Source organism: Extibacter sp. GGCC_0201 (genome assembly GCF_017566055.1).
Lineage (GTDB): Bacteria > Bacillota > Clostridia > Lachnospirales > Lachnospiraceae > Extibacter.
Genome location: NZ_JABFCH010000016.1, coordinates 1 through 57,671 on the forward strand (window position 1 = coordinate 1; position 57,671 = coordinate 57,671).

Sequence of the window (57,671 nt, forward strand, 5' to 3'; positions counted from 1 at the left end):
TGGATTTCTGAGGAAAGCCAGCTTTTTTGCCGTATCGGAAATCCCCCGGATTAAAAGAATATTTGCTGAAAGAAAAGCCCCCACCCCTCAAGATTGACAATGTCATTAAGATAACTAGATAGAAGTATTTCACATGTCTCAGCCTTCATAACAACCAATTGTGTTAGATTCATTATCTTTGATGTTTTGGACATTACAAACAGACAGATGTTCCCATCTGCCAAAATAAAGTGTATAGTATAGCTGGGGTTATACTCTGTATAGAAAACGGACTGCTTTCTTGTAATCGACTTTGCGAGGGTCGTGACGTCCAGGACGAACAGGCATGATTTCTTTACTTATTAAGGCCTCAACATCTGGCGGAGATTTCTCCGCCATTTTACTTATACAATATCTGCATATATGTATCCCAAATGTATATCTTATTTGATACGTATGCTTCTTTGCGCACTTTTCAATCGTTACGTGAGCTGTGATAACCTCACAGAAATTATATAAGAGAAGACGTGCCCATATTTCTTGGGGGATGTATTCCCCTTTCTTAGAATGAAAACTTGTTAGGCCGACAGCATATTATCTTTATTCCGAAAACGCCTGTATATTTCTGGATGATTGAGAACTTCATTTGTCCTATCCTGCACATAAGAAGTTTGCTATAGTTTATCACCCGGTTCCCAGTCCGCAGCCCCTATACTTAAGGAAAACTACATCCATTCTTTTCTTTATATTTAGAAATCTATTTAGGAGTTCTTTAGATTTGCAGATTAAGATATAGGAAATCGGAAGGGGGATGGAGAAATGAACGTATTGATATTAAGCAGTCAGTTTGGAATGGGTCATCAGATGGCGGCGAAGGCAATCGGTGAAGAGATTAAGAAGCAGGATAAGGATGCGAACGTTACGGAGCTGGATCTGCTAACGCATTTTTATCCTCGGGCAAGCCGCTATATATTTAAATTATTCCAAATGCTCGTTGAGCACTGTTATGGGATATATAACATGGTATACAAATTTTCAGGAAAGTTGAAGGTTGACATCAAGCCGACAGGGATCACAGCCTACAAAAGGCTGCAGAGGCTGATGGATGCGCATGAACCGGACATGATTGTATGTACGCTTCCGCTTTGTGCCAAGTCGATTGCTTCTTATATCGAGAAGACGGGATGCCACATTCCGCTTGTCACCTGTATCACCGACATCAGCATACATCCGGAGTGGATTACTGCACAGACAGACGCCTATCTTGTGCCGACGCAGGAGGTGAAGGATAATCTCGTACAGAGAGGTACAGGACCTGACAATGTATTTGTGACAGGAATACCAGTTAGACAGCAGTTTCTAAAAGCGACAGAAAACAAGAGCGATAAGGTGAAGAGGGTGCTTATTATGGGAGGCGGACTCGGTATCATACCGAATCTGGGTGAGCTTATCGATATGCTGCATCGCGCCCCGGGCGTATCAGCAACAATCATAACAGGAAAGAACCATAAGGCATATGAAGAGTGGCACGGAAGATACGAAGACATAGAGGTGCTCGGATATACGGAACATATCAGCACCTATGTAAAAGCGGCAGACCTGGTTATCACGAAAGCTGGAGGGATTACGTTATTTGAGCTTATCCACTGTGAAGTACCGCTATTTGTCATCCACCCGTTTCTGGAGCAGGAAGTGAACAATGCAAAATACGCAGAGGAGCATGGAATTGCCAGGGTCATCTGGGATAAGTCTGCAGATTTTACAAATGTATTGAAAGAGTTCCTCTCTGACAGCCGGCAGTGGCAGCAGATGAAAGGCAATATGCACATGGTAAAGCAGGAGATTATGAAGTGCAGCGTGGAAGAAGCGATGCAGACTGTAAAAGAAAGGATGATAGCGTGATGTGGATACTGGCGGCAGCAGCCCTGCTCATCGTTTTCTGTTACAGCGTAGTTCCATCGTTTGCACTTAGATATCTGCAGACGGCAAAGAGGAAAAAGGCAGGGAGAGAGAAGGTCCTTTATCTGACTTTTGATGACGGGCCGGGCGGCAAAGACACAGAAGACCTTCTGGACCTTCTGAAGGAATATGACATCAAGGCATCTTTCTTTACCGTTGCCGGGTTCGCAAAGCAATATCCGGAACTTATCGTGCGGATGAGGGAAGAAAGACATCTCATAGGGTTACATTCGGTGCACCATAATAATGCTTTGTTCCGGGGAAATAAGTTTACGTACTCGGATCTGGTGGAATCTATGTTCATAATGAAAAAGCTCGGCTGTGATGCGGCCTATTACCGTCCGCCGTGGGGACACCTCAACCTGTTCACGCTAGGCTGGTTAAGAAGGCTGAACCTTCACCTTCTTTTCTGGGATGTCATGGCCCAGGACTGGTCGGATAAGGAGACGCCGGACACGATCTGCTCAAAGCTTATGCACAGAGTATTTCCAGGGGCAGTCATCTGCCTGCATGACGGAAGAGGGACCGCAGGAGCACCTGCAAGGACAGTCGAAGCACTGCGGATGGCAATTCCGATGCTTCTGGAAAAGGGATATCGATTTAAGAGGGTGGACGAGGATGAATAATACGATGACAATTCAAAAAACAGGAAAGCAGATGCTAGTATTTCTATTGTTTCTCTTGCTTCTTTTCTTCTGCCTGATGAGAGGGAAGGATGTCGGTCAGATAGTAGAGATAGCCGCGTCAGCTTCATTTCCATCTATTGCACTGGGCCTTTTGATGGCCGGAACCTTCCACGTTGCCGAGGGACTGAATCTTAAGATTCTGCTTCGAACGATGGGGCACCCTGTGTCCTTTGCCCAGGGTATGAAGTACGCTTATACCGGCTTCTTTTTCAGTTCGATCACACCATCCTCCACGGGAGGGCAGCCAATGCAGCTGTATATGATGAAGAAGGATAACATAGAGCTGTCCCACGGTTCACTTGCGCTGCTTATGGAACTTGCAGGGTTCCAGGCGGTAGTGTTTGTATTTGAAATACTGGCGGCCATACTGATTCCCGTCATGGGAATCGAGATGCCGTTATCGGTAAAGGTTCTCGCCGCCGCAGGATTTCTCATGAATGCCGTCTTCGTGCTGTTCCTGCTCACGGTCATATTCTCTGAGAAGATGGGGAAGAAGCTGTCAGGGCTGGCTGAGCGGCTCATACCGAAGCTTCCGTTCGTAAAGGAAGAGAAGAAGCAGGAATGGATTGTGAAGACAGAAGCAGGGTTTGAGGAGTTTCACGCGTGCGCCCACATGATGAAACGACATAAAAAAGACATAGTAAAGATGCTTCTTATCAGCACGATTCAGATTGTGTGCTGGTTTGGCGTTCCATATATGGTATATCTGGCGCTTGGATACCATGGTGTTACGTTCCTTCACCTCTTCGTCCTGCAGGTACTCGTCTATATGACGGGGGCATTGCTGCCGCTACCGGGAGCGATGGGGATAAGCGAGTTCGCCTTCATCCAGCTCTTCGGCAGCATATACAGCGGAAGCTCGATGACGGCAGCCGTACTGCTGAGTCGCGGGATCAGTTTCTACTTCCTGCTTGCATGGAGCGGACTGATGCTCATACTGATCTGTGCAGTGAAGAAGAGAAGATAATATTTTATATTATAGAGCGGAACCTTCCTGTTTTCTTAAGAATATTTATAAACATTTCCACCTTTCGACACATTCGATTCACAATCATCTAGTATAATAAATATATCAATCAAAGAAGACGGCGGTTGTACTTATGAAGCAGTATGGCTGCCGGACTTCGCCTAACACTATTATGAAATTCATATTATCTTGTGATATTTAAACGGGGAAAGACTCATACGTAGATGAGCTTTCCCCGTTGCTTTCAAGTGGTTTAATTCTCCCCCTTTGTATAGTGATAATATTATATCATAGGAGCCAGGGGAAATCAGCGCTTCTTTACATCTAATTCAGATTCATGTAAAATGGAAATATCAGACAGGAACGACAGTCCAGATAGGATGTAGAAGGAGGAAAACATGGATAAATCAAAAGTATTTTATACGGACTTTAAAGCCACGGCTAATGAAAATCTGCTACAGAAGCTGAGGCGCCTCTGTATAACCGCAGGAATGAAAGAGATTGATTTTGAAGATAAGTACGCGGCAATCAAGATACACTTCGGAGAATATGGCAATCTAGCATTCCTGCGCCCGAACTATGCGAAAGTGGTGGCAGATATTGTAAAGGAACAAGGGGGCAAGCCATTCCTGACCGACTGCAATACGCTCTATGTCGGCAGCAGAAAGAATGCCCTGGACCACATCGATACGGCATATGCCAACGGATTCTCACCATTTTCCACCGGCTGCCATGTCCTGATTGCAGACGGGCTGAAAGGAACCGACGAGGCACTCGTGCCGATAGACGGTGAATATGTCAAAGAGGCGAAGATTGGGCAGGCAGTCATGGATGCGGATATCTTTATCACGCTCACCCATTTCAAGGGGCATGAGAGCACCGGGTTCGGGGGAGCGCTGAAGAATATCGGTATGGGCTGCGGTTCACGTGCGGGGAAGATGGAGATGCACAATCAGGGAAAGCCGGCCGTGGATCAGGAATACTGTATCGGCTGCGGAGCCTGTCAGAGGATATGCGCCCACGATGCGCCGGTTATTACGGATGGCAAGGCATACATAGACAGGGACAAGTGTGTCGGATGCGGACGCTGCATCGGAGCCTGTCCAAAGGATGCCGTACATCCTACCGAGAGCAATTCCAATGATGTTCTGAACTGCAAGATAGCAGAGTACAGCAAGGCAGTCTGTCAGGGCAGGCCATGCTTCCACATATCGCTTATCTGCGATGTGTCGCCAAACTGTGACTGCCATTCGGAGAATGATGTGCCTATCATCCCTAATGTGGGGATGCTGGCTTCCTATGATCCGGTGGCCCTTGATGTGGCCTGCGCAGACTTGTGCAACAGTCAGCCTGTGCTCCAGAACGGCAGCGTGCTCCATGAGAACTGTAAAGACTGCCAGGATGGGACAGGACATCATGACCATTTCCATATGACGCACCCGGATACGAACTGGAAGACAGGCGTGGCACATGCCGTGAAGATAGGGCTCGGGCGGGAAGAATACGAGTTGATTGAGATATAAGCTTTCACGGATGTAAGAAAGGCGGTTGCTATTTTTTTAGTGTTCATGCTACACTATAGAAGGTTGAGCAGGATTACTAATTTCGTTAACAGAAAAGGAGAATTATATAATGGGTGGTTTTTTTGGCGTGGCATCCAAGACTGATTGTACATTGGAGCTTTTTTATGGTGTAGATTATCATTCCCATCTCGGTACGAGAAGAGGTGGGATGGCAACTTATGGGGAAAACGGATTCAACCGTGCCATACATAACATAGAGAATTCACCGTTCCGTACAAAGTTCGAACGGGATGTGGATGAGATGGAAGGCAACCTTGGAATCGGCTGTATCTCTGATTTTGAACCGCAGCCTCTCCTGATACAGTCTCATCTGGGCAGCTTTGCGATTACAACGGTAGGTAAGATCAACAATCTGGACAGGCTTCTTAAGCTCGTGTACGAAGACGGGCATACGCATTTCCAGGAGATGAGCGGCGGAAAAGTCAATGCAACAGAGCTGATTGCATCGCTGATCTGCAAGAAATCATCCATCGTGGAAGGTATCCGTTATGTGCAGGAGATTATAGATGGTTCCATGACGCTGCTTCTGATGACAAAGGACGGTCTGTATGCCGCCAGGGACCGGTTTGGAAGAACGCCTCTTGTGATCGGACATAAGGAGGACGCATTCTGCGTATCTTTTGAAAGCTTCGCATACATCAATCTGGGCTATACAGATTTCAAAGAACTGGGACCGGCAGAAATCGTATTTATCACGCCCGAGGGGGTGGAGACGGTAGGGGAGCCCCAGGAGGAGATGAAAATCTGTTCGTTCCTCTGGGTATACTACGGATATCCGACTTCCGCCTACGAAGGGGTCAATGTCGAGGAAATGCGTTACAAATGCGGCAGCATGCTTGCAAAGCGTGACGGTGGGGAGGTCCATCCGGATGTGGTAGCTGGCGTGCCGGATTCAGGCATCGCGCACGCAATCGGTTATGCCAATGAATCAGGGATACCGTACGCCAGACCATTCATCAAATATACACCTACGTGGCCGAGGTCTTTCATGCCGCAGAATCAGAGCCAGCGTGATCTGATCGCGCGGATGAAACTCATACCGGTTCAGGCTCTGATTGAGAATAAGAAGCTGCTCCTTATAGATGATTCCATCGTGAGAGGAACACAGCTTCGCGAGACGACAGAGTTCCTGTATCACAGCGGAGCGAAGGAAGTGCACGTACGCCCTGCATGTCCGCCGCTGCTATACGGCTGTAAATTTCTGAACTTCTCACGTTCAAAGACAGAGATGGAGCTGATTACAAGAAGAGTCATCAAGGAGAGGGAAGGAGACGATTGTCCGCAGGAAGTGCTGGATGAATATGCCAATCCATGCAGCTGCAAATATGCAGAGATGGTAGAAGCAATCCGCAGGCAGCAGAACTTTACCACGCTGCGTTACCACAGGCTCGACGACCTGACGGCATCCATTGGTATAGAGCCATGCAAGCTCTGTACTTACTGCTTTGATGGAAAAGAGTAGCTCGGAACAGAGCATTGCGGCTGTTCAGAGCCATCAATTATCTATTGGCAGACAGACAGTTGAAAAAAGAATACCTTTTCTATAAGATAAATGTGATGTCAAATATTGAGGGACGTTTCCTTGAAAGAAGGTAGAATCATAGAATGGCACAGACAGGAAAATAATCTGATTTTCCTGTCTTTTTTTGGGGCTTTTGAATATAGGGACATAAATACAATATGACTTATTCTGAGGCGGAATATTACAATTTGTGACAAATTTTGTCGTGTCAAATTTCTTGATGGGTATATTTACCAGTGATAATATTAGGAAGTAAAGGTGGTGTAGCAAATGGTGCAGTTGCAGGAAAAAATCAAGTATATTTTATATCAGTTGGGGGTGAACAGTACATATTTAGGATATTATTATCTGACGCTGGCTATCGCGATAGCAATCGAGGAAGAGGAGAATCTTTTATACATATCTAAGAACATCTATCCCAGAATAGCGGAACAATATCATACGTCTATTTCCTGTGTGGAACGTAATATTCGGACAGCTGCTGATGTAATGTTCAGGCACGGGAGCCCACAGCTCCTGGCGGAGATATTCATCGACAACAAGAACAGGCCGAAGAACTCCAGGCTCATATCATGTCTTGCATTGTATGTGAAGAAACAGTTATCTGAGTAAGAACAGCGATACCGGTATGTCGGTGGAGCGCGGCATGCGCTCCCGGAGCATGCCGGTACTTTTTTTTCACAGAAAAATCATATATTTACCACATGGATTTCAAGAAGATATCTTATGATAGAGAAAATTTTGTTGCCGGGAGGGAAGACTTTGATAGAAGTTAAAAATCTTGTGAAAAGATATGGAAGGCATCTGGCGGTTGACGGCCTGAGCTTCCAGGTGGAGAAGGGGCAGATATACGGGTTCCTCGGTCCGAACGGGGCCGGGAAATCGACCACTATGAATATCATGACAGGTTACATAGGTGCCACGGAAGGTGAGGTGCTGATTGATGGTCATGACATCCTCAAAGAGCCAGAGGAGGCGAAGAAGCATATCGGCTATCTGCCGGAACAGCCTCCGCTTTATATGGAGATGACGGTCCGGGAATATCTCTGCTTTGCAGGGGAACTAAAGAAGATACCGAAGGATAAGCTGGAGGAGCAGATTGCGGAAGCGATGGAGCTGACAAAGCTCAAAGAATCAGAGAACAGGCTTATCCACAACTTATCCAAGGGCTACAGGCAGAGGGTGGGGCTTGCCCAGGCAATACTTGGCTTTCCGGAGATTATCATACTGGATGAACCGACGGTGGGACTCGACCCGAAGCAGATCATCGAGATACGGCAGCTGATCCGGAGCCTCGCCAAGAGGCATACGGTAATCCTGAGTTCACATATCCTGGCCGAAATCCGTGAGGTGTGCGATTATATCATGATCATATCCAGAGGGCGGCTTGTGGCGAGCGATACGCCGGATAATCTGGAAAATCTGATGAATAAGACCGCTTACACCCAGATTCAGGCACGGGAACCGGAAGACCGGATACGGAAGATTCTCGGAAGCCTGGAATGTATCGAGGCTGCAGAATACAGCGCAGAAGACGAAGGTGTCACCACCGTGCGGATCCAGGGCAGGAATAAGGAAGATATCAGGGAAAAGCTGTTTCTTGCATTTGCGGAACAAAAGGTTCCTCTTCAGGAACTCAGGCTTGTCAAATCCACGCTTGAAGAAGTGTTCCTTGAACTGACACAGGAAGGGAAGGAGGCCGAGACGGATGAGAGCAATATATAGAAGAGAGCTTAAGTCTTATTTCCACACGATGGTGGGATATGTGTTCATTGCATTTTTGGTAGCGTTTACGGGAGTCTATTTCATGGCATTCAACCTGAATTACGGATATCCGTATTTCTCCTATGTGCTGTCCAGCATTCATTTCGTATTCATGATCGCGGTCCCGATTCTGACCATGAGAAGCTTTGCGGAAGACAGGAAGAATAAGACGGACCAGATGCTGCTCACTGCTCCGGTCAGCCTGTGGAAGGTCGTGCTTGGTAAATATCTGGCCATGGTATCCATCTTTGCGGTACCATGTGTGATATATCTTATATTCCCTCTGATTATCATGACACAAGGAACTGCATATCTTGTGGTGGACTATCTGTCCATCCTTGCATTCTTCCTCATAGGCTGCGTATACATCGCGGTCGGGATGTTCCTTTCGTCACTGACGGAAAGTCCGATTATCGCGGCCATATCTACCTTCGGCGTACTGCTGCTTTCCTATCTGTGGAGCGGCATCGCAGATTTCCTGCCGGGCAGCGCGGCGGGCAATGCGGCCGGCATCATTATCCTGGCTGCCGTCCTTGTGCTCGGCATCTATCAGATGACGAAGAACTGGCTGATTGCAGCGACGCTTGAGACAGCCGTGGTCATCATCTGCGTCATCATCGGGATTACGAAGGCCTCTCTCCTTGAAGGAGCCCTCTCCAATCTGCTCGGCAGGTTTTCATTGGCAGATGTGCTGACGGGTATCGCATCGAACAGCCTGCTGGATGTGGGCAGCTTGATATTTGATGTGTCCCTGGCAGGCCTATTTATATTTTTGACTATGCAGATGATACAGAAAAGACGCTGGAGTTAGGAGGAACATATGCAAGACAGAATAAAGAGATTATTTCACAGCGCAGCATCCCGTAACGGAAGCTACAGCGTCGGAGCCATCGTGCTTGTAATCGCCATAGTGATTGTAGTGAACCTTATTGCCGGACAGCTGCCGGAGAAAGTGAAACGTATTGATATCAGCGACAACAGGATATATGAAATATCAGACAAAAGTAAGAAAATATTGAAGAAGCTCGACACGGACATCACATTTAAGATATTTGCGGAGAAAGAGAAAACAGATGACAGGATCAAGACATTCATCAATAAATATGCATCCCTCTCGGATAAGATTGCTGTAGAATGGATAGACCCCGTACTCCACCCGTCCGAACTCTCCGCCAACAATGTGGAATCAGACACGGTCCTCATATCGTGCAAAGATACACAGAAGAGCACGACGGTGGCATTCGGTGATATCATCGTGTCAGATGAGTCTTCCTACTATATGACTGGAAGCGCTTCCGAAACCCGGTTCGATGGAGAAGGGCAGTTCACGTCTGCAGTCAATTATGTGACGGACGATGCTGCCAGGAAGGTCTATTATACGACAGGACACGGGGAAGATACCTTTTCTTCTTCTGTCTCAGACCTGCTTGCCAAGAACAATATGGAGGAAGAAGAGCTGAATCTCATCATGACAGGAAAGATACCCGAAGACTGCAGCCTGCTCATACTGAACAGCCCTGTATCCGACATAACAGAAGAAGAAAGAGATACGATAACGTCCTACCTTGCCTCTGGCGGCAAAGTCTTCCTGCTGCTCGGCGACTCACAGGAAGATACCCCGAATCTGGACGGACTTATGAAGGACTATGGCATGGAACAGGAAGAGGGTTACATTGCAGATATGCAGCGCAGCTATCAGGGGAACTATTATTATATATTCCCGGAGCTGGATGCTTCCTCTGGCTTGACAGAGGGGATGTCATCCGACATGGTGATGCTTATCAATGCACATGGCATGAATATGGCAGACCCCTCCCGGGATACGATAACCACGACCCCCTTCATGACGACGTCCTCAGATGGATATGCTGTGACGGAGGAGGATCAGAAGCAGGGCACGTATACGCTCGGTGCGGTAGCCACGGAGACGGTTGGTGATGGAGAGGCCCGGTTCACCGTGATATCGGCAGGCACGCTTATAGATTCCCAGGTGACAGACGCCTTCTCAACCCTGGAAAATCTGACGCTGTTCTCCAATGCGGTGGCCGCCAACTACGAAGATATGGAAAATGTGGCAATAGAGCCAAAGAGCCTGGAAGTGACGTACAACACGATGCAGCACGCGGGCGTGATAAGCATTGCCGTCATATTCGGCATCCCGCTCGTGATACTCATATACGGCTTCCTGCGCTGGCTGAAAAGACGGAAAGCTTAGGGAGGCAAAAGAGATGAAGCAGAAAAAGACTATATTTGTACTGGCCGGTATACTTGCAGTGCTGTCTATCCTGTATGCAGGACTTCAACTATACAACAAGAGCCTGGAAAAGAAAGAAGCAGAAGAGGCCGAGAAAGATAAGGTATACATCACCAACGAAGAGGATATAGCAGAGATTTCCTATACAGGGACAGAAGAAGATGGGACGATGTCATTTGTCAGGGAGGACGGAGAATGGTACTATGCTCCGGACAGAGAGATACCATTGAACCAGAGCACAGTACAGAATATGGGGGATACGCTTGCGGCGTGCCAGGCCGTACGGGAGCTTGAAGAGCCGGATGACTGGTCTGATTATGGCCTGGAGAATCCGCAGTACACGATTATACTCAGGAGTAAAGAAGGAGCGGAAACGACGCTCTATATCGGACAGACAGCAGGAGAAGATTATTATGCCGCCGTCAAAGGGAGCGGTAAGGTATATACGGTCGACAGCACGGTCATATCCTCGCTTTCCTTTGATCTGGCACAGTATGTGCAGACAGATACGGTGCCGTCAATCAGCAGCGGGAATCTGAAAAAGGTGGAAGTGACAGAGGGAGGACATACCACCACTTATGATGCAAAAGAGGATATGGCGGAGATGGCAGGAGGATTTGGAGCCCTGTCTCTTACGACATGCGAAGATTACCACGCAGAGGGAGGGGAGCTTAAGAATTATGGCCTCGATGAAGAGACCCGTATCACTGTGACAGCAGTCTATGAGGATTCCGCTTCAGGAAAAGAGGAGAAGTATACGATTTATATCGGCGCTACAGATGATACAGGAGCCAGCAGGTACGTAGGGACAGACGGATCAAGGATCGTATATCTCGTATCCGCTGATACGGTGGATAATACGTATACGCCGGCCGGACAGTAAAATAGTGCTGCTGCCCTGAAAAAAGTAATGAGCCTCGGGATAACTTGGTGTATAATAGGGGAAGATGTAAAACACCATTTTCGGAGGAAGCATTATGAAAAAAGATACGACATCCATGATAAAACGTGCGGAGCGTTTTCAGATCATCCTTATCGGAGAGGGTATACTTGTCGGGGGAATCGCAGGTCTCGTCGTCCTCCTGTACCGGATGTGCCTGGAAGGCGCAGGCAAGGGCCTGAATATCATACTTGCGTACGCCCGCCAGTCTCCGCTACGTATGGCCGGCTGGTTTCTCTTGCTCATGCTGATGGCGGTCCTTGTTGCAAAGCTGCTGACATATGAACCCATGATATCGGGGAGCGGCATCCCGCAGCTGGAAGGGGAGATGGTGGGCAAGTTGGAACAGACATGGTGGAAGGTACTGCCTGCAAAATTTGCAGGCGGTTTCTTATGTATGCTCGGAGGGCTGGCGCTTGGGCGGGAAGGCCCGTCCATCCAGATCGGTGCCATGGCGGGAAAAGGCGTATCGAAGGGGCTGGACCGTGGCAAGACGGAAGAAAAGTTCCTGCTGACATGCGGTGCCAGTGCGGGGCTGGCAGCAGCGTTCCATGCACCTCTGGCAGGTGTCATGTTTTCGCTGGAGGAGGTGCACAAGAATTTCTCCGTATCTGTCCTCCTGTCGGTCATGACGGCCTCTCTTACTGCGGATTTTCTGAGCTCCGGCGTGCTGGGAGTCGATTCGGTATTCGAGTTTGACATCGTACACGCGCTGCCTCAGGAATATTACGGCCTCATACTGCTGCTCGGTGTCGTCCTAGGCGCCATGGGAGCTTTCTACAACTGGTTTACGCTGAAGGTACAGGCGCTCTATGGCAAAGCGAAGCACCTTAGTACGGCGGGAAAAGTGATGGTTCCGTTCCTCTGTGCGGGGATACTGGGCTTTACCGCTCCGGAGCTGTTGGGGAGCGGCCATTCTCTCATCGAATACCTGACGCATGAAGATGTCATGCTCGGGACGGTCCTTCTTATTCTGGCCGGGAGGTTCATCTTCTCAGCAGTCAGCTTTGGTTCAGGGGCTCCGGGAGGAATCTTTTTTCCGCTGCTTGTACTGGGCGGCTATATCGGGGGTGCATTTGCAACGGCAGGCGTACAGTTCTTTGGCCTCGAACCGCTGTATATCAATAATTTCGTGCTGCTTGCCATGGCCGGTTACTTTTCCGCCATCGTGCGTGCTCCTCTGACAGGAATCATATTGATTTTTGAGATGACAGGATCCCTGAGCCAGATGATGTCGCTTTCCATGGTTTCTATCGTGGCATATATTACAGCCACCCTGATGCGTTCCAAACCAATCTATGAAAGCCTCCTTGAGAACCTGCTCAGGAAACAGGGCCGGAAGGTGACCGAAGACCACGGCCAGAAGATACTTGTCAACTATGTGGTCAGACAGGGGTCCAGGCTGGAAGACGCCCTGATCAGCGAGATCAGGTGGCCGGAGAACTGCCTGCTTGTCTCCATACAGAGAGGGACGCAGGAGATAATCCCCAAGGGCAGGACGATGCTTCTTGCAGGTGATACCATTGTAACGATGACCGATGAGAGGGACAGGGCCGTCGTCCATGACAAGATGGAACAGCTGTGCAGCGATATGTTTTAATTAAAAAACAATTCATTATTTCTTGCATAACGGTAATACTTATGGTAATATAATTAACAATTTAGTACAGAAAAGCGATGAAAGAGACTCTGTCCTTTGGAACTCGACAGAAATGCGGCGTCACCGGCTGAGAGCGCTGCTTGGGGAATGAGGACAATAGGGAACACTCTGGAGCAGACCGCCTGAACGTAAGTAGGACGGTACGTAGGCATGCGTTATGTGCAGTTGAGTGGAATCCTGCCGTGTGACAAAGGCGTCGGACGGAGAAGGGCTCAATGCGGGTGGTACCGCGGATATATCATATCCGCCCCGGAATATATTGTATATTCCGGGGCGTTTTTTTCGTCCCGCAGACAGACAAAAAGGAGGTAGTGCATATGGAATTTGTAACAGGTATTGAACAAAAAGATACGCTGGAACTGAGCAGTCTTCTTAAGACCTGCCCGGGGGAGAATGTAAAAGCGAATGGTGCGGTACACACGATCAGGAAGATGGGTACGATTGCGTTCGTCATACTCAGGAAACGGGAAGGGCTTCTTCAAGGCGTATATGAGGAGGGATCGGCACAATTTGACTTGAAGGACTTGAAGGAAGCAGATACAATTGAGATAGAAGGGACGCTGGAGAGAAATGACAAAGCGCCCGGCGGCATAGAGATCCGTATGAAAAGGCTCAAGGTGCTGAGCCGGTCCGCGCAGGAGATGATGCCCCTTGCCATATCAAAATGGAAGCTCGGCACTTCCCTGGAAGCAAAGCTCAACTATCGTTCCATATCTTTGAGGAATATCCGGGAACGGGCCAAGTTCCGGCTGCAGGAAGGGCTTACGAGAGCATTCCGGGATTTCCTGTACAGCCAGGGGTTTACGGAAATCCATACGCCGAAGATTGGCGCCAAAAGCGCGGAAGGAGGAGCCAACCTTTTCCGCCTGGAGTATTTCCACAGGCCGGCTGTTCTCCAGCAGAGCCCGCAGCTCTATAAGCAGATGATGGTGGGCGTGTTCGACCGGGTATTCGAGACGGCTCCCGTGTTCCGTGCTGAGAAGCACAATACGAAGCGCCATCTCAACGAATATACGAGCCTTGACTTCGAGATGGGATATATCGACGGCTTTGAAGATATCATGGCGATGGAGACAGGATATCTCCAGTATGCGATGGCCCTGCTCGCAGAAGAATATGCAGAAGAGCTTAAGCTGCTGGACATTCATCTTCCGGATGTCATAAAGATTCCGGCGGTCCGTTTTGATGTAATCAAGGAAAAGGCGGCGGAAAGATACGGGCGCAGGATAAGGAACCCACATGACCTGGAGCCGGAAGAAGAACAGCTTATCGGCCGTTATGCGCGGGAAGAATGGGGCAGCAGATTTGTATTCGTCACCCATTATCCTTCCGGGAAGAGGCCCTTCTATGCCATGGATGACCCGGAGGATACAGCCTATACGCTGAGCTTCGACCTGCTGTTTGACGGCATGGAGATAACGACCGGCGGTCAGCGTATCCATGACTACAAGATGCTGACGGATAAGCTTGCTTCAAGGGGAATGACGGAAGACGGGCTTGAGCAGTATCTAGATGCGTTCAGGCATGGCATGCCGCCTCACGGAGGTATCGGGATTGGTCTTGAACGTTTTACGATGATGCTCACGGGAGATGACAATGTGAGGGAAACGACTCTGTTTCCTAGAGATTTGAGCAGGCTGGAACCATAGGGACTGCTCTGAGAGGTGAAGGAGGACCATATGTTTGGAAGGAAATGTACATTATGCGGGGGAAAGCTGGACGGCAGGGGAATATGTAAAGAATGTGGCCTGGACAGCAGCAAGTCGGAAAAGAGATATAAAATCAATCAGAGCAGCTGTGACGGGGAACCGTTGACACATGTCCACAGGGAAGACTATCATATCCCGAAGGAGGATGAACAGAAGCGGAAAAAAGAACAGCGTATGAGCGGCGGTCAGAGGATGGAAAATCGACAGCCGGAGTACAGGTATCACGATGATGCAGCACAGAGGAGAATGAGCAAAAGAGAGAGGGACAAAGATCAGAAGAAGTCTGTGGCGGGAAGAATTGTAGCAGTCATCACCATCGTGCTGACCGTAGCCGGCATCGTATTGTCTGTGATAGAAGATCATGGATCGGAAATCAGCAGCTGGGTGGATACGGAATTTGGGGATGGTGAGGGCGCTGCCGTGTCAGAAGAGTATCAATATAATCCCTATGAGTATGTGGAAACATCGATTCCAAAGACGGGGGAATCTGCAGAATATGTGCTTTCAAGCGGCCGATATATCGTTGGTATCCATTTGCAGGAAGGCAATTATGCCGCTGAGACGCAGGATGAATTTGACACCGTGCAGGTACATGACAGCGTGAATGGGGTCTATCTGTACGAGTACGAGAGCAAAGCGGACAATCATCTCGATGACCTGCGCTTATATGAAGGTGCGGTGGTCACCGTGATTTGTGAAGACACGGTGACGCTTAAGACAGACAACGGCCAGCCGGACATGCAGCCGGGAACACCTAATCCTATTACAGAGACTGTCGAGGTCGGGACCGGAGAAATAAAGAGGGCAGGAACGGATTTCGAACCGGGCATTTATGACATCATTGCCTCAGGCGAAGCCGGCATGGCAGATATCACTATCTATAACGGGGAAGGCGAAGAGATGGATACGCTTGGCATATATCTTGGCGAAGATGCTACGGAAGGCATGGGATTCAAATATATCGTGCTCCCGGAAGGGGCTGTAGTCGTCCGTACTGACGGAGGGGCACTGTCGCTTGTGCCGGCTGAGACGATAGCATCCGAAGATTATCTTGGATTTTACGAGAACTTATATTAAAGGAGGAGCATATGGCAGACAGGATATCCGATGATACGATTGAATATATAGGAATTCTCTCCAAGCTGGAACTCGATGGCTTGGAGAAGGAATCGGCAAAAGCAGATATGGAAAAGATGCTCGCATATATAGACAGGCTGAATGAGCTGGACACGGAAGGGATTGAACCGATGCCCCATGTATTTCCCATCTATAATGTGTTCCGGAGCGACGAAGTGGAGAACGGTGACGAAAGCGCACGTACGCTTGCCAATGCTCCTGTTCAGAAGAAAGGCAGCTTTGTAGTACCGAAAACGATTGGATAGGAGGCATGAATCATGATGGACATCATGGAAATGACAGCAGTTGAACTGGGAATGAAGATAAAGGCACGGGAACTGTCGGCAGTCGAGGCGGCCAAAGCAGCGCTTGCGAGGGCCGAAGAAAGGGAGCGGGAGATACACAGCTTTCTGTCCATAGACGGTGAAGGCGCCCTGAAGCGTGCAGGAGAAGTGCAGAAGCAGATAGAGGACGGCACGCTCACAGGGCCTCTGGCAGGGGTTCCGGCAGGTATCAAAGATAATATATGCACGTGTGGGATGAAGACGACATGCGCATCAAAGATACTGGAACACTATATACCGTCCTATACGGCGGAAGCGGTGCAGAAGCTGGAAGAAAGCGGGGCTGTCGTGATAGGGAAGACAAACATGGATGAGTTTGCCATGGGGAGCACGACAGAGACTTCGTACTTTGGAGTGACACGCAATCCGTGGAACCCGGACCACGTACCGGGCGGCTCCTCCGGCGGTTCCTGTGCGGCGGTGGCTGCAGGGGAATGCAGCTTTGCCCTCGGATCGGACACCGGCGGCTCTATCCGCCAGCCCAGTTCTTACTGCGGCGTGACAGGCATCAAGCCGACTTACGGAACCGTCTCGCGCTATGGCCTGATTGCTTATGGCTCATCGCTGGACCAGATTGGCCCGGTGGCCAGAGATGTGGCAGACTGTGCGGCAGTCCTGGATGTGATTGCCGGCCATGACAATAAGGACAGCACTTCCGTGGCAAGAGGCAGTTATGATTTTACCAGTGCCTTGATTGATGATGTCAAGGATATGAAGATAGGCATACCGAGAGATTACTTTGGCAGCGGCCTGGATCCAGAGGTGAAGGATGCGATACTGAGGGCGGCAAAGGTACTGGAAGAGAAGGGGGCGCATGTGGAGGAATTTGACCTGGGGCTCGTGGACTACGCGATTCCTGCTTATTATGTCATCGCATCCGCAGAAGCGAGTTCAAACCTCTCCCGTTTCGACGGCGTGAAGTACGGATACCGGGCAGAAGGCTTTGACGGCCTTCACGGCATGTACAAGAAGACACGTACGGAAGGATTCGGGGCGGAGGTAAAGCGCAGGATCATGCTCGGTTCTTTCGTCCTCAGTTCCGGATATTATGATGCATATTATCTCAAGGCTTTGAAGGTGAAGGCGTTGATCAAGCAGGCTTTCGACCGTGCATTCGAGCGGTATGATCTCATCCTTGGTCCGGTGGCACCTACTACTGCCCCGAAGCTTTCAAGCAGCCTGGACGATCCCATGAACATGTATCTTGGCGATATCTATACGATATCCGTGAACCTTGCAGGGCTTCCAGGCATGAGCGTGCCTGCCGGCTATGACAGCAGGGGGTTGCCGATAGGTATGCAGCTTATCGGGGGATGCTACAAAGAGAAAGACATCCTCCGTGCCGCATATGCGTTTGAATGTGCGACAGATAAAATGTATGTAAAGACTGCGCCGGCTGACAGGGGGACTGCAGATGAGGGAGAGGAGGGAAGATAGAGATGGCAAAACAGTACGAGACGGTTATCGGGCTGGAAGTGCATGTAGAACTTGCGACAAAGACGAAAATCTTCTGTTCCTGCAGCACGGCATTCGGCGGCGCGCCGAATGCCCATACGTGTCCGGTGTGTACGGGGATGCCCGGGGCGCTTCCGGTTTTGAACAGGCAGGTGGTCGAGTATGCCATGGCTATCGGCCTGGCAGTAAATTGTACGATTACGAGGGAGAACAAGTTTGACAGAAAGAATTACTTCTACCCGGATAATCCGCAGAACTACCAGATATCTCAGCTTTATCTCCCCATCGCGAGGGACGGGTATGTGGAGATCGAGACGGGAGGAAGGAGAAAGAAGATACGGATCCACGAGATGCACATGGAGGAGGATGCCGGGAAGCTGATCCACGACGAATGGGACGATGTCTCACTCGTAGATTACAACAGGAGCGGCGTCCCGCTCGTTGAGATCGTATCTGAACCGGATATGCGCTCTGCGGAAGAAGTCATCGCCTATCTGGAGACGCTGCGGACGATCATACAGTATCTTGGCGCTTCGGACTGCAAGCTCCAGGAAGGATCCATGCGTGTGGATGTGAACCTTTCGGTGCGCGAGGCAGGAGCGGATAAGCATGGCACAAGGACAGAGATGAAGAACCTCAATTCGTTCAAAGCAATAACGAGGGCAATCGAGGCAGAACGGCTGCGCCAGATAACGTTGCTGGAAGAAGGGAAACGAGTCATACAGGAGACGCGGCGATGGGATGACAATAAAGAAGCGTCTTACGCCATGCGATCGAAAGAAGATGCCAAGGATTACCGGTATTTTCCAGATCCTGACCTTGTGCCTGTCGTGATTGACGAGGAATGGCTGGAAAGGGTCAAGGCAGACCAGCCGGAACTCAGAAGCGAGAAGCTCGTGCGCTATAAAGAGGAGTTCGATATCCCGCTTTCTGATGCAGAGATGATTACATCGTCAAAGCGGATGGCAGATATATTTGAGGAAACGGCCATCCTGTGCGGTAATCCGAAGAAAGCGGCCAACTGGCTCATGGTTGAGACGATGCGGCTTTTAAAAGAGCATGACATGGAGCCGGAAGATATTGCATTTTCTCCTGCCGGTCTGGCGAAGCTGATTCAGCTGGCCGAAGCGGGAACCATCAACAGTTCGGTTGCGAAGGATGTATTTGAGAAGATATTCGCAGAGGATATCGATCCGGAACAGTATGTGGAAGAGATGGGGCTTAGGACAGTCAGTGATGAGGGCACGCTGCGCCGGGTTATTGCCGGAGCCATAGAGGATACGCCACAGGCAGTGTCTGACTACAGAGGCGGTAAGGAAAAAGCGCTTGGCGCTCTCGTGGGCCGGACGATGAAGGCGATGGAAGGAAAGGCGGATCCCGCCCTCGTTGATAAGATACTGAAAGAGATGCTGTAAGGCATAGCATCAGGCTAGGAAGGTATGTACGAATGATGACAAGAAAAGAGATGAAAAAAGCGGCAAAGAGAAACGTGAAAAGGCATTATATCCTGCTTGTTGCAGTATGCCTCATTGCCGCTTTTCTCAATTCCGAGTTTTCCGGTTCCCTTAACTCGCTGGAGGTAAATGTGCAGGAATCCTCCGGCGGCAGCTCTGGGGATATGGGGAAAGTTGCCGGGCAGCAGGCGGGGGCGATGGATGTGGCCCGCAATCTGCTGGAAGGACGGGAAAAAGAGGGGAAGGAACTATCCCGGAAGATTGAAAAGCAGCAGATCGAGCAGTCGAAAGGGGAGAGCCCTGTACTTGGAAGGAGCCGGGGAGTGCTGGCCCAGGCTGTGAATGCTGTCACGTCCGGCTCGGTGTTCGTGACGGTCATAGCTGCAGTCAATTCCATGGTCAAGTCCCAAGAGATCACGCTGCTTATCTTTATAATATTAGGGATGTTTCTGCTCATGGCGTTCTGGTTCTTTGTGAAAAATATGTATATTGTCGTGTCAAGACGTATCTTCATGGAAGGGCGCTGTTACGACGCGGTCCCGATTCAGCGTTTCCTGTTCCTGCTGCGGTTGAAGAAGTGGATGAGGGCCGCGTGGATCATGTTCGTGGAATTCATGTATAAGTTTTTCTGGATGTTCACGATTGTAGGAGGCATCGTAAAGACATTCTCTTATTTTCTCGTCCCTTATATCGTGGCAGAGAACCCGGATATGACCGCCCGGCAAGCTATCACGCTGTCAAGGCGGATGATGAAAGGCCATAAATGGGAATGTTTTTTGTTCCATCTGTCCTTTGCCGGCTGGTATATCCTCGGCATGTTGACATTTGGGCTCTCTGCCGTGTTCTATTCCAACCCGTATGAGACCGCTTCGTTTACGGAATATTATATCCAGCTCCGCAGACTTGCCAAAGACAAAGGGATTCCGGGAGCAGATATGCTCTGTGACACCTATCTCTTCGAGAAGGCGGGAGAGGATGAGATTCGGTCTGCTTATGTAGATGCGATAGCTGTGCTCGAGAGACCGGCAGAAGAGATGAAGGAACTGAGGGGGATCCGCAGATTTTTTGCGGAACATCTCGGGATACTCCTCTTACCGAGCGAAGAAGAACGGGCATATGAAGAGGACCAGGCCGAACGTATCAGGATACATTCGCTACGGGGAGCTGTGGAACGGAAGTCTTATCCGGGACGGCTGTCACCGGTACCAGAAGTCGAAAAACGCCAGAAAGTAGAGACGATACACTACATGCGCCACTATTCTGTCTGGTCGCTTATCATGATGTTCTTTGTGTTTTCCTTCATCGGATGGCTCTGGGAAGTGAGCCTTCATCTTGTCGAAGACGGGGCATTCGTCAACCGGGGCGTGCTGCACGGACCATGGCTTCCTATCTACGGAAGCGGCGGGGTGCTCATTCTCGTACTGCTCAAGAAGCTAAGAGCCAGGCCGGTGGCAGAATTTGCAGGAATCGTCATCCTGTGCGGCATGGTGGAATATTTTACCTCCTATTATCTTGAACTGACGCATAACGGTCAGAAGTGGTGGGATTACAGCGGATACTTTCTGAATCTGAACGGAAGGATATGCGCGGAAGGGCTGCTCGTATTTGGCATTGGCGGTATGGCATTTGCATATGTGCTGGCGCCCCTGCTCGACAATCTGATTCGAAGGGTACAGATGAAGCTGCTCATACCGGTGTGTCTGCTGCTCCTCTGCGTGTATGCGGCGGATACCGTATATTCTTCCGGACATCCGAACACCGGGAAGGGAATAACGGATTATGAGAGCAGACAGATGATACCTGTACATGTAGAGAAGTCTGTCACGTAAAACAAATAATATCAATTTATACAACAGGGGTGGCAGGAAGCGTTAGGCTTTCATTCCACCCCTAAATAATACCTGTTAAAATGATACCGCTTTGAATTGGCTATGTGCTGGCGCATGATGCTTTCCGCCTTGTTTTCGTTTAAAGATTCGATTGCATCGTAGAGCTGCTGATGTTCCCTGATTGACCTGGTGGCGACGGCACGGTCAGCCTTGACGAAGGCCCGGCTGCTCAACTCGACCAATGTGTTGACCGTATTCTTGAGTCTGTTGTTTCTGGAGGCAGATATGATGCATTGGTGAAATTTCATATCATAGACCATTGCTTTTGGTATATCTTCTCTGTCAAAATTTTCAATACATTTTTCCATCAGATAATGAAGTTCCGATAATGTACTTTCTGAGGCGCGCATGGTGCAGAGCTTAGCAGCCATACCCTCAAGCGCCTCTCTCATCTCGTAAATCTGGAGCAGATCTTCCAGACCCATGTCTGCAATAAAGAATCCTTTGTCCTTCTGGAATGTGACAAATCCCTCGCTTCTGAGACGCTGCAGGGCCTCCCGCACCGGGGTGCGGCTTAAGTCATATTTACCACAGAGCATATGCTCGGTCAGGACAGTATCAGAAGTCAGCTCATTATTGATGATTGCATCTTTTATGCTGAGATAGGCATATTCTTTTTTGGATAATTTCCCGCTAGAAAGTTCCAAATTTTAATTCCCCCTTTATATTATCTGTCTAAAGAATATCACATAAATATATATAGTGCAATAATTAAATACATTATGTATACAATTATATAAATTTAAAATAGAAAAATGTACAATATAATAATTAATATATTGTGAAAATATTACAATATTAATGACGAAAATTAAAAATAACAATGCAATGTATTGACAAAATATAAATACAAAAGTATACTTATTGCATACATATTAAATACAAAGAGGTCAAGAGAAAATACAACGTGTATACAATTGTGAGGAGGGAAATATATGAATGCAGGACGGCAGTTTCGTCTAAGCGTGGCCAGCGCCGTCAGACCGGGAGAAAAAGAGCCGGTATTGCTGACGGAAGATTTCGTGGAGAACATTAAGGAAGCGGCAGCGATGGGATATGAGGGTATCGAAATCCACGTACAGGACCCTGAGGCTGTGGATATCGAACAGATACGGCTTGCATGTCAGGAGAATCATATTGATATATCGGGCATTGCAACCGGTCTCGCTTATGCGAATGAAGGACTGTGTCTTATCCACGAGGATGAGAGAATCAGAAAGAAAGCAGTCGAACGTCTGAAGAGGTTCGCCGACATGGCCGCCCGCCTCGGGACGGTACTTCTCATCGGGAGGCTGAAAGGGGATATCCCTCATATGGAGAATTACGTATATTATGAGCAGATGCTGGCCGGAGGGCTTACGGAGGCTGCGCAGTACGCGTCCTCCAAAGGGGTCTGGATTATGCTGGAAGCAATCAACCGTTACGAGAGCAATTATATGAACCGGGCGGGGGAGATAGCAGACTTTATCAGACGATATCACATCCCTTCGGTTAAAGTGCTCATGGATGTCTTCCACATGAATATCGAGGAAGTGTCTGTCACAGAGAGCATCCGTGAGAACTTTGGAGCTCTTGGCTACTTTCATATCGCAGACAGCAACAGGATGTATCCGGGGGCGGGTCACGCTCCGCTTGCGGAAGTTCTCCGGGTGCTTCAAGATCTCGGGTACTGCGGTTATGTAAGCCTTGAATGTATGAGAATTCCGGACGGCAGGACTGCCGCCCTGGAAGGGATAAAGTATGTAACTGACAAGATACAGGCATTAAATTAAGGAGGACGTATCATGGAGAAAACGCGGATGCAGCAGACTGCTGAGACCGGAATGACGGATGTGTGGAACGATTCCTGTTCCCTGTCGGAGCTTGAATATGCCATTGCCAATGGAGCAGTGGGGGCTACGACCAATCCTGTCATCGTACTGAATGTGCTGAAAAAGGAAATGAATCTCTGGGAAGAACGAATCTGCCAGATGGTGGAGGAGATGCAGGAGGCGACAGAGGACGATATTGCGTGGAAGCTGATTGAGGAGATGGGCCTGAGAGGAGCAGAGAAGCTGATGCTCGTTTTTGAGCGGGAAAAGGGTATGAAGGGGCGCCTGTCCATGCAGACGAATGCCAAATACTACCGCAGCTGTGACAGCATCGTCAGACAGGCAGTACACTTTGCGGGCCTGGCACCGAATATCCAGGTGAAGATACCGGTCACAAAGGCGGGAATTCAGGCGATTGAGGAAGCAACCTACAGAGGGGTCAATATCAACGCTACCGTAAGCTTTACGGTTCCACAGGCAATAGCCGTGGCAGAGGCAGTGGAGCGCGGTCTTAGAAGACGGGAGACGGAAGGGATGGATACGAAGCAGATGACGCCGGTGTGTACGATTATGGTCGGACGTACCGATGACTGGATCAAAGAGGCGGGGAAGGAAGCAGGTGTCCTCATTGATCCAGAGTGCTATGAGTGGGCCGGGGTCGCCGTGGCAAAGAAGGCTTACCGGCTGTACCGGGAAAGAAAGTACCGCACGCGGCTGCTGTTCGGAGCTCTGCGGAATCATTACCATTGGAGCGAACTTACAGGCGGTGATGTGGTGCTGACGATTCCCCATGGCTGGCAGGTGAGAATCAATGAAAGCGATATCGAAGTGAAAGAGCGTATGGAGGATCCTGTGAATGAAAGGTACATAAAGACGCTGCTGGAGAAGATTCCGGACTTTGGCAAGGCATATGACGAAGACGGGATGGGCATCGATGAGTTCGACGGCTACGGCGCCACGAAGAAGACGCTGCGTTCTTTCCTGGAAGGCTATGCAGAGCTTGTCAGCGTCATCCGTGGATTCATGATAAAAAAATAAAATTCAAGAAAGAAGGGAAATTATGATGCAGGAGACAAAATGGTACACCGTCAAAGAGACACCTTCTATCGTATTCGAGGATACGAAAGTAGGAAGAATGAAAAAGGAACTATGGGAAGCAAGTGAGGAAGAGATTGACGCGATTCTGGAAGAATATGAGATTCCGTCACCGTCAGAGCTTGGCAAGCCAGGCTGCTATATCCAGACGACGCCAAGGTGCCGGCAGGTGGAGAAGCGCAGGAAGAATGACATCGTGCTCGTCCCTATCGGTTCGACTGAGAATCACGGGATGCATCTCAACACAGGACTTGATACGTTCAATGCCAGTCAGATCATCGAGGGAGTCAGAAGATACACTGCAAAAAAAGGATGTGAAGTGAATCTTGCGTTCAGCCCGTTGAACTACGGCGGCCACCCGTACCATCACATCGGTATGCCGGGAACAGTCATCATGCCAGACGATGTCGTAAAAGAAAGTGTGGTCGCAATGATGGCCGGACTCTGGAACGACGGCTACCGCAAGATTATTCTTGTCAACAACCACGGGCAGACATGGAATCTGGAGGGGGCAATCCAGGAATTCTGCAAGCGATACCAGCTTCCGGGCATATACCAGCTCGTGGAATGGCACAGGGCAGTGAGGGAATTCTTTATTCCGGTACATAAAAAGGACAGTATGGAGACACATTTTGTGCATGCTGACGAGGCGGAGACTTCCTGTGGGCTGCTGATGTTCAAAGATATGATTGATATGAATGCGGTAAAAGATGCATGGGGAGAGCCGATGCTTCCGGATGGATGGATTGACAAGTCGTGCGATACGCTGCGGCGCGGAGCGACTTGGGCCCAGAGCCAGGGGCATAACGCTATAGAGTGGAAAGCGACTCCGGGCGGGGTAATCGGAACTCCTTCCATCTCTACCCCGGAGAAGGGTAAGCGTCCGATTGCGGCAATCTTAAGATATCTCACCTTGCTGTGTGAAGAGATTATCGAAGCCTACCCGGCAGGGACGGTGCCGCCGGCAGAAAAGGTGACGATGCGTTCCAAAGAAGAGCTGGCACCGTGTCTGAGGGAACCAGGAAGCGAAGGATGGCAGCCCATTGATGCACTGAAGCGGACAGGCTTTTACGAGCATCTATAGACATTGAAGGATGAGGGTGGAATATGGATGGCAGAGAGGATAGATTGAAATACATAGCGTTACAAGTGGAAGATACGGTGGCGACCGTTACGCTGAACCGTCCGGATGCATTAAATGCGCTGGACAGTGGTACACTCCGTGAGCTGGAGCAGGTATTTGCGTACATCCGGGACGATAAAGACATACACGGTGTCATTGTCACCGGTTCAGGCAAAGCGTTCGCAGCAGGAGCAGATATTGCGCAGATGCAGGATTACAAAACCTTTGAAGGCAGGGCATATGCGGGGCGAGCCCAGGATGTATTTGGCCGGATCGAGAGTCTGGAAAAGCCTGTCATCGCCGCCGTGAACGGCTATGCCCTCGGCGGCGGATGCGAGCTTGCATTAAGCTGTGATATCCGTATCGCCTCCGAAAAAGCTGTCTTTGGACAGCCGGAGGCGGCTCTTGGGGTGATACCGTGCTTTGGAGGTACGCAGAGGCTGACCCGCCTCATAGGCCAGGGAAAGGCCAAGGAGCTTATATTTACAGGCAGAAAAGCAGGAGCCTTGGAGGCGCTGGAGATAGGACTAGTCAATAAAGTCGTGCCGCCTGAGCGGCTCATGGAAGAGGCCGTGGACATGATGCGTATCATAACGGCGAACGCCCCCATCGCCGTGCGCCTTGCAAAGACGGCGATAAACTATGGAATGGACGTGGACTTAAGGAGCGGTCTGGAACTGGAGAAGAATCTGGCGGCCATTACATTCGGTACAGAAGACAAGCAGGAAGGGATGAATGCCTTTCTTGGTAAGCGGGACGCAAGCTTCGTAGGCTGTTAGAGAGGGAAAGAGGAGAAGGAGATATGAAGGAACCGTTAGAAGGCGTAAAGGTCATAGACCTTACCTATTTTGTCGCAGGTCCGGGAACAGCCAGGATACTTGCCGACTGGGGCGCGGACGTCATTAAAGTAGAGCCGGCATTTGGAGATCCGGGCAGACATACAGGAGCCGGGATGACCTGTCCGGACAGTGATTGGAACAACCCATTCTACACGACTTACAATGCCGGCAAGCGGGGACTGTCAGTCAATCTGAAGACACCGGATGGTAAAGAGATTATGGGAAGGCTTCTACAGACAGCCCAGGTGCTTGTCACAAGCTACCGGACCCAGGCGCTCAAAAGACTTGGACTTGACTACGAATCGCTGCGGGAAAGCTGCCCTCATCTCATATGGGCTCAGGTGAATGGATTTGGAGACCATGGGCCGGCAAAAGATAATCCGGGATTTGACACGGTAGCTTACTGGGCCAGAAGCGGCGCCATGATGGATATCGCAGAGAAAGACACGAATCCGATCAACCCGCCCATCGCATTCGGAGACAGCGTGACGAGCTGCAGCCTTGCAGGCGGCATCTGCGCTGCCCTGTATAGACAGCAGAAGACCGGCTTGGGAGGAAAGGTGGAAGTATCGCTGTTCGGCCAGGCCATATGGAATGTAGGGGCGCTCATCGCTTCCACACAGTATGAAGATGTATATCCGAAGTCGAGAAAGGAAGCTATCTCGCCGGTAATCAATTCGTATCAGTGCAAAGACGGCAAGTGGATCTTCTTGAGCATCCTGGAGCATGAGAGATATTTTGGCACCTTGTGTACGGAAGTGCTCGGGCGTGGGGACCTGGCGGAAGACGAAAGGTTTGCCGGGATGCTGGAAGCGAAGAGGCATGCTGCCGAGCTGATTCAGATATTGGACGGGGAATTTGCCCGTTACACGCAGGACGAGATTGTGGACAGGCTGACGAAAGCGGACATCGCACATGAACGTATCCAGCACGTGAAGGATGTTCTGAAAGATGAGCAGGCACTCGCCAATCAATATCTAATCTGCCGGGAGAACAGAGACAAAAGCCACAGTCTGTACGCGTCCACACCGGTTCACTTTGACGAGGCAGACATACGTACGCAGTGCGACGCCCCTCTGATAGGGCAGGATTCAAGAGAGATACTTGAAGAACTTGGATATAAAAGGGAAGAGATTGAGGCATGGATAGGGCAGGGAATTGTTGCTGCACCTGTATGACCGGGCACAGGAGGAGATTATGGATTTCAAGTTGACAGACGGACAGGAGATGCTGAAGCGGGTGGTAAGGCAGTTTACAGAAGAAGAGATAGAGCCGCTGGCTGCAGAGATAGACAAGACGGGGCGGTTCCCTGCAGAGACATTTGAAAAGATGACGAAGCTTGGACTGACCGGCATCGGCATCCCGGAAGAATATGGAGGGAGCGGCGGTACGGATATCGAGAAAGTCATTGCCGTATCTGAGATTGCCAGGAAATGTGCCGCTTCGGCCGCAATCTTGTCGATACATTCGATTTTTCCGCAGGTACTTTTACAGTATGGGACAGAGGAACAGAAGAAAAAGTATATCCCGCCTGCCACAAGCGGCGGCATGGTAGGGGCGTTTGCCCTGACAGAACCGGATGCAGGTTCGGACGCCGGCGCCGCAAAAACAACGGCAGTGCTTGATGAGAGTACCAATGAATATGTACTCAATGGGACGAAGTGCTTCATCTCCGGCGGCAGCCAGGCAGGAGCGGTGCTCGTATTCGCCCTGACGGAGCCCGAGAAGGGTACGAAAGGCATGAGCTGCATCCTCGTGGAAAAAGGCACGCCTGGATTCACCAGCGGGAAGGTAGAGGAGAAGATGGGTATCCACGCATCTGAGACAGCAGAACTTATCTTCGACAACTGCAGGGTGCCAAAAGAAAATCTAGTCGGCCAGGAAGGAAAGGGATTCCGTATCGCCATGTCCGCACTGGACGGGGCCAGAATCGGTGTGGGCGCACAGGCGCTCGGTATCGCCGACGGCGCTCTTGAGGAGGCCATACATTACGCGAAAGAGAGAGTGCAGTTTGGAAAGCCAATCAGCAGGCTGCAGGGCATCCAGTGGTATATCGCAGACATGGCTACAAAGACAGAGGCAGCCAGATGGCTTGTATACGAAAGTGCATGGCTGCGGGCAGAAGGCAGACCTCATACGATGGAGGCAGCTATGGCGAAGCTGAATGCCTCTGAAAACGCCAGATACGTGACGAATCTTGCGCTGCAGATACACGGAGGTTATGGATATATGAAGGACTATCCGCTGGAGCGGATGTACAGAGATGCCAAGATTACCGAGATATATGAAGGAACCTCGGAGATACATAAGGTCGTCATATCAAGGGCGCTTCTGGGCCGGCAGTAATAGGAGGAAGAGATGAAGATAGCGGTATTCGTAAAACAAGTGCCTGATACGAACGAAGTACGTATCAATCAGGAGACGGGAACTTTAATCAGAGACGGGGTTCCAAGCATCATCAATCCCGATGATAAGAACGCCCTGGAGGCGGCCCTCAGATTAAAAGAGACGTGTGGCGGAACCGTCACTGTCATCAGCATGGGACCGCCGCAGGCCGCCGGCGCATTAAAAGAGGCTTTGGCAATGGGGGCAGAGGAAGCATATCTTGTATCTGACCGGGCGTTCGGAGGCTCTGATACGTGGGCAACGGCTACGATACTTGCGGCAGCAGCCGAGAAGACGGGGCCTTACGACGTCATTATGTGCGGGAGACAGGCGATAGACGGCGATACGGCTCAGGTAGGCCCTGAGATTGCAGAGTTCCTCGACATTCCACAGGTAACTTATGTCAAAGAGATCCGTCCGGCTGAGGATGGATTTGAAGTCATCCGTTATACAGAGACGGGTGATTACAGATTTAACGTAGCTCCTCCTGTGCTTTTTACTGCGGTGAGGGAGCTGAATACCCCGCGCTACCCGGGTGTCAAGGACATTCTACGCTGTTTCGATGGAGAAGAAGTGATAAGAATCCTTACGCTTCAAGACCTGCCTGTAGATATCACTCAGATTGGAATCAAAGGTTCTCCCACCAATGTATACAGATCCTTTGTTCCGGTGAAGGAAAAGAAGACGCAGATGCTGGCGGGAACGGACGTAAAGGCAACCGCCGCACAACTGGCAGACAGGCTTCACGAACAGAAGCTGCTATAGGAGGAAGACACACATGGCTAGAGCAAAAGTGAATCAGAACAAGAATCTGGAAACATACCGGGATATCTGGATTATTGTGGAACAGCGGGAAGGTAAGATACATCCTGTGACGACAGAGCTCATCGGAGAAGGAAGACGGCTGGCAGATCTGTCCGGCAAGAAGCTATATGCGGTGGCTGCGGGATATGGAATTGAAGAAGAGCTGGAAAAGCTGCTCCGGTATGAGGTCGACCAGATACTATATATCCGGCATCCGCTCCTTGAGACATTTTCAACGGACGGTTATGTAAAAGCGATTGCAGGACTCATTGAGAAGCTGAAGCCGGAGATTGTCCTCTCAGGCGCCACAAGTATCGGGCGGGATATTACACCGAGGATTGCAGCCCGTGTCGGTACAGGGCTGACGGCCGACTGCACGAAGCTTGATATTGATGAGACAGACGGAAAGCTGCTCATGACACGCCCTGCCTTTGGCGGCAATCTGATGGCTACCATCGTCTGTCCCAATAACAGGCCGCAGATGTCGACCGTACGGCCAGGAGTGATGGAGAGGGCGCGCGTCAGAGAACATGCTTATGGAAAGCTGGTGGAAGTGAATCCGGACCTTTCTGCGGATGACATACGCGTCCGGTTCAGAGAGACGATAAGACGGGAGAAGAAAGCGGTCAATCTTACGGAGGCGAAGGTAATCGTATCCGGAGGCCGGGGCGTGAAGAGCGAAGAAGGCTTTCGGCTCATTCGTTCACTGGCAGATGCTTTAGGGGGAGAGGTAGGGGCATCCCGTGCTGCCGTAGAGGCAGGCTTCATAGACTCGGGACACCAGGTCGGGCAGACCGGGACGACCGTAAGGCCGGAACTCTATGTTGCCTGTGGAATCTCAGGGGCAATCCAGCACCTTGCAGGCATGGAAGAATCTAAATGTATCGTCGCCATAAACAAAGATCCAAATGCACCGATTTTTAAAGCGTGCGATTATGGAATCGTCGGAGATTTGAATGAAGTGATACCGGCTCTGATTGAAGAGATAAAGAGCAGAGAGGCCGCCGGCGTCTGATATGCAGCAGATGGAATAAACTGGATTAATCATGTGCTACGTACAAAGATATAATGGAGATATGGAGGAGACAGATGAAGAATATTGCGTTTATAGGTGCCGGCATCATGGGCAGATGCATGATCCGCAACCTTATGAAAGCCGGATATGAACTTACGGTATACGATATCAATCCGGATGCTGTTAAAGAGCTTGCCGCAGAAGGTGCAAAGCCCTGTGAAGAAGTGTCAGCGTGCGTGAAAGGGCAGGATATCGTCATCACCATGGTCACTTCGCCGGCAGTGGTAGAGAGCCTGTATTTCGGGGATGCGGGCATTCTGAACCACGCGGAGGCAGGTACATATCTGGTCGATATGACGACTTCAAGGCCTAGCCTGGCAAAGAAGATATACGAGGCAGCCAAAGAGAAAGGCTTGCATGCCATGGACGCGCCGGTGACAGGCGGGGAATATGGAGCAAAAGAAGGGGTTCTCTCCATACTGGCAGGAGGCGAGGAGGCAGATTTTGAGGCTTGCCGCGACGTACTCTCGGCTATGGGGACGAATCTGACCTATGAAGGTGAGGCGGGCTCAGGACAGCATACAAAGATGGGCAACCAGATTATACTGGCAGGGACTCTCTCCGGCATAGCCCAGGCGGTGGCCTATGCGAAGGCGGAGGGGCTGGACGGGGAGCGGTTTATCAAATCGGTCTCCACGGGGGCGGCTGCAAGCACCCAGCTGAGCCAGCAGGGAATGCATATGTTTGACGGCAATTATGAAGCAGGCTTTTATATCAGACATTTCGTCAAAGATATGAAGATTGCAGTACAGGAAGCACAGGCGGCGGGGCTATGCCTTGAAGAACTAGAAAGCATCCTGAAGAAATATGAGTCGCTTATGGAGGATGGCATGGAATTCTCCGGTATGCAGGCAATCGTGAAGTATTACGCTAAATAAGGAAACTGCACCTAATTCAAAAAAGGAGGTAAATAAAATATGAACAGGTGCCCAGATAAATATATCAAAGGAGGAAAACATATGAAAAAGCAGTTCAAACAGGCGGCGGCCGTGCTTCTGACGGCATGTCTCATTCTGGCGGGGTGTTCGACTGCCCCATCTGACGAGAAAAAAGAGGACGGGAAGAAAGACGGTGGAAAACCGTTGATTGGCGTCTTGTTCCGTACGCTTGCAGAAGAAAAGTGGACGAAGGAAAAGGATATGATGATTGAGCTGGCAGATAAAGAAGGGTATGAAGTCGTGTTCCAGTCTGCCAACGACGATGTAAGCAAGCAGCTCAGCCAGTGTGAGAACCTTCTGGCACAGGGAGTGGATGCGCTTATCGTCCTGCCGGTAGACGACGGGTCTTCAGAGCCGATTGTAGAAAAGGCCCATGCAGAAGATGTCCCGGTCATCTCCTATGACCAGATTGTCCTGAATGCGGATCTCGATTATAACGTAACCTTCGATTCCACAGAGGTAGGGAAGAAGATGGCTACCTACGCGGTTGAAAAAGCTCCGAAAGGAAAATATGTCCTTCTGTGCGGAGGACAGGCGTCTAACAATGCCACGCTTATTAAAAACGGCTGGCATGAGATATTAGATCCATATATCGAGTCCGGGGACATCGAGGTCGTATACGAACAGTATTGCGAGAACTGGTCGCCTGAGATTGCGCTCCAGTATGCGGAAGACGCGCTGACGGCCAACAATGACGACATACAGGCGATTCTATGTGCCAACGATAACATGGCAAACGGGGCGATACAGGCTCTGACAAACAAGAACCTCCAGGGAAAAGTCGTAGTGACGGGACAGGACGCAGATCTGCTCGGCTGCCAGAACATCGTCAACGGGTACCAGTCACTGACCGTGTACAAACCAAGCAGCGCGCTGTCACAGGCAAGCATGGAAGCAGCATTTGCCCTTATCAAAGGAGAGGACGTAAAGACCAACTCGACGATGGACAACGGATATAAAGAAGTTCCTACGGTTGCACTGGAAAGCTTTGTAGTCGATAAAGATAACATTGATGACACGATTATTAAGGATGGTTATCAGAGCAAAGAAGAAGTATATGGTGACAAAAATTAAGAAAGCGGTCTGACGACAGCATCCCGGAAGCCGGCCCATCTGCTTCCGGGATGCTCTCCGGGCCGCTTTCTTCCCAAGAAATGTATGAAGGAGAATATCTATGGGAGAAAGCAAGAAGAATATCCTGGAGATGAATCATATTACGAAGACATTTCCCGGAGTCAGGGCTTTGAGCGATGTCTGCCTGGAGGTGAGATACGGGGAAGTCCATGCTGTCTGTGGTGAGAATGGAGCCGGGAAGTCTACCCTGATCAAGATTTTAAGCGGTATCTATCCGAGAGGAAGTTTTGACGGTGAACTGATCGTGGAAGGTGTAAAAAAGCAGTTTTCCAATGTGAGAGATTCGGAGGATGCAGGCATAGCCACGATATATCAGGAGATTGAACTCATACAGGAACTTTCCGTCGCAGAGAATATATTTCTCGGCAGGCAGCCGAACAAGTACTGTGTCATCGACTGGATGAAGGTGCGGGCCGAGGCGCAGAAAGCATTGGAAGAAGTGGGAATCGACATAGATGCCATGACGAAGGTCCGGGAGCTCGGTGTCGGTCAGCAGCAGCTTGTAGAGATAGCAAAGGCGCTGCAGCAGAACGCCAGAGTACTCGTACTGGATGAGCCGACCGCGTCTCTCTCGGAAGGGGAGGTGGATATATTGCTCGGCATTGTCCGCCGCCTGAGGAAACGGAATGTGGCGTGCATCTATATCTCGCACCGTCTGGATGAAGTATTTGAGCTGGCAGACAGAGTGTCTGTGCTGCGGGATGGCCAGTATATTGGGACAAAGGACGTGTCCTGTATCACGAAGGATGAGCTGATTCAGATGATGGTCGGACGTGAGCTGAAGACGCTGTTTCCAAAAGAAGTGTTCCAGAAAGGCAGACCCGGCTTTGAGGTGAGGCATCTCACGGTGTATGACGGGGCGGACAAAAGCAGGAAGATTGTAGATGATGTAAGCTTTCAGGCCTGTTACGGAGAGATTCTCGGCATCGCGGGGCTCGTCGGGGCTGGCAGGACAGAGATGATTCAGGGGCTCATTGGCGCGCTGCCTGGAAAGGTCACGGGAGAAGTCATCATAGATGGAGAACCTGTCAGGATTCACAGCCCTATCGATGCTGTCAGGTACGGTATCGGGTACGTGCCTGAAGACAGGAAGGGTGCAGGCGCGGTGCTGGGGATGAGCGTCAGGGAGAATATTACGCTGGCAAGCCTGAAGAAGATATTCCATACGTTTATCAACGGAAGCAGAGAGACGAGCGAGGCCGACAAGTATGTGTCCTATCTTCAGATAAAGACACCATCCATTGAGCAGAAGGTTGAAAACTTAAGCGGCGGCAACCAGCAGAAGGTAGTCATCGGCAAGTGGCTGCTCACAGATTCCAGAGTCCTTATCCTCGATGAGCCTTCCAGGGGGATAGATATTGCCGTGAAGGCGGAAATCTATAAGATTATGAACGAACTCGTTAAGAAAGGTGTAATTGTCATCATGATATCCTCTGAGCTGCCCGAGATACTCGGGATGAGCGACAGAATCATCGTGATGAGGGAGGGCAGAATCGCCGCCTGCGCCGGACGGGACGAGATGAATCAGGAGATTATCATGAAATATGCAACCGGTTCGGCAGAGGAACCGGCATATACGCCACAGGAAGACAGGAGTGAACATAAATGACGAAAGAAAAACAGAAAAGAAGAAACCTGAACCAGATGAGGTCATTTACAATGATTCTAGTGTTCATTGTACTGGCGTTCTTTTTACATATCCTGACAAAGGGATTATTCGTAACCGAACGTAACATGTCCAATCTCGTGAGGCAGATGGCGACGACCAGCATACTGGCGGCAGGTGTCTTCTTTCCCATCGTAACAAAGAATATTGACATGTCGGTCGGTTCCATGATGGGGCTGCTCGGCGGAATCTGTGCGCTGTCACAGTTGAAATGGGGGCTTGGCGCCGCAGGGTCTGTACTGCTTGTCCTTGTAATCGGAATCCTGCTTGGGACGTTCCAGGGGGCGTTGATTGCATACGCTGAGATTCCCGCTTTCATCGTCACCTTAGGAGGTTATCTCGCGTGGAGGGGCGTGCTCTATCTCATTACGGGAAGCAAGGCGGTAGCGGTTACGAATGAGGTGTTTACGAATATAGGACGGGCCAACCTGACACCGGCAGCCGGGTGGATCCTTGCAGCCATCGTATCGGCGGTATTCATACTCAGCGCCTTCTATAAACAGAAGGCCAGAAAGCGGAATGGGCTGAAACCGATGCCGCAGTGGAAGGTTATCGCCACGATAGCTGTCTCTCTTGTCGTTCCGTTTGGCGTTACGTGGTATCTGAATCTGTATGAGGGCCTTCCCTTCCCGTTTCTTATTATGCTGGCAGTGGTAGCCATATTTACCCTCGTTGCGGAAAAGACGACGTATGGCAGGAGCGTATATGCCATAGGCGGCAGCATTGAGGCAGCCAGATATTCCGGCATTCCGGCCAGGCGCAACGTAATGTTCGCCTTCTCTATCAGTGGCGGCCTTGCGGCAGTTGCGTCGGTCGTGCTTACGGCGCGGATCAATTCTGCAACCCCGTCTGCGGGCGTCATGGGAGAGATGGATGCGATAGCGGCAGCCGTCATTGGCGGGGCCAGCCTTTCCGGCGGGGTAGGCAAAGTTCCGGGTGTTATTATCGGCGCCCTCATCATGTCCAGTATAGACAACGGCATGAGTCTGATGAATGTAGACTCATCCTGGCAATACGTCATCAAGGGAATCGTGCTCGTCGGCGCTGTATTTATCGATGTCATTGGCAACAAGAAGTCATCATAGACAAAGGAGAGAAGGAGGGATAAGTATGTTTGATGCACAGAGAGTAGTACAGATTGGTGTCGTAGTGAAGAATCTGGACGAAGCGATGCAGTATTATGCAGAGAACTTTGGTATGGGGCCGTTTGCACTTATGGATTCAGATGTGGCGGCAGCCAATTACTACGGACAGAGGAGGCCTCAGCACAACCGGATAGCGCTGTGCAGGCTTGGGCCGGTCGTGTTTGAACTTATCGAGTGCCTGTCCGGCGACTGTGTCCATGCAGACTATCTGAAGGAACACGGCGAGGGCGTAGACCATATCTGCTTTCAGGTAGACAATCTTGAGGAAGAGATCAAGGCGTTTGAGGCAAAGGGATTCCGTTACATAGAAGGAGACGAAAGAGAAGGCTTCGCCTATATCGACGGCGACAAGGTCGGAGGTATGAAGATAGAGATGGTAGATTATGACATGATGGCCTTCTATGAAAAGCTGCTGGGTGAACAGAACGAAGGAAAGGAGTAGATACCATGGAGACGACAGACAGAAAGAGAACGGTAAAGCTTGGCATGATCGGCGCCGGGCGGATGGGCCGGGTTCTGGCAGAAAGCGTGGGACGGTTCAGCGTCAACGTCTGTATCAAGACGATTGCCGACATATATATCGACAATGTGAGGGAGTGGGCCGGAAAGCTCGGCGTGGAGAACCTTACTGCGGATTACAAGGATATCTTGAGTGACGGGGAGATAGAAGGAGTCATCATAACGACGACGACGGATCTGCATGCAAAGTTCATACGGGAAGCCGCAGAAGCGGGAAAACATATCTTCTGTGAGAAACCAATCGACTATGATGTAGAACGGATTGCAGAGGCGCTCAGAACCGTGAAGAAGCACAACGTAAAGCTTCAGGTCGGGTTTAATAAGCGGTTTGATGAAGACCACAGGAAGGTGAGGCAGCTTGTGGAAGAGGGAGCGGTCGGCGACCTTCATATCATAAAGAGCACGAACAGAGATCCGGCGCTTCCGACCCTCGATTATCTGAAGCGTTCCGGCGGCTTTTATCTCGACACTTCGATTCATGACTACGATCTCATAAGATATCTGTCAGGCAGCGAAGTGAAGGAAGTGTACGCGATGGGGGAGACAAACTTTTTCCCGGAGCTGAAGGAGCTGGGGGATGTGGACACACTCGTCATCATGATGAAGCTGGAAAATGGTGCGATTGCTGTTATCGACAACAGCCGCCAGGCCGTCTATGGATTCGACCAGCGGATTGAAGTCTTTGGTTCAAAGGGATGTGCAAGGACGGAGAACAAAGTGCCTACCACGACGATGCTCTATACGGCAGACGCTGTCGAGAGTGAAAAGCCGTTATATTTCTTCCCGGAGCGGTATGAGAAGACATACGCAGAAGAAATCTCCCAGTTTGCCAGAGCAATTGCGGAGGATACAGATACGCCTGTCACAGGTATGGACGGGCTCAGGCCGATGCTGATCGGGCTGGCGGTGAAGGAATCACTTCTGGAAGGAATGCCTGTGAAGGTGAAGAGTCCGGATGATTTAAACATATAAAATATAAGCAAGAGAAAAGAGGGATATATATGAGCAGCATCAAAGATCCTATCCGTATAGGAAATATGGTTGTCAAGAACAGGATGGTGCTTCCGCCGATGAATTCCAATTATTCCAACGAACTCGGCGGAGTGACGCCTCAGATGATAGAATTTTACGCCGACCGCGCCAAAAACGGTGTGGGACTTCTCGTCATGGAAGCCTTGTCTGTCGTGCCGGAGCCAAAGAACCATGGTGTCCAGCCTATGATATATGATGAGAAATTCGTACCCGGATGGTTCAATCTGACAGACCGGGTACACAGCTACGGGGCAAAGATATCTGCGGAGCTGGCCCACTACGGTTCCGAGGGGGCCATCGGACAGAAAGTATCTGCCTCTGATGTAAGCCACTATGTAGGAGAGCCGGTGCATGCAATGACGATAGAGGAGATAAAGGAGTGTGAAGATCAGTTTGCCGAGGCGGCTTACTGGTCCAAGGTGGCTGGATTCGACGCAGTCACACTTCATGCGACCCACGGCTATCTGATGTCACAGTTCCTGTCTCCGATATACAATAAGCGTAATGACGAGTATGGCGGTTCGCTGACGAACCGGCTGCGGTTTATCAAACATGTGATTGAGAAGACGAAAGCAAGACTTGGGTCGAGATATCCGGTCATGGTGCGCATCTCATCCGATGAGTTTTTTGCCGGCGGTATAGAGATAGACGAGGCAGTTCAGATTGCAGTCCGTCTGGAAGAATACGGGGCGGATGCCATCGATGTGTCGACGGGAATGACTGCATCGTACCTGTTTAATATCCGGCCATACAGCCTGACGCCGCTGGAAGGGTATAACATCGAGAATGTAAGAAAAATCAAAAGTGCGGTAAAAGTTCCGGTCATCTATGCGTGCGGCATCCGCGAGCCGGAGATGGCGGAAAAGATAGTATCGGATAACGCGGCTGACATGGTCTGCTTCGGACGCCAGCTTTTGGCAGATGAAAGATACTGCATGAAGATTCTTGGGGAAGATGGGGATCCGATAAGGTACTGCCTGTCCTGTCAGGAATGCCTTACGAAGATGACGATGGGAAGAAGCCTGCGGTGTACCGTTAATCCACGGACAGGCAGGGAATGGCTCTGGCCGCAGGAGATGAAAGAGGCCGGAGAGAAAAAAAGAGTGGCCGTGGCAGGTGCGGGACCGGCGGGGATGGAGGCGGCCCTCACGGCGGCGCGAAGAGGCCATGACGTCACCCTGTATGAAAAGAAGGACCGTATCGGAGGCACATTGACAGCCGCAGCTATTCCACCGGGAAAGCACCGCATTGCAGATCTGATTCGCTACTATGAGTATATGCTGAAAAAGGCGAAGGTAAAGATTGTGACGAATACAGAGTATACATCTGCGACAGCAGAGGAAGAGAAGCCGGATGTGGTGATATTTGGCGGCGGAGCCCGATTCATGCGTGTGATAAAGGGAAGCGAAGGCGGCAACGTGCTTACTGCCGTGGAGGCACTGGAGCATCCTGAGAAGGTAGGACAGAATGTGGTTATCATCGGAGGCGGCGTGTCAGGCTGTGAGACGGCTGAATATTTCTGCGATGAAGCGGTGGAGATTGAATACAAAAGAATGAAAAACTTTCGGGAAGACATCGAATACCGCGTGCGGCTCAGGGAAGGAGCTCACCCGAAGAATATCGCTGTCGTAGAGATGATGGACAGGCTCTGTGCGGATATGGACGAATACAACCGCGCGACGATGATGATCAAGCTGAAGGAAAATGGAGTGAGCCAGTATGTCAATACACGGGTGGAAGAGATTACAGACGATAAGGTAATGCTCTGCGATACCGGTACAGGAAAGGTATTTGCCCTGGAAGCAGATACAATCATACTGGCTGCGGGTCTGAAGCCGCAAAATGCGGAAGAAAGCTATGGCGGCGCCAAAGTATACTATGCAGGTGATAGCGGGCAGATAGGAAAGATTATTGACGCAGTGTACAGCGGGAGATGTATCGGCCTGAATATCTGACACGGTATATACAAGATGATGATGTTAAGAGAAAAGAATAAGCAAGGAGGCATCGGATATGAAGATGAAAGCATTGGTAGTTCACGCGGTCAGGGCGCCAAAGCCGGGCTATGAATTTGACGAGTTTGAAAAGCGTACCGGTATCGTGCGCAACGGAGCAATGGTATGGAAGGACGCCGTATACGGTATCGAGGAAGTTGAAGTTCCGCAGGTTGGAGATGATGACGTGCTGATTAAGGTGGCGTCGTGCGGTGTGTGTGGTTCTGACGGGCACGTACATGAAAAAGATAAAGACGGGTATATCAATTTTGCCTGGCTGACCCGGTTCCCGCTCATACCGGGACATGAGTTCTGCGGCGAGATTGTGGAAAAGGGAAAGAATGTAGAGACCTTCCAGGTAGGCGATTATGTAACGGCAGAAGAGATGCAATATTGCGGACACTGTGAAGAATGCCGTACATATCATTTCAACCAGTGCAGTAACCTGCTGGAACCCGGCTCTACCATCCCGGGCGGAATGGCGGAGTATATCAAAGTGAACAAGAAGTTTGTGTGGAGCATCAATGATATCGTGGAGGCATACGGTGTGGATGACGGGCTGGAGCTTGGAGCGCTCGTGGAGCCGACCGGAATCGCATATAACGGGACGATTATCAAATCAGGAGGCATCCATCCCGGAACATATGGCGCGGTATACGGCGCGGGGGCAATCGGCCTTGGTTGTATCGCTCTTATGCGACAGGCCGGGATGGCGAAGATATTCGCCTTCGAGGTTAATGAAGAGCGGCAGCGTATGGCGAAAGAGTTCGGGGCAGATTATGTATTCAATCCGGTGGAGCTGTCCAAGCAGAATCTGACTTCCAGAGAAGTCATCATGGAGCATACGAATGGGTGGGGATGCGATCTGCAGATAGAAGCGGCCGGCAAGCCGGACATCCTGTATCCTCAGATGTCCCTAAGCGTCGCGGCGGGCGGGGCAATCGTGAATATAGCACACAGCCCGAAGAATGACGCTGCTCCGGTCAATGTGGCACAGATGATCTGGAGAAACGGACGGGTGACCGGAAGCAACGGTCATGCAGGCGACGCCATATTCAAGAATGTCATCGGCCTCATTGCTGCAAAGCGCTTTGACTACCGGAAGCTGATAACGGGTCGGTATGCTCTTGATGACGCAGAGCAGGCCATTATCGATACGCAGAAAGCAGCCGGCGGCAAGAATCTCATTAAGATGAGATGACAGCTATGAGAGACAGCAGAAACATACTGGCAGTACCATTGTATGCCCTTATGCTCGTATATGCATTCTCCGTCACGGCTATCGGACCTTTGCTGCCCGCCCTCATTGCTGAATATGACATACCGCTCCGGGAAGCGGGGTACTTCTCCTTATTCCAGGGATTGGGCGGTATCGCGGGACTTTTACTGGGTATCTTTTTCTCCTCTTACCTCAGGTACGATTACATGGTTAAGATGACGGCCGGAATGTATGGGCTCTCTCTGCTGGCAATGGGAACAATGCCCGGATTTGCACTGGCTCTGCTGCTTTTCTTTCTTATCGGAGGCAGCACAAAGCTTCTCGACTCTACGTTGAATGCTTATGTAAGTGAACTGTACCAGGAAGCGAGTCCGAGGTATCTCAGCATACTTCATGCATGCTTTGGGACGGGGGCGCTTACGGCGCCGATGATTATTACTGCCCTGTCGGCCAGGCGGCTGTATCTTGAAGATACCTTTTACGTGCTTGGCGGAATCTGTGTGGCTGTACAGATTATATATTATCTTGCACAGAAACGATATGGCAGACCTGCCGCCGCGGAGCCGGTAAAGGCCGGGTGGGTCATAGGACTTCTAAAAGACAGGCACATGATCTGCCTCTGCCTCGCTGTGATGGGATACACCGGCTTTTCCTGTGGCTGCTCCATGTGGCTGCCCTCTTATATGGCAGGCCCTATGGGGTTGTCCGGGGGCGCGGCAAATTATCCTGTATATGCCATGTGGGGAGGCATTATCGCGGGGCGGCTGTACTGCGCCGCCCGTTCGGCAAAGTACAATCTGTATCGCTATACGGCGGTATGCAGCGTGGCCGGCGGAGGCGTTATGCTTCTGGCGACGCTCGCCGACCGTCCGTGGATATATATCGTATCATACGTGGCGGCAGGCTTTGCAACCGGCGGTGTCGTCCCACTCGTGGTGTCGATTGCAAACAGACACCGTCCGGAACACAAAGCTTCTGTGACAGCGGTGGTCATGTTTGCCGCAGCAGCAGGATTCATGGTGTTTCCTGCGCTGGCAGGGGCAGTGGCGGAGATAAAATTCTCGTATGGAATTATGCTATTGAACTGCTTTCCGTTTCTCATCGCTGTCAGCATGTATCTGGCAAAAAGGTGTGAACCGGGAAGAAAATGAAAACAATATTCAGAATGTAAGTTGGAAGGAGAACGAAATTATGAAATGTAGACAGGCGTTTATGTATGGACCAGAGGACCTTAGAATCGAAGAAGTGGAGCTTCCGGAATTGAAGCCGGACCAGATATTGATAAAGCTCGGGGCATGCGGTATCTGCGGATCGGATGTAGAGTGCTTTGAAGGAAAGTCAGCGGAGGGAAGGTACGACATTGCTCCGTACGTGCCGGGGCATGAATGGGCAGGTCAGGCTGTAGAAGTGGGGAGTGCGGTGACATCTGTCGTGCCGGGGAATAAGGTGGTCGGAGAGTGTGCCCTTGCATGCTTTAACTGTGCCAACTGCAAAGACGGCAAGCTTCCTTCTGCCTGCCTCAATATGAGAGAAGTAGGCTTCCGCCCGGATTCTCCGGGGGGCATGGGGGAATATATGATTCTGGAAGAGGCATATACCCATGTGATACCAGACGACTGGTCTTACGAGCTGGGCGCATGGGTGGAGACGTTCAACGTCGGCTATGGCGGCGTATGGTATAACGGGTGCTGTCCGGATGCTTCCGATACAGTTGCTATTATCGGCGGCGGTCCGATAGGTCTCTGTGCAAGCATGGTCTCGGCAGAATCCGGAGCCACGGTCATCGTCATAGATCCGCTTGAAGCGAGAAGGGAGAATGCCTTGAAATTCGGTGCAGATATCGTGGTGGATCCGACAGCCGCTCCTGTGGAGGAGCAGATAAAGAAGCTGACGAACGGACGCGGTGCAGATGTGGTCATCGAATGTTCCGGCAATGATATCGGAATCGCATCCCTGTTCGACATAGCTGGAAACAGCGCAAGGGTAGGAGTCATCGGCCATTCCATCGGGCGCAAGGTTCCGGTAGAGATTGGCAAGACGATATGGAAGACACTGCACATCGCAGGTGTCGCAGGGCCGGAAAGATGGTTCCCGAGGACGATTCGCTTCATGTCCAAGATTAAAGATAAGTATGACTTTGCAGCCCTGAATACGCACCACTTTGATTTTGAAGATATTCACGCTGCATTTGATATGGCTGTGAACCATAAGGACATCGCCCGGAAAGTAATGCTCACGTTCAAGGATTAGATAGCAGCGTCCGGGGAAAAGTATCTGCTTAGATGTCCATAGGCTCATCAAGGTAATAATGAGCAAAGTGATATTTTTTTGAAGTCGCTACATGGCGGCGCATGATGGCCTCTGAACGATCTTTGTCAGAGGCCTTTATCGCCTGCAGCAGTTCTTCGTGCTGCGCAAGCGACAGTTCCACAATCTCAGCATTGGCTTTGAACGTAAGACGGCTGCTCAGTTCGATCAGGTTATTCAATGATTGTTCCATCCGTGTGTTTTTGGAAGCGCGCATGACACAGCGGTGGAAGTCCATGTCCTTTACCATCGACAGCTTCAGGTCCCCCTGTTCATAGGCATCCCGGCTTGCGGCAAGAAGATCCTCTAACTGGCCGAGCTCGGCTTCTGATATCCGGATAGAACAGAGCCTTGCGGCCATCCCTTCGAGCGCCTCTCTCATCTCATATATCTGCAGACAGTCCTCCAGCCCTATCTGAGCAATGGAAAATCCTTTGTCCTGTGTAAAATTGACAAAGCCTTCGCTCGCAAGCTGCTGGAGGGCTTCGCGGACAGGAGTCCGGCTCAATTCATATTTACTGCAGAGAAAGGCCTCTGTAAGAAGCGTGTCAGAAGTAAATTCATTGTTTATGATATCCTGCTTGATCTGCGTATATGCAATCTCTTTTTTTGATAATTTCATTTCCATCATGATTCACCATATTCCAATCTATATAAATTATAATGCATCGTTCTAACAGCTATTATAAGATATGGAACAAAATCATACAATAAAGAAATTTCGATATGCCTTTGTTAATATAGTAATGAGCATCGAAACGCCCCATCCCTTCATGACGAAAGGATGGGGCATTTCCGTATCACAGCCGTTATTTTACTCTGCCGTCTTTTTTCTGCCTGACCGGAAGCAGTTCAATATATCCTCTTGTTCCAATCGGTTCCAGCTGGATACGCGGATTACTCGCATCCCATTCGTAACCGGCCGTTGACGGGTCATATTTATCGGCAGCGTCCCGTATCTCTTCGATGGCCTGGCAATAATCCTCTTCCTCGAATGGTTCACCCTTGAACATAAGATAGTCGGCCTCAGGAAGTGTTATGACATCAAAGCCTTCCAAAACAGGGCCGTCGTAGTTTACCTCCACCTCTACCCCCTGTACATATTCAGAGGTGCCGGGAGCCCTGTATGCGTCGGGAAGCCACAGGCATACGGGTTCCCCTTCCAGAGATTTGATGCTCATCAGAAGCCCCCACACGTCGCAGCCCACTTCCTCGCAGTACGGGAAATAATCATCGGCATTTACTCCTCTTTTTATAATCACTTTTCTTGCGGGCTTTGTGACCGCCTGTACAAATACATTCTTTACTTTTTCCATGTTCCGCTCATCCTTTCTGAATTGTCTGTATATGACGCCATACGGAGTAAACAGGTACAAAGGAACCGGATGTTCCATATATTCCTTTGGATTGCATCCGAACTCTCTGTAAAAGGCTCTCTGATAGCCGTCTACGCTTCCAAAGCCCATATCAAATGCAATGTCTGCTACCCGGCATCCTTCGTCCCGCAGACGAAGCGCCGATGCGGACAGCCGCATCCTGCGGATATATTCCGCCGGGGTCAGGTTCGTCCATTTTTTGAACAGCCGGTACGAGTGCCACGGGGAAAACAGAGATTCCCTGGCGAGCTCTGCTAGGGTTATCTGTTCATACAGATGGCCGGCGATATAATTCTGCATCCGCTGGACTGCTTCTATCTGTTCCTTCATTCTGTTACCTCCTTGTTTTCAGTATAAAGAAATAATGAAAAAATTTCTCGACTTTTTTTGCTGCTTTCACCATTGACAAACGCAACTGTAACAAGTATAATTACAATACAAACTGAAAATATAAATGTTACAGATTGAAAAGGAGACGATGATGAAGAGAAGAAGAGCGAAAGCAATTACTATTATAACATTGAGCCTGGCATTGATGCTCACCGCGTGCAGCACCGGGAAGGAAGAAAAGAAAGCCGATACCGGAAGCTCCGAGAGCTCTGAAAGTTCCAAAGCCTCATCGGATGAATCAGACAAAGTGTTCGGAACTTTTGAGTCTGAGACGCTGGAAGGGGAAGCGGTTTCCGATGCTATCTTTTCCAAAGCCGACCTTACGATGGTAAATATATGGGGTACTTTCTGCGGACCTTGTATCCGTGAGATGCCGGATCTGGGAGAACTGAGCCGTGAGTATGCTGACAAAGGAGTGCAGGTTGTGGGTCTCGTCAGCGATGTGGGGGAAGCGAAAAATGAGAAGGCAGAAGAGATTGTCTCCACTACGAAGGCAGATTATACGCACATTGTCGCATCGAAGGATTTGATGTCCGGGATACTTGGCTCTGTAAATGTCGTACCGACTACCATATTTGTCGATAAAGAGGGCAACCAGGTTGGAGAGATATACTCCGGAGCCCGCGACAAAGCAGAATGGGCCGGCATCATAGACAAACTGCTCGGTGAGATATAGTTATGGACAGCAGGAAAATAAGATGGATACGGACGGCACTGTTTTTGACCGCCGCATTGTTTATCTGCATCGGGATTACACGCGGCGAGGCAGTGACCGTATTGACAAAAGCCGTAAATATTTGTTTGGAGTGTATAGGAATTGGCTAAGATGATAAAAGCGATTAGAAAACGGATGAGGCTGTGCGTGCAGATTGCCTTTACAGCGGTAACCAACGGTTACCTGTTCGGGTTCCTCACCGGAAAGATATATACGGGCCCCACCAAAGCGGCATGTGTACCGGGGCTTAACTGTTATTCCTGTCCGGGTGCTCTCGGGGCGTGCCCGATAGGCTCTCTTCAGGCAGTGCTTGGGAGCAGAGATTATAAGTTTTCCTTCTATATTGCCGGGTTCCTGATATTTTTTGGCTCTCTGTTTGGCAGGTTCATATGCGGCTGGCTCTGCCCGTTCGGGCTGATTCAGGATCTGCTGTACAAGATACCGTTCTTCAGGAAGAGAAAGAATCTCCCGGGCCATAAGGTGCTCAAGTGGCTGAAATATGTCATACTCGTTCTGTTTGTCCTATTGCTTCCGCTGCTTGCCGTTGATATCATCGGACAGGGAAGCCCATGGTTCTGCCAGTACATATGTCCAAGCGGTACTCTGACTGCAGGTATTCCGCTTGTGCTGCTCAATGAATCGCTTCAGAATGCAGTGGGCGGCCTGTTCATATGGAAGGTATCATTACTGGCAGCCATAATCATACTGTCATTGTGGGTGTACCGCCCCTTCTGCAAGTATCTCTGTCCCCTCGGCGCGGTCTACAGTTTTTTTAACCCGGTCGCGCTGTACCGATACCAGATAGAAGAAAACGACTGTATCAAGTGCGGGAAGTGCCGGAAGACATGCAAGATGGATATCAAGGTGTGGGAGCAGCCCAACAGCCCGGAATGTATCCGCTGTGGCGACTGTATCAAGGCGTGTCCGACGAACGCCATCAAGAAAGGGAAAGGAGGCCGCAATGAAAAGACACGTAAAAAGAATTAGTTTCATACTGCTCGGTGCGGCGCTTGGATTTGCGTACTATGTATTCATCGGCTGCAACAGCGGGGGATGAGGAATTACCGCAAGCCCCGTCGGGGCGGTGGTTATGGGAACGCTGATTGGGATAGTGCTCGCGTATGGCTTTGGTGATACAAAGGATGAGGATGAGAGCAAAAGGAGTGGGAAATAAGATGACAAGCGAATTTGCAATTGCAGTGCATGGCCTTGTATATCTGCATCATAAGGGTACGGTGCTTTCCAGCGAAGAGCTGGCTGAAAATATCTGCACGAATCCGGCGCGGGTGAGGAAGGTGATGGCAAAGCTGAAGAAAAAAAATCTCGTGGAGACGAAAGAGGGAATCAAAGGCGGCTATCATATGGCGGCTGATGCACGAGATGTAACCTTACGGCATATATGCGACGCGCTGGAAGATGATATCGTGAAGGCATCCTGGAAGTCAGGAAGCTTTGATATGGACTGCATGATAGCGTCCGGCATGGCAGGAATGATGGACGGTATATACGGAGAGATGAATGAACGCTGCAAAAAGTATCTTGAGACGATTACGATAGCAGATGTAGAGAAAAAAGTAACCGGATGTCCGAAAAAATAGGAGTTTAAGTAATGTAGACGCCGATGGGGAGGTATGGGGCAGATGCTCCGATGCGTCCGGGAACTGCGACTATCACACAGATTCCTAAGCCTGTGGGGTGTTCGCCGATGGCGGCTCTCACCCCACAAGCCAAGGAATCTGGTGAGGATTCTCCGTCCCTTCCGCTTAGACCTGCGCATCTGTCCCATACCTCCCCATCGGCTATCTACTTTACTGGCACGGGCGAGGGCGGCTGTGTGATTCGTCTGGGCTAACAAAACTCTTATCATTCAACTGACGCAGCCAGCGTTCATCCGCTGGCCAGTAACGCCACACAGCCGTCCTCGCCCTTGTTAAGTAAAGTAGATAGCGGGCGGGGAGCCGGGTGGGAGATGCGCAGGTATAAGCGGAAGAGGCGTAGAATCCTTTCCGTAGCCCTTATCCTGCGGGATGTAAGCCGCTATCGGCGCACATGTCGGAGGGTTAGGGATACGTGAAATAGTCGGAGCCTCGTACGCATCGGAGCAGATGCCACCCGGCTCCCTGTCCGCCGCCTAATTTACTTACCCCCCCAATTGACAGGCAAGTATGTAGTCATCCATCACAAACCCATTCCCGATATCCGCCACCTGTTCATCTGTTATCTTAAACCCGAGATGGTCATAGACGGCAAGCGTGTTGGCATTGTGCTTATTACACGTGAGCCAGATTTTGGAGATGCCCCTGTCTTTACAGAGCTGCACGAGGTAACGGAACGCGTCCGAAGCCAGGTGCTGTCCACGGAATTCTTTCTTTATATAGAGCTTGCTCAGAAACAGCGCGCCGTCTTCTTCATGGATGCCCGTATAGCCCGCCATCGTGTGGGAGGCGTATATCTGGAAGTATTCATAACCGTTCTGGATCTGTTCTTTCAGCGCTGGAAAGGACTGGAACTTTTCGACCATATAGTCCACCTGCTCTTTTCCGATGATATCTGTAAAATGTTCGTGCCAGATTTCTTCTGCAAGCACGGCGATATCATGTATCTCACGGTCCGATCTGGCGGGGACAAATCTTGTCTGGTTCATTTTCTCACTCCTGTTTTTTTCTTTTTTGTCAACTTTAAATCAATAGTATCCATGTGTTATTATAAGTGATATAATAAAAACGGACAATAATGAATTTCATTTTTATATGGCAGAAGCAATACCTGAAAGGCTCTGCCTGTTAGTATACGGCATGTTTGGGAGGGCTTGTATGAGCGGTTTTGTGACGTTGGATGGCGTACGGAAAGTTTATCATATGGGAGAGGTAGAGATCGTGGCGGCCGACGGTATCGATTTCCAGATTGAAAAGGGCGAGTTTGCCGTAGTCGTGGGACCGAGCGGTGCGGGAAAGACAACGGTGCTGAATATACTTGGCGGGATGGATACTGCGACAGAAGGCAGTGTAGAAGTGGATGGAGCATGTATTTCCCAATATAGCCAGAAGCAGCTTACGGCTTACAGACGGGATGATATTGGATTCGTGTTCCAGTTCTATAACCTTATACCGAACCTCACAGCTCTTGAAAATGTGGAGCTGGCCCTTCAGATATGCAAGAATCCGATGGATGCGGAGGAAGTGCTCGTTGACGTCGGGCTCGGTGAACGGCTGTCCAACTTCCCGGCACAGCTCTCAGGCGGAGAACAGCAGAGGGTCTCCATAGCGAGGGCGCTTGCCAAGAATCCGAAGCTGCTGTTGTGCGATGAGCCGACCGGTGCCCTGGATTACAATACAGGCAAGTCGATACTTAAGCTATTGCAGGATACGTGCAGGGAGAAAGGGATGACGGTTATACTTATCACGCATAACCAGGCTATCACGCCGATGGCTGACCGTGTCATCAAGATAAAAAACGGAAGAGTGTCCAAGATGATTGAAAATGACAATCCTGTTTCAGTTGATTCTATAGAGTGGTAGGAGTTTAAATGGGGACAAAGGCAACACGAAAAGATTTTTATATGGAAATACGCAGAAGCCTCGGGCGCTTTCTTTCTATCTTCTTTATCGTAGCGCTTGGAGTTGCATTCTTTTCGGGGATCCGTTCTTCAGAGCCTGATATGCGGGCTACGGGGGACGCTTATTTTGATGGGGCAAAACTGATGGATATCAAGATGGTCAGTACGCTTGGAATTACTGCAGATGATATCCGAGCCATCGGAAAAGTAGACGGAGTTATAAAGGCGGAAGGCGGCTATAGTGCCGACTTTCTCTGTCAGGGCGAGGACAGGGAGATAGCGGTACATGTCATGTCCATGCTGCCGTCTATGAACAAAGTGACCGTGACAGAAGGGCGTCTGCCAACGAAGCCCGGAGAATGCCTGACCGATGATGAGATGCATTATAAAGTAGGGGATAAGATCGAGCTGAAGTCCGGTGACGAAAAGAAGGTCACGGATACGCTTACGACGGATACGCTGACCGTGGTCGGCACAGGTAACACGCCGTGTTATATTTCATTTGGCAGAGGGAATACGACCATCGGGACAGGAGCCTTAAGCGGATTTTTTGTCGTGACGGATTCCACATTTGACATGGATGTGTATACAGAAGCCTATGTCCAGGCGGAGGGAGCAAAGGGGCTGACTGCTTATACGGATGCGTATGAGGACAGGATAAAAGGGGTACAGGATAACATAGAGGCTATCACCGGCGAAAGAGGGCAAATCCGTAAGCAGGAATTGATTGCAGATGCAAATGAGGAGCTGGACAAGGCAAAGAAAGAATTGGATGACGGAAAAAAAGAGGCAGAGGAAGAACTGTCAGAGGCAGAGCAGACGCTCAAAGAAGGAGAGGAGCAGCTGGCAGATGCAAGAGAACAGATATCCGACGGGCGCACACAGATGGAGAAAGCCAGATCCACTTTACGTTCAAAGCAGAAAGAGCTGAACAATGCCAAGACAGAGTATGAATCCGGCAAAAAGCAGCTGGATGACGGGAAAGCTGCCTATGAACAAGGGATGGCGGACTTTGGCGTGCAGAAGGCGGCATTTGATAAGCAGAAGGCAAACGCTGAGGCACAGTTCGCACAGCAGAAGGAACAGCTTGACCAGTTAAATAACTTATGTAATCTTATGGCGGCGGATGTTGCCCAGAAAGAGGCGGAGCTTTCCGCGCTGGAGGAGCAGATAGTCCAGCTGCAGCAGCAGATAAGCGGGATGGATCCCGCGGATCCGCAGCTGCCGGATTTACAGGAGAAGATTAAGAATGCAATGGCGGATCGCGACAGACTGAGAGATTATGATCTTCCGGATGCGCGTGTAAAACTACAAGGTAACCAGGACCGCTATGATCAGTCTAAAAAGGCTTACGAAGCTGGCAAAGCCGGACTTGCCGCCGGCCAGCAGGAACTCGATGCCGGGGAGGCACAGCTGGCTGCCAGTAAGGCGGAGATGGATGCCAGCGAGGCACAGCTGGCTGCCGCCTGGAATCAGATACAGGACGGCCAGACACAGATAGACAGCGGATGGGCCGAACTTGCGAAGCAGGAGGACACCCTCGACGAGGCGGAGGCTGAGATTACAGCGAGCGAGACCAAGCTTATAGACGGCAGGAAGGAATATGAGGAAGCGAAGGCCGAGGCCCAGCAGAAGATTACGGACGGAGAACAGAAGATTGCGGATGCCGAAGAGGAGACAGGGAAGATCAAGAACCCGAAGTGGTATGTGTACGACCGGAGTGTGCTGACGGAATATACGGGATACGGGGACAACGCGGACCGTATGCGGGCCATCGGGAAAGTATTTCCGGTATTGTTTTTCCTTGTTGCGGCGCTTATCAGCCTTACGAGCATGACACGCATGGTGGAGGAGCAGCGCACGGAGATTGGAACGATGAAAGCGCTCGGCTATCATAAGCTGACCATCGCGTCCAAATATCTTGGCTATGCGCTGCTCGCCACGCTCGGAGGGAGCATCTTCGGTGTGCTGTTTGGCGAGAAGGTGCTGCCTTACATCATAATCTATGCCTACGGAATCATGTACCATCATATACCAGACATCCTTACGCCGTACAACCTGACCTATGCCGCGGCGGCTACGCTGGCGGCGCTCGCCTGCACGATGGGTGCCACGCTCGCCGCCTGCTATAAGGAATTGGCGGCACAGCCGGCGGTACTTATGAGGCCCCCCGCGCCGAAGAATGGGAAACGGGTATTTCTGGAACGGGTGGCGTTCATATGGAAACGGCTGAGCTTCACGTGGAAGTCTACGGTGCGTAACCTGATGCGGTATAAGAAGCGGTTTTTCATGACAGTATTCGGTATCGGAGGGTGCATGGCCCTTATGCTTGTCGGCTTCGGCATCAAAGATTCCGTATTTGCCATCTCAGAGCTGCAGTACAGCCAGATACAGGTGTATGACGGAATGGCCTATCTCGAAGAGGATATATCAGAAGAAAAACAGCAGGAAACGGCGGACTTTATGAAGCACGATTCTGACGTGGAACAGTGCACGGAAGTGAATATGCGGAATGTAACGCTCTTAAATGGTAGCCGGGAACGGGACGCATATGAATGCGTACCGAAGTCTGTAAAAGACATATCCAGCTTCATCAATTTCAGAGACCGCAGGAGCCATGACAAATACAAGCTTACTGACAAGGGTGCAATCATCAGCGAGAAGACTGCCAAGCTTCTGGACGTCAAAGTGGGTGATACGATTTATATCAAGGATGAAGAGGAAGGCAACCGTCCGGTGAAGATTGCGTCCATCTGTGAGAACTATATGGGACACTACCTCTATCTCACACCCGGGCTGTATGAGGAGGTATATGGTGAAAAGGCAGAGTATAACTGTTATTTCTTCAAGGCAGAGGACTCTTCCAGGAGCGCCCTTGAGAAGACAGGACAGAAGATACTCAAGCAGGACGGCGTGCTGAGCATCAGCTATCTGCGTGACATACAGAAGCAGCTGGATGATATGCTCAGGAGCCTGAACCTTGTCATCGTCGTATTGATCGTATCGGCAGGGATGCTCGCTTTTGTCGTTCTCTATAACCTGAATAACATCAATATAACGGAGAGGCAGAGAGAACTTGCCACGATCAAGGTACTTGGCTTCTATGACCCTGAGGTGGCGGCTTATGTATACCGCGAGAATGTCATACTGACGTTTATCGGCGCCGGGGCCGGCATGATTATGGGAAGGCTGCTCCATCTATTTATTATCAGGACGGTAGAAGTTGATGCGGCGATGTTCGGCAGAAACATCAATTTCCCAAGCTATATATACAGCCTTCTGTTTACGGTAGCCTTTTCCGCGTTCGTCAACTGGGTCATGTATTTTAAACTGAAAAGAATCGATATGGTAGAGTCATTAAAGAGCATAGAATAAAGAAAATGACACGATTGTTAGCACTCTTTTTGAAAGAGTGCTAATTTTCTATTGACTTTTAAAAAACACCGTATTATTATTACTGTTAGACAGAAAAAAATGGCGATTTCAGCCGGAACATTTAATATTAGAACATAGGAGTGATATATATGGCAGGAAAAAAAGGAAACTTATCTATCAGCAGTGAGAATATATTCCCGATTATAAAAAAATGGGTATATTCAGATCATGATATTTTTGTGCGTGAAATGGTATCTAATGGATGTGATGCCATAACAAAGCTTAAAAAGCTTGATATGATGGGAGAGTATCAGCTACCTGACGATTATAAGCCATCTATCCAGGTCATCGTAAATCCAAAGGAAAAGACACTGAAGTTTATCGATAATGGTGTCGGCATGACTGCGGATGAAGTAGAAGAATACATTACGCAGATTGCATTTTCCGGAGCGACTGAATTCCTTGAAAAGTACAAGGATAAGACGACAGAGGATGACATGATCGGGCACTTCGGACTTGGATTTTATTCTGCGTTCATGGTGGCCGATGAAGTGCATATCGACACGCTATCATATAAGGACGGCGCGGCTCCGGTACACTGGGTCAGCGAAGGCGGGACAGAGTACGAGATGGAAGACGGCACAAAAGAAGGTGTCGGCACGGAGATTACGCTGTGCCTGAATGAAGACAGCGTAGAATTTGCCAATGAGTACCGGGTTAGAGAAGTCATCGAGAAGTATTGCTCTTTCATGCCGGTAGAGATCTTCCTTTCTAATGAAGACGCAGAACAGGAATATGAGACGATAGATGAGGCGGATCTTACAGAGGATGACGTTGTCGTCGAGCACATCCATGAAGAAGCCAAGATGGAAGAGAAGGAGAATGAAAACGGCGAGAAAGAGATGGTTGAGGTATCACCTGCAAAAGAGAAGGTGAAGATCAACAAGCGTCCGGTTTCCCTGAGCGATATCCATCCGCTCTGGACAAAGCATCCGAATGAGTGCGAGAAAGAGGATTACCTGGAATTCTACCGCAAGGTGTTTATGGATTATAAGGAGCCTTTGTTCTGGATCCACCTGAATATGGACTACCCGTTCAACCTGAAAGGAATTCTTTATTTCCCGAGAATCAATACAGAGTATGATTCCATCGAAGGCACGATCAAGCTGTACAACAACCAGGTGTTTATCGCCGATAATATCAAAGAAGTGATTCCGGAATTCCTTATGGTGTTAAAGGGAGTCATCGACTGTCCGGACCTTCCGCTCAACGTATCAAGAAGCGCGCTGCAGAATGACGGCTTTGTCAATAAGATTGCAGACTATATTTCCAAAAAAGTGGCCGACAAGCTGAATGGGATGTGCAAGACACAGAAGGAAGAGTACGAGAAGTGCTGGGATAATATCAGCCCGTTCGTGAAGTTTGGCTGCCTGAAGGACGAGAAGTTCTGCGATAAGATGAAAGATTCTATCTTATTCAAGAACATTGACCACAAATATCTGACGCTGAAAGAATGTGCCGAGGCAAACGGCGGTTCGCTGGAAGAGCCGAAGGAGAAGGAAGACGATGGCGCGGAAGGTACAGAAGGAACAGAAGCAGAAAAAGAGAAGACGACCATCTACTATGTGACAGACGAGCAGCAGCAGAGCCAGTACATCAACCTGTTCAAGTCACAGGGACAGGACGCGGTCATCCTGAACCACAACATCGATTCCGCATTCATCACCCAGATGGAGCAGCGCAACCCGAACCTGAGCTTCCAGCGTATCGACGCTGACCTGACTGACTCGGCCAAAGAAGAAGTCGCTGAGGAAGAGAAGGAAGAATTCCAGAAGACGGCGGACAGCCTTGTAGAGATATTCCGCAAGGAGCTTGGCAATGATAAGCTGGATGTGAAAGTAGAGAAGTTAAAAGATGACAATACGGCAGCCATAATCACGCTGTCCGAACAGAACCGCCGTATGCAGGAGATGATGAAGATGTACGGTATGGCAGGCATGGATGCCGGAATGTTCGGTGGAGAAAGCACGCTCATACTCAATGCAAACCATCCGCTGGTGAAATTCGTCGTAGAGCACAAGCGTGCCAAGAGCGTACCGGTCATCTGCAAACAGCTGTATGATCTGGCTATGCTGGCACATAAGCCGCTGAGCCCGGAAGAGATGACGGCATTCATGCAGAGAAGTAATGAGATTATGATGCTTTTGACTAAATAAGAAGCAGCCTGGTGTCTGCGCCGGAAGTAAAGCCGGAGGCAGGCAGCAAGACCTCTGAAGAGAGAAATCTGGAAGGACTCCTCTCCTCAGAGGTCTTTTCGAATGCTCACAAGGTATTGCTGCCCGTCCGGTGCCGACCGTCCATCACCTCTGGTATGCCGGATACCTACCGGCATGACTCAAATGCAATTCCCGCATTCGCGTAGAATGTCTGCACCCATCGGTCCCAGGCTTCATCCAGCGACTTGTCCATTGTGAAGGTATGCATAGAAGTGCCTGTCACGCAGGCCAGGTGGGTACCGTCATATCTCAGGTTCATATACAGGCCCTGGATTTCTTCCGGACGGTAGCGAAGGCCGCCCTGTTCCAGAAAGCCGATGATATCTTCTCTGCTGAGGGAAAGGATAAACTTGAAGCCAAGAGGGGTACGTTTCCCTTTGATAATAGACAGGCAGTGGCTCCGCAATTCGCTCCACAGAGAATATTCCCTGTCAGGAGCTTCCTCATAGAAATCCTTGTGGATATATCCGTCAATCGTAAATTTGTTATATGTCGTGATTTCGCCCTCTATCAGGGAAAGAGAATCGAAAGTGTCCTTTAACAGCAGATGGGACATGCAGGCCTTTGTGTCTGGTGTCAATGTAATCATGGATAGCGCTCCTTTGTATTTTATGTCCGTAAGTTGTATGAATCGGGCATCTCTAAACCCTCCGGCAGCATGCGGACAGTAATATTATATCAATTCCTGTCTGAGAATGCATTATAAGTTTGACTTTTACAGATGAAAACATTACAATAACCATGTATGTTCAGACGTGTGCAGCAATGCAGGCTATCAGAAGATTCTGCACGAAGGAGAAATCGGTTATCGTGAAAGATGAAAACAGAAAGAAATGGAGCAAGGGGGAAGAACAGGACAAGATATTGCGCATGGCGGTTATCGTTGTCGTTGTTCTTTTAATTATAGGTGGTATTATCGTCGCTGTAAAGCTTCTGAATCCCCGCGTAGATATTACAGAGGGCACAAAGAAGCTGAAGGAGCTGGGGCAGGCGGATCTAAAGGCGGCGGAAAGCAAGATAGAAGAATTGGAAGAGGCGGAACGTGCGGCTGACGAGGAACGGAAGAGCCGTCCTGTCAATGAACGGTTTGCCAACTGTCTTGTACTGGGCGATTCCATTACGCAGGGGCTCTATGAATTTGGAATTATGGACCAATCGCTCGTCATTGCGGAAAAGGGAGCGGAAGTGACGAGACCGGAGGAGACGGGCACGATGGGCATGATTCAAAAAGCAGAGGCGGCCAGTCCGAAATGCCTGTTCCTTACATTCGGCATGAATGATGTGGAGGCTGCCAGAGGAGATGCCACGGTATTTGCGGAAGGCTATGGCAGGTTGCTCGATGAGATCAGGTCCTCCATGCCGGATACGAAGGTGTATGTCAACTGCGTCCTGCCGGCGGACAAGCAGGCCATAGAAACGAACGCATGGTATGGCAATATACCTCAATATAATGAGAAGCTGAAAGAGCTGTGTGAAGAGAAGGATGTCATCTTTATCGATAACACAGGTCTCGTGAAAGAGGAATATTATGCAGACGATGGTATCCATCAGGCACCGGACTATTATCCGGGATGGGTGGAGAACATGGCGGAGGCGGCGGAATTATAATGAAAAGCAGGAAAAATAGTACGATAGACATCATCAACATATTAAAATACTTTCTCGTGCTTGTGCTGGCAGCCTATGTCATCCTGCTGATTTCCAGTGAGGGTGGGACGGACACGCCGATAAAGACGGTGAACGAGAATATCCTCTCGGTTATGGGGACGGATGGGATGAAAAAGGGGACGACCCAGGACCTGAAGAAGTATTACGGCCTGAATGCGGATGACTACAAAGGCGTGACGCTTTATATTCCCGACGATGTCATGGGAGTCAATGAACTGCTCATCGTGCGGCTTGCGGATGCAAGCCAGGCCGAAAGTGTGGAAAAGGCAGCCCAGGCAAGGCTTGATACACAGAAGGAAAGCTTCGAGGGGTATGGAGCGGCGCAGACGAAGCTGATCAGATCGGCGGTGCTGGAGAGCAGAGGGGACTATGTACTGCTGGCGGTGACGAAGAAGGCAGATGCAGTACAGGCGGCTTACAGAAAGAGTTTATAGAAAAGGATATAAGGATAATGCTATTTAGCAGTATTGTATTTTTATTTACGTTTTTACCAATTATATTGATCCTATATTATATCGTGCCGCGGCCATTTAAGAATCCGGTGCTTCTTGCAGGCAGCCTGATTTTTTACGCCTGGGGAGAGCCGGTCTATATCTTCCTCATGATACTGTCTATCCTGTTCAACTATATCAGCGGGCTGGATATAGCAAGGCACCTGGGACACGGGCATAAGGCACGACAGAGCCTGATTTTTAACGTCGTCGTGAACTTATGTATCCTTGGCTTTTTCAAGTACGAGGGGTTTGTTCTGGACAGCATCAATGCGGTGCTTCCGGTGAACATCCCGTACCGGGAGCTGGCGCTTCCCATCGGGATATCCTTTTACACGTTCCAGACCTTGTCTTATATCATCGATGTGTACAGAGGGAATGTGAGGGTACAGAGAAATCTGCTGGACTTTGCCCTGTATGTGAGCATGTTTCCGCAGCTGATTGCAGGACCGATTGTCAAGTACGCAGATATACAGCGGCAGCTCCGTATCCGCCAGGAATCCTGGGCCAGATTCGGAGATGGAGCGCTCTTTTTCATACGGGGACTTTCCAAGAAGGTGCTGATTGCCAATACGACCGGTATGGTATTTACGAAAGTGACAGAACTGGGGGTGGCTCAGACTTCGACGCTTACCGCATGGATTGGGTGCGCGGCCTACACGTTCCAGATCTATTTTGACTTCAGCGGCTACTCCGATATGGCTGTCGGCCTCGGCAAGATGTTCGGATTCCAGTTTTTGAAGAATTTTGACTATCCCTATATATCAAAGAGCATTACGGAATTTTGGCGGAGATGGCATATATCACTGAGCTCATGGTTCAGAGAGTACGTATATATACCTTTGGGCGGAAACCGCGTCAGTGTGGTGAAACATGCGCGCAACATACTGGTCGTGTGGCTGCTTACCGGGCTCTGGCACGGCGCGAGCTGGAATTTTGTCATGTGGGGCCTGTATTACGGCATCCTGCTGCTCATTGAGAAATATGCCCTGGGCCGGGTGCTGGACAGGATACCAGGTATTCTGAGACATGTCTACTGCCTCTTGCTTGTCATGGTCGGATGGGTATTTTTCTTCAGTCCGACGCTTGGACACGCGGTACAGTATCTCAAGCTCATGTTCGGGGGAGGAAGCGGAATCGTGGATAGAGAAGGGCTTTATCTGCTGGTGACGAACCTTGTGCTCTGGGCTGCAGCGCTCGTAGGTTCCACACCGGCCGTCCATACCTTGTATGAACGTGTGATATACAGAGACGGTAAGAACAAGGCGGCAATCAACTTTGCCGTGTACGGAGTCCTGTTCCTGTTATGCATCGCATATCTCGTGACGGAGACATATAACCCATTTTTATATTTTAGATTCTAGGAGCAGGCCATGAAGCGGAAATCAGACAGAAGAAAAAGAAAAGTGCAGATAAAGAAAACGGCTGCTCTGCTGTTCCTCGGCATGCTTGCAGCC

The 57,671-nt window shown here is 50.0% G+C and carries 52 protein-coding genes (1 of these 52 running past the window's edge); 47 read left to right on the top strand and 5 right to left on the bottom strand.

What is annotated here, in order from left to right; translation table 11 throughout:
- Nucleotides 1-798 precede the first annotated feature (798 nt).
- The 17 genes from HJV72_RS11495 to HJV72_RS11575 all read left to right on the top strand — a co-directional run bounded on the left by HJV72_RS11495 (nt 799) and on the right by HJV72_RS11575 (nt 21,221).
- A complete protein-coding gene (locus HJV72_RS11495) occupies nt 799-1,881 on the top strand; it encodes an MGDG synthase family glycosyltransferase (protein ID WP_208071134.1) in 1,083 nt (360 codons plus the stop codon).
- Nucleotides 1,830-2,564 (top strand): polysaccharide deacetylase family protein, encoded by a 735-nt coding sequence (locus tag HJV72_RS11500; protein ID WP_330618964.1) that lies wholly within the window; start codon nt 1,830-1,832, stop codon nt 2,562-2,564. The genes HJV72_RS11495 and HJV72_RS11500 overlap by 52 nt, the downstream gene beginning before the upstream one ends.
- Before the next feature lie 4 nt (nt 2,565-2,568).
- The gene (locus HJV72_RS11505) at nt 2,569-3,591 is read left to right on the top strand and encodes a lysylphosphatidylglycerol synthase transmembrane domain-containing protein (RefSeq protein WP_227186023.1); all 1,023 of its coding nucleotides are present in this window, start codon (nt 2,569-2,571) and stop codon (nt 3,589-3,591) included.
- A gap of 398 nt (nt 3,592-3,989) precedes the next feature.
- Nucleotides 3,990-5,114 carry a DUF362 domain-containing protein gene (locus HJV72_RS11510; RefSeq protein WP_208071138.1) on the top strand — a complete coding sequence of 375 codons (1,125 nt, stop codon included), beginning with the start codon at nt 3,990-3,992 and terminating at the stop codon, nt 5,112-5,114.
- Between the two features lie 109 nt (nt 5,115-5,223).
- Nucleotides 5,224-6,636, top strand: a complete 1,413-nt coding sequence (locus tag HJV72_RS11515; protein WP_066573539.1) for an amidophosphoribosyltransferase — start codon at nt 5,224-5,226, stop codon at nt 6,634-6,636.
- A gap of 330 nt (nt 6,637-6,966) precedes the next feature.
- A complete protein-coding gene (locus tag HJV72_RS11520; RefSeq protein WP_082912728.1) occupies nt 6,967-7,308 on the top strand; it encodes a sporulation initiation factor Spo0A C-terminal domain-containing protein in 342 nt (113 codons plus the stop codon).
- A gap of 150 nt (nt 7,309-7,458) precedes the next feature.
- Entirely contained in the window at nt 7,459-8,421 is a 963-nt protein-coding gene (locus HJV72_RS11525; RefSeq protein ID WP_208071140.1) for an ABC transporter ATP-binding protein, read from the top strand.
- Nucleotides 8,405-9,271, top strand: coding sequence for an ABC transporter permease subunit (locus HJV72_RS11530; RefSeq protein WP_208071142.1), 867 nt, complete (start codon nt 8,405-8,407; stop codon nt 9,269-9,271). The genes HJV72_RS11525 and HJV72_RS11530 overlap by 17 nt, the downstream gene beginning before the upstream one ends.
- Nucleotides 9,272-9,280: 9 nt before the next feature.
- Nucleotides 9,281-10,675, top strand: coding sequence for a GldG family protein (locus HJV72_RS11535; protein WP_208071144.1), 1,395 nt, complete (start codon nt 9,281-9,283; stop codon nt 10,673-10,675).
- Between the two features lie 13 nt (nt 10,676-10,688).
- Nucleotides 10,689-11,597 carry a DUF4340 domain-containing protein gene (locus HJV72_RS11540; protein WP_208071147.1) on the top strand — a complete coding sequence of 303 codons (909 nt, stop codon included), beginning with the start codon at nt 10,689-10,691 and terminating at the stop codon, nt 11,595-11,597.
- 94 nt (nt 11,598-11,691) lie between these two features.
- Nucleotides 11,692-13,254, top strand: a complete 1,563-nt coding sequence (locus HJV72_RS11545) for a ClC family H(+)/Cl(-) exchange transporter (RefSeq protein WP_208071149.1) — start codon at nt 11,692-11,694, stop codon at nt 13,252-13,254.
- A gap of 377 nt (nt 13,255-13,631) precedes the next feature.
- Nucleotides 13,632-14,963 (top strand): aspartate--tRNA(Asn) ligase, encoded by a 1,332-nt coding sequence (aspS, locus tag HJV72_RS11550; RefSeq protein WP_208071151.1) that lies wholly within the window; start codon nt 13,632-13,634, stop codon nt 14,961-14,963.
- A 30-nt stretch (nt 14,964-14,993) separates the two neighbouring features.
- On the top strand, nt 14,994-16,100 hold the full coding sequence (locus HJV72_RS11555; RefSeq protein ID WP_208071153.1) for a hypothetical protein: 1,107 nt from the start codon (nt 14,994-14,996) through the stop codon (nt 16,098-16,100).
- A gap of 11 nt (nt 16,101-16,111) precedes the next feature.
- Nucleotides 16,112-16,405, top strand: coding sequence for an Asp-tRNA(Asn)/Glu-tRNA(Gln) amidotransferase subunit GatC (gene gatC / locus HJV72_RS11560; protein ID WP_208071155.1), 294 nt, complete (start codon nt 16,112-16,114; stop codon nt 16,403-16,405).
- Nucleotides 16,406-16,420: 15 nt separating this feature from the next.
- A complete protein-coding gene (gene gatA, locus HJV72_RS11565; protein ID WP_208071253.1) occupies nt 16,421-17,920 on the top strand; it encodes an Asp-tRNA(Asn)/Glu-tRNA(Gln) amidotransferase subunit GatA in 1,500 nt (499 codons plus the stop codon).
- 2 nt (nt 17,921-17,922) lie between these two features.
- Nucleotides 17,923-19,353 (top strand): Asp-tRNA(Asn)/Glu-tRNA(Gln) amidotransferase subunit GatB, encoded by a 1,431-nt coding sequence (gene gatB, locus HJV72_RS11570; RefSeq protein ID WP_208071157.1) that lies wholly within the window; start codon nt 17,923-17,925, stop codon nt 19,351-19,353.
- Nucleotides 19,354-19,385: 32 nt separating this feature from the next.
- On the top strand, nt 19,386-21,221 hold the full coding sequence (locus HJV72_RS11575) for a DUF975 family protein (protein ID WP_208071159.1): 1,836 nt from the start codon (nt 19,386-19,388) through the stop codon (nt 21,219-21,221).
- Nucleotides 21,222-21,271: 50 nt separating this feature from the next.
- Here HJV72_RS11575 and HJV72_RS11580 read toward each other — a convergent pair whose 3' ends face one another.
- Entirely contained in the window at nt 21,272-21,928 is a 657-nt protein-coding gene (locus HJV72_RS11580) for a GntR family transcriptional regulator (protein ID WP_208071161.1), read from the bottom strand.
- Between the two features lie 288 nt (nt 21,929-22,216).
- Between HJV72_RS11580 and HJV72_RS11585 the strand changes: the two genes are divergently transcribed.
- The 18 genes from HJV72_RS11585 to HJV72_RS11670 all read left to right on the top strand — a co-directional run bounded on the left by HJV72_RS11585 (nt 22,217) and on the right by HJV72_RS11670 (nt 42,310).
- A complete protein-coding gene (locus HJV72_RS11585) occupies nt 22,217-23,053 on the top strand; it encodes a sugar phosphate isomerase/epimerase family protein (RefSeq protein WP_208071162.1) in 837 nt (278 codons plus the stop codon).
- Nucleotides 23,054-23,065: 12 nt separating this feature from the next.
- Nucleotides 23,066-24,130, top strand: a complete 1,065-nt coding sequence (locus HJV72_RS11590) for a transaldolase family protein (RefSeq protein ID WP_208071165.1) — start codon at nt 23,066-23,068, stop codon at nt 24,128-24,130.
- Between the two features lie 22 nt (nt 24,131-24,152).
- Complete coding sequence (gene iolN / locus HJV72_RS11595) at nt 24,153-25,271, top strand: 3-dehydro-scyllo-inosose hydrolase (protein ID WP_066573579.1); 1,119 nt, start codon at nt 24,153-24,155, stop codon at nt 25,269-25,271.
- A gap of 23 nt (nt 25,272-25,294) precedes the next feature.
- Nucleotides 25,295-26,089: an enoyl-CoA hydratase-related protein gene (locus HJV72_RS11600; RefSeq protein ID WP_066573582.1), complete on the top strand. Its 795-nt coding sequence runs from the start codon at nt 25,295-25,297 to the stop codon at nt 26,087-26,089.
- Nucleotides 26,090-26,112: 23 nt separating this feature from the next.
- Nucleotides 26,113-27,327, top strand: a complete 1,215-nt coding sequence (locus HJV72_RS11605) for a CaiB/BaiF CoA transferase family protein (protein ID WP_208071166.1) — start codon at nt 26,113-26,115, stop codon at nt 27,325-27,327.
- 19 nt (nt 27,328-27,346) lie between these two features.
- The gene (gene acrC / locus HJV72_RS11610; RefSeq protein WP_208071167.1) at nt 27,347-28,495 is read left to right on the top strand and encodes an acryloyl-CoA reductase; all 1,149 of its coding nucleotides are present in this window, start codon (nt 27,347-27,349) and stop codon (nt 28,493-28,495) included.
- A 12-nt stretch (nt 28,496-28,507) separates the two neighbouring features.
- Nucleotides 28,508-29,299 (top strand): electron transfer flavoprotein subunit beta/FixA family protein, encoded by a 792-nt coding sequence (locus HJV72_RS11615; RefSeq protein ID WP_208071168.1) that lies wholly within the window; start codon nt 28,508-28,510, stop codon nt 29,297-29,299.
- A 13-nt stretch (nt 29,300-29,312) separates the two neighbouring features.
- On the top strand, nt 29,313-30,353 hold the full coding sequence (locus HJV72_RS11620; protein WP_208071169.1) for an electron transfer flavoprotein subunit alpha/FixB family protein: 1,041 nt from the start codon (nt 29,313-29,315) through the stop codon (nt 30,351-30,353).
- Nucleotides 30,354-30,427: 74 nt separating this feature from the next.
- Nucleotides 30,428-31,291 (top strand): NAD(P)-dependent oxidoreductase, encoded by an 864-nt coding sequence (locus HJV72_RS11625; RefSeq protein WP_208071170.1) that lies wholly within the window; start codon nt 30,428-30,430, stop codon nt 31,289-31,291.
- 81 nt (nt 31,292-31,372) lie between these two features.
- Nucleotides 31,373-32,425: a sugar ABC transporter substrate-binding protein gene (locus HJV72_RS11630; RefSeq protein WP_208071171.1), complete on the top strand. Its 1,053-nt coding sequence runs from the start codon at nt 31,373-31,375 to the stop codon at nt 32,423-32,425.
- A 100-nt stretch (nt 32,426-32,525) separates the two neighbouring features.
- On the top strand, nt 32,526-34,094 hold the full coding sequence (locus tag HJV72_RS11635) for a sugar ABC transporter ATP-binding protein (protein ID WP_208071172.1): 1,569 nt from the start codon (nt 32,526-32,528) through the stop codon (nt 34,092-34,094).
- Nucleotides 34,091-35,236, top strand: coding sequence for a sugar ABC transporter permease (locus HJV72_RS11640; protein WP_066573604.1), 1,146 nt, complete (start codon nt 34,091-34,093; stop codon nt 35,234-35,236). The genes HJV72_RS11635 and HJV72_RS11640 overlap by 4 nt, the downstream gene beginning before the upstream one ends.
- A gap of 25 nt (nt 35,237-35,261) precedes the next feature.
- Nucleotides 35,262-35,738 carry a VOC family protein gene (locus HJV72_RS11645; protein ID WP_066573606.1) on the top strand — a complete coding sequence of 159 codons (477 nt, stop codon included), beginning with the start codon at nt 35,262-35,264 and terminating at the stop codon, nt 35,736-35,738.
- Between the two features lie 5 nt (nt 35,739-35,743).
- Entirely contained in the window at nt 35,744-36,787 is a 1,044-nt protein-coding gene (gene iolG / locus HJV72_RS11650) for an inositol 2-dehydrogenase (protein ID WP_208071173.1), read from the top strand.
- Nucleotides 36,788-36,816: 29 nt separating this feature from the next.
- The gene (locus HJV72_RS11655) at nt 36,817-38,802 is read left to right on the top strand and encodes an oxidoreductase (RefSeq protein ID WP_208071174.1); all 1,986 of its coding nucleotides are present in this window, start codon (nt 36,817-36,819) and stop codon (nt 38,800-38,802) included.
- Nucleotides 38,803-38,860: 58 nt separating this feature from the next.
- Nucleotides 38,861-40,042 carry an alcohol dehydrogenase catalytic domain-containing protein gene (locus HJV72_RS11660; RefSeq protein WP_208071175.1) on the top strand — a complete coding sequence of 394 codons (1,182 nt, stop codon included), beginning with the start codon at nt 38,861-38,863 and terminating at the stop codon, nt 40,040-40,042.
- Between the two features lie 5 nt (nt 40,043-40,047).
- Nucleotides 40,048-41,211 carry an MFS transporter gene (locus HJV72_RS11665; protein WP_208071176.1) on the top strand — a complete coding sequence of 388 codons (1,164 nt, stop codon included), beginning with the start codon at nt 40,048-40,050 and terminating at the stop codon, nt 41,209-41,211.
- A gap of 40 nt (nt 41,212-41,251) precedes the next feature.
- Nucleotides 41,252-42,310, top strand: coding sequence for a zinc-dependent alcohol dehydrogenase (locus HJV72_RS11670; protein ID WP_208071178.1), 1,059 nt, complete (start codon nt 41,252-41,254; stop codon nt 42,308-42,310).
- 28 nt (nt 42,311-42,338) lie between these two features.
- Here HJV72_RS11670 and HJV72_RS11675 read toward each other — a convergent pair whose 3' ends face one another.
- The gene (locus HJV72_RS11675; protein WP_208071180.1) at nt 42,339-42,998 is read right to left on the bottom strand and encodes a GntR family transcriptional regulator; all 660 of its coding nucleotides are present in this window, start codon (nt 42,996-42,998) and stop codon (nt 42,339-42,341) included.
- A gap of 178 nt (nt 42,999-43,176) precedes the next feature.
- The gene (locus HJV72_RS11680; protein ID WP_208071182.1) at nt 43,177-44,073 is read right to left on the bottom strand and encodes a helix-turn-helix transcriptional regulator; all 897 of its coding nucleotides are present in this window, start codon (nt 44,071-44,073) and stop codon (nt 43,177-43,179) included.
- A gap of 151 nt (nt 44,074-44,224) precedes the next feature.
- On the opposite strand from HJV72_RS11680, the gene HJV72_RS11685 reads away from it, so the two are divergent.
- The 5 genes from HJV72_RS11685 (at nt 44,225) to HJV72_RS11700 (ending at nt 46,700) form a co-directional block, all read left to right on the top strand.
- Nucleotides 44,225-44,809: a TlpA family protein disulfide reductase gene (locus tag HJV72_RS11685; RefSeq protein WP_243765619.1), complete on the top strand. Its 585-nt coding sequence runs from the start codon at nt 44,225-44,227 to the stop codon at nt 44,807-44,809.
- Between the two features lie 2 nt (nt 44,810-44,811).
- A complete protein-coding gene (locus tag HJV72_RS19985; RefSeq protein ID WP_256435958.1) occupies nt 44,812-44,958 on the top strand; it encodes a CD1871A family CXXC motif-containing protein in 147 nt (48 codons plus the stop codon).
- Nucleotide 44,959: 1 nt separating this feature from the next.
- Nucleotides 44,960-45,835 carry a 4Fe-4S binding protein gene (locus HJV72_RS11690; protein ID WP_208071186.1) on the top strand — a complete coding sequence of 292 codons (876 nt, stop codon included), beginning with the start codon at nt 44,960-44,962 and terminating at the stop codon, nt 45,833-45,835.
- 188 nt (nt 45,836-46,023) lie between these two features.
- Complete coding sequence (locus tag HJV72_RS11695; RefSeq protein ID WP_208071188.1) at nt 46,024-46,446, top strand: RrF2 family transcriptional regulator; 423 nt, start codon at nt 46,024-46,026, stop codon at nt 46,444-46,446.
- Nucleotides 46,447-46,496: 50 nt separating this feature from the next.
- Nucleotides 46,497-46,700: a hypothetical protein gene (locus HJV72_RS11700; RefSeq protein ID WP_208071190.1), complete on the top strand. Its 204-nt coding sequence runs from the start codon at nt 46,497-46,499 to the stop codon at nt 46,698-46,700.
- Nucleotides 46,701-46,988: 288 nt separating this feature from the next.
- On the opposite strand, the gene HJV72_RS11705 is transcribed toward HJV72_RS11700, so the two are convergent.
- The gene (locus HJV72_RS11705; RefSeq protein ID WP_208071192.1) at nt 46,989-47,492 is read right to left on the bottom strand and encodes a GNAT family N-acetyltransferase; all 504 of its coding nucleotides are present in this window, start codon (nt 47,490-47,492) and stop codon (nt 46,989-46,991) included.
- 169 nt (nt 47,493-47,661) lie between these two features.
- Here HJV72_RS11705 and HJV72_RS11710 point away from each other — a divergent pair, with 169 nt between their 5' ends.
- The 3 genes from HJV72_RS11710 (at nt 47,662) to htpG (ending at nt 53,995) form a co-directional block, all read left to right on the top strand.
- Nucleotides 47,662-48,366, top strand: coding sequence for an ABC transporter ATP-binding protein (locus tag HJV72_RS11710; protein ID WP_208071194.1), 705 nt, complete (start codon nt 47,662-47,664; stop codon nt 48,364-48,366).
- A gap of 8 nt (nt 48,367-48,374) precedes the next feature.
- Complete coding sequence (locus HJV72_RS11715; RefSeq protein WP_208071196.1) at nt 48,375-51,779, top strand: FtsX-like permease family protein; 3,405 nt, start codon at nt 48,375-48,377, stop codon at nt 51,777-51,779.
- Nucleotides 51,780-51,928: 149 nt separating this feature from the next.
- Nucleotides 51,929-53,995, top strand: coding sequence for a molecular chaperone HtpG (gene htpG / locus HJV72_RS11720; RefSeq protein ID WP_208071198.1), 2,067 nt, complete (start codon nt 51,929-51,931; stop codon nt 53,993-53,995).
- Nucleotides 53,996-54,161: 166 nt separating this feature from the next.
- On the opposite strand, the gene HJV72_RS11725 is transcribed toward htpG, so the two are convergent.
- Nucleotides 54,162-54,644 carry a DUF5721 family protein gene (locus HJV72_RS11725; RefSeq protein ID WP_208071199.1) on the bottom strand — a complete coding sequence of 161 codons (483 nt, stop codon included), beginning with the start codon at nt 54,642-54,644 and terminating at the stop codon, nt 54,162-54,164.
- Nucleotides 54,645-54,865: 221 nt separating this feature from the next.
- On the opposite strand from HJV72_RS11725, the gene HJV72_RS11730 reads away from it, so the two are divergent.
- The 4 genes in view from HJV72_RS11730 to HJV72_RS11745 are tightly spaced (at most 17 nt apart) and all read left to right on the top strand, a layout consistent with a single transcriptional unit that may run on beyond the window.
- Complete coding sequence (locus HJV72_RS11730) at nt 54,866-55,663, top strand: SGNH/GDSL hydrolase family protein (RefSeq protein ID WP_330618971.1); 798 nt, start codon at nt 54,866-54,868, stop codon at nt 55,661-55,663.
- Nucleotides 55,663-56,157 (top strand): DUF4358 domain-containing protein, encoded by a 495-nt coding sequence (locus HJV72_RS11735; protein ID WP_208071204.1) that lies wholly within the window; start codon nt 55,663-55,665, stop codon nt 56,155-56,157. Before HJV72_RS11730 ends, HJV72_RS11735 begins: the two co-directional genes overlap by 1 nt.
- Before the next feature lie 17 nt (nt 56,158-56,174).
- A complete protein-coding gene (locus tag HJV72_RS11740; RefSeq protein WP_208071206.1) occupies nt 56,175-57,578 on the top strand; it encodes an MBOAT family O-acyltransferase in 1,404 nt (467 codons plus the stop codon).
- 9 nt (nt 57,579-57,587) lie between these two features.
- Nucleotides 57,588-57,671, top strand: partial view of a DHHW family protein gene (locus HJV72_RS11745; RefSeq protein WP_208071208.1) — the 5' end (the start) only. 1,098 nt of this gene lie beyond the right edge of the window; only the first 84 of its 1,182 coding nucleotides appear in the window; the start codon lies at nt 57,588-57,590; its stop codon lies off the right edge, out of view.

Excerpts from the sequence above, each read along its gene's own strand:
- HJV72_RS11680 (WP_208071182.1), bottom strand. The coding sequence starts at position 44,073 with ATGAAGGAACAGATAGAAGCAGTCCAGCGGATGCAGAATTATATCGCC.
- HJV72_RS11545 (WP_208071149.1), top strand. The coding sequence starts at position 11,692 with ATGAAAAAAGATACGACATCCATGATAAAACGTGCGGAGCGTTTTCAG.
- iolN (WP_066573579.1), top strand. The coding sequence starts at position 24,153 with ATGATGCAGGAGACAAAATGGTACACCGTCAAAGAGACACCTTCTATC.
- HJV72_RS19985 (WP_256435958.1), top strand. The coding sequence starts at position 44,812 with ATGGACAGCAGGAAAATAAGATGGATACGGACGGCACTGTTTTTGACC.
- HJV72_RS11625 (WP_208071170.1), top strand. The coding sequence starts at position 30,428 with ATGAAGAATATTGCGTTTATAGGTGCCGGCATCATGGGCAGATGCATG.
- HJV72_RS11670 (WP_208071178.1), top strand. The coding sequence starts at position 41,252 with ATGAAATGTAGACAGGCGTTTATGTATGGACCAGAGGACCTTAGAATC.
- HJV72_RS11510 (WP_208071138.1), top strand. The coding sequence starts at position 3,990 with ATGGATAAATCAAAAGTATTTTATACGGACTTTAAAGCCACGGCTAAT.
- HJV72_RS11505 (WP_227186023.1), top strand. The coding sequence starts at position 2,569 with ATGACAATTCAAAAAACAGGAAAGCAGATGCTAGTATTTCTATTGTTT.
- HJV72_RS11535 (WP_208071144.1), top strand. The coding sequence starts at position 9,281 with ATGCAAGACAGAATAAAGAGATTATTTCACAGCGCAGCATCCCGTAAC.
- HJV72_RS11725 (WP_208071199.1), bottom strand. The coding sequence starts at position 54,644 with ATGATTACATTGACACCAGACACAAAGGCCTGCATGTCCCATCTGCTG.
- HJV72_RS11665 (WP_208071176.1), top strand. The coding sequence starts at position 40,048 with ATGAGAGACAGCAGAAACATACTGGCAGTACCATTGTATGCCCTTATG.
- HJV72_RS11735 (WP_208071204.1), top strand. The coding sequence starts at position 55,663 with ATGAAAAGCAGGAAAAATAGTACGATAGACATCATCAACATATTAAAA.
- HJV72_RS11495 (WP_208071134.1), top strand. The coding sequence starts at position 799 with ATGAACGTATTGATATTAAGCAGTCAGTTTGGAATGGGTCATCAGATG.
- HJV72_RS11695 (WP_208071188.1), top strand. The coding sequence starts at position 46,024 with ATGACAAGCGAATTTGCAATTGCAGTGCATGGCCTTGTATATCTGCAT.
- HJV72_RS11675 (WP_208071180.1), bottom strand. The coding sequence starts at position 42,998 with ATGATGGAAATGAAATTATCAAAAAAAGAGATTGCATATACGCAGATC.
- HJV72_RS11715 (WP_208071196.1), top strand. The coding sequence starts at position 48,375 with ATGGGGACAAAGGCAACACGAAAAGATTTTTATATGGAAATACGCAGA.
- HJV72_RS11555 (WP_208071153.1), top strand. The coding sequence starts at position 14,994 with ATGTTTGGAAGGAAATGTACATTATGCGGGGGAAAGCTGGACGGCAGG.
- HJV72_RS11705 (WP_208071192.1), bottom strand. The coding sequence starts at position 47,492 with ATGAACCAGACAAGATTTGTCCCCGCCAGATCGGACCGTGAGATACAT.
- HJV72_RS11660 (WP_208071175.1), top strand. The coding sequence starts at position 38,861 with ATGAAGATGAAAGCATTGGTAGTTCACGCGGTCAGGGCGCCAAAGCCG.
- HJV72_RS11590 (WP_208071165.1), top strand. The coding sequence starts at position 23,066 with ATGGAGAAAACGCGGATGCAGCAGACTGCTGAGACCGGAATGACGGAT.
- HJV72_RS11515 (WP_066573539.1), top strand. The coding sequence starts at position 5,224 with ATGGGTGGTTTTTTTGGCGTGGCATCCAAGACTGATTGTACATTGGAG.
- HJV72_RS11630 (WP_208071171.1), top strand. The coding sequence starts at position 31,373 with ATGAAAAAGCAGTTCAAACAGGCGGCGGCCGTGCTTCTGACGGCATGT.
- HJV72_RS11635 (WP_208071172.1), top strand. The coding sequence starts at position 32,526 with ATGGGAGAAAGCAAGAAGAATATCCTGGAGATGAATCATATTACGAAG.
- HJV72_RS11640 (WP_066573604.1), top strand. The coding sequence starts at position 34,091 with ATGACGAAAGAAAAACAGAAAAGAAGAAACCTGAACCAGATGAGGTCA.
- HJV72_RS11540 (WP_208071147.1), top strand. The coding sequence starts at position 10,689 with ATGAAGCAGAAAAAGACTATATTTGTACTGGCCGGTATACTTGCAGTG.
- iolG (WP_208071173.1), top strand. The coding sequence starts at position 35,744 with ATGGAGACGACAGACAGAAAGAGAACGGTAAAGCTTGGCATGATCGGC.
- HJV72_RS11585 (WP_208071162.1), top strand. The coding sequence starts at position 22,217 with ATGAATGCAGGACGGCAGTTTCGTCTAAGCGTGGCCAGCGCCGTCAGA.
- gatA (WP_208071253.1), top strand. The coding sequence starts at position 16,421 with ATGGACATCATGGAAATGACAGCAGTTGAACTGGGAATGAAGATAAAG.
- gatB (WP_208071157.1), top strand. The coding sequence starts at position 17,923 with ATGGCAAAACAGTACGAGACGGTTATCGGGCTGGAAGTGCATGTAGAA.
- HJV72_RS11575 (WP_208071159.1), top strand. The coding sequence starts at position 19,386 with ATGATGACAAGAAAAGAGATGAAAAAAGCGGCAAAGAGAAACGTGAAA.
- HJV72_RS11530 (WP_208071142.1), top strand. The coding sequence starts at position 8,405 with ATGAGAGCAATATATAGAAGAGAGCTTAAGTCTTATTTCCACACGATG.
- HJV72_RS11710 (WP_208071194.1), top strand. The coding sequence starts at position 47,662 with ATGAGCGGTTTTGTGACGTTGGATGGCGTACGGAAAGTTTATCATATG.
- HJV72_RS11605 (WP_208071166.1), top strand. The coding sequence starts at position 26,113 with ATGAAGGAACCGTTAGAAGGCGTAAAGGTCATAGACCTTACCTATTTT.
- HJV72_RS11655 (WP_208071174.1), top strand. The coding sequence starts at position 36,817 with ATGAGCAGCATCAAAGATCCTATCCGTATAGGAAATATGGTTGTCAAG.
- HJV72_RS11615 (WP_208071168.1), top strand. The coding sequence starts at position 28,508 with ATGAAGATAGCGGTATTCGTAAAACAAGTGCCTGATACGAACGAAGTA.
- htpG (WP_208071198.1), top strand. The coding sequence starts at position 51,929 with ATGGCAGGAAAAAAAGGAAACTTATCTATCAGCAGTGAGAATATATTC.
- aspS (WP_208071151.1), top strand. The coding sequence starts at position 13,632 with ATGGAATTTGTAACAGGTATTGAACAAAAAGATACGCTGGAACTGAGC.
- acrC (WP_208071167.1), top strand. The coding sequence starts at position 27,347 with ATGGATTTCAAGTTGACAGACGGACAGGAGATGCTGAAGCGGGTGGTA.
- HJV72_RS11620 (WP_208071169.1), top strand. The coding sequence starts at position 29,313 with ATGGCTAGAGCAAAAGTGAATCAGAACAAGAATCTGGAAACATACCGG.
- HJV72_RS11520 (WP_082912728.1), top strand. The coding sequence starts at position 6,967 with ATGGTGCAGTTGCAGGAAAAAATCAAGTATATTTTATATCAGTTGGGG.
- HJV72_RS11700 (WP_208071190.1), top strand. The coding sequence starts at position 46,497 with ATGCGTCCGGGAACTGCGACTATCACACAGATTCCTAAGCCTGTGGGG.
- HJV72_RS11600 (WP_066573582.1), top strand. The coding sequence starts at position 25,295 with ATGGATGGCAGAGAGGATAGATTGAAATACATAGCGTTACAAGTGGAA.
- HJV72_RS11740 (WP_208071206.1), top strand. The coding sequence starts at position 56,175 with ATGCTATTTAGCAGTATTGTATTTTTATTTACGTTTTTACCAATTATA.
- gatC (WP_208071155.1), top strand. The coding sequence starts at position 16,112 with ATGGCAGACAGGATATCCGATGATACGATTGAATATATAGGAATTCTC.
- HJV72_RS11685 (WP_243765619.1), top strand. The coding sequence starts at position 44,225 with ATGAAGAGAAGAAGAGCGAAAGCAATTACTATTATAACATTGAGCCTG.
- HJV72_RS11645 (WP_066573606.1), top strand. The coding sequence starts at position 35,262 with ATGTTTGATGCACAGAGAGTAGTACAGATTGGTGTCGTAGTGAAGAAT.
- HJV72_RS11690 (WP_208071186.1), top strand. The coding sequence starts at position 44,960 with ATGATAAAAGCGATTAGAAAACGGATGAGGCTGTGCGTGCAGATTGCC.